55 protein-coding genes, 1 pseudogene and 1 riboswitch (2 of these 57 running past the window's edge) are annotated in these 55,311 nt (G+C 72.6%); of the genes and pseudogenes, 25 read left to right on the plus strand and 31 right to left on the minus strand.

Translation table 11 applies throughout. The features are described from left to right. Both ABD999_RS16680 and pyrR read right to left on the minus strand, forming a co-directional pair. A protein-coding gene (locus tag ABD999_RS16680; protein WP_148032728.1) for an aspartate carbamoyltransferase catalytic subunit crosses the window boundary here: on the minus strand, positions 1–904 show its 5' portion. It extends 14 nt beyond the left edge of the window; only the first 904 of its 918 coding nucleotides appear in the window; it begins with the start codon at positions 902–904; the stop codon falls past the left edge of the window. Beyond that, positions 901–1,446 carry a bifunctional pyr operon transcriptional regulator/uracil phosphoribosyltransferase PyrR gene (pyrR, locus tag ABD999_RS16685; RefSeq protein ID WP_148032729.1) on the minus strand — a complete coding sequence of 182 codons (546 nt, stop codon included), beginning with the start codon at positions 1,444–1,446 and terminating at the stop codon, positions 901–903. The genes ABD999_RS16680 and pyrR overlap by 4 nt, the downstream gene beginning before the upstream one ends. Before the next feature lie 149 nt (positions 1,447–1,595). On the opposite strand from pyrR, the gene ABD999_RS16690 reads away from it, so the two are divergent. The 5 genes from ABD999_RS16690 (at position 1,596) to bldD (ending at position 6,891) form a co-directional block, all read left to right on the plus strand. Next, entirely contained in the window at positions 1,596–2,834 is a 1,239-nt protein-coding gene (locus ABD999_RS16690) for an arginine deiminase (RefSeq protein ID WP_271275331.1), read from the plus strand. A gap of 3 nt (positions 2,835–2,837) precedes the next feature. Beyond that, positions 2,838–3,773 (plus strand): carbamate kinase, encoded by a 936-nt coding sequence (gene arcC / locus ABD999_RS16695; protein WP_271275332.1) that lies wholly within the window; start codon positions 2,838–2,840, stop codon positions 3,771–3,773. A 9-nt stretch (positions 3,774–3,782) separates the two neighbouring features. Continuing rightward, entirely contained in the window at positions 3,783–5,204 is a 1,422-nt protein-coding gene (locus ABD999_RS16700) for an amino acid permease (RefSeq protein WP_219543383.1), read from the plus strand. Continuing rightward, complete coding sequence (locus ABD999_RS16705) at positions 5,205–6,071, plus strand: universal stress protein (RefSeq protein ID WP_271275333.1); 867 nt, start codon at positions 5,205–5,207, stop codon at positions 6,069–6,071. A 325-nt stretch (positions 6,072–6,396) separates the two neighbouring features. Beyond that, on the plus strand, positions 6,397–6,891 hold the full coding sequence (gene bldD / locus ABD999_RS16710) for a transcriptional regulator BldD (RefSeq protein WP_148032734.1): 495 nt from the start codon (positions 6,397–6,399) through the stop codon (positions 6,889–6,891). Between the two features lie 283 nt (positions 6,892–7,174). Here the strand turns inward: bldD and ABD999_RS16715 are convergent, their stop codons facing one another. Then, positions 7,175–7,480 carry a hypothetical protein gene (locus tag ABD999_RS16715; protein ID WP_271275334.1) on the minus strand — a complete coding sequence of 102 codons (306 nt, stop codon included), beginning with the start codon at positions 7,478–7,480 and terminating at the stop codon, positions 7,175–7,177. 754 nt (positions 7,481–8,234) lie between these two features. Beyond that, positions 8,235–8,681, minus strand: coding sequence for an SAV_6107 family HEPN domain-containing protein (locus ABD999_RS16720; protein ID WP_271275335.1), 447 nt, complete (start codon positions 8,679–8,681; stop codon positions 8,235–8,237). Positions 8,682–9,555: 874 nt separating this feature from the next. Here ABD999_RS16720 and ABD999_RS16725 point away from each other — a divergent pair. Beyond that, entirely contained in the window at positions 9,556–9,939 is a 384-nt protein-coding gene (locus ABD999_RS16725; protein ID WP_271275336.1) for an SdpI family protein, read from the plus strand. A 158-nt stretch (positions 9,940–10,097) separates the two neighbouring features. Beyond that, positions 10,098–10,823, plus strand: a complete 726-nt coding sequence (locus ABD999_RS16730) for a class I SAM-dependent methyltransferase (protein WP_271275337.1) — start codon at positions 10,098–10,100, stop codon at positions 10,821–10,823. On the opposite strand, the gene ABD999_RS16735 is transcribed toward ABD999_RS16730, so the two are convergent. Both ABD999_RS16735 and ABD999_RS16740 read right to left on the minus strand, forming a co-directional pair. Then, entirely contained in the window at positions 10,810–11,001 is a 192-nt protein-coding gene (locus ABD999_RS16735) for a ferredoxin (RefSeq protein ID WP_148032739.1), read from the minus strand. The two genes, ABD999_RS16730 and ABD999_RS16735, sit on opposite strands and share 14 nt — an antisense overlap. Before the next feature lie 10 nt (positions 11,002–11,011). Further along, positions 11,012–12,211 carry a cytochrome P450 gene (locus ABD999_RS16740; protein WP_271275338.1) on the minus strand — a complete coding sequence of 400 codons (1,200 nt, stop codon included), beginning with the start codon at positions 12,209–12,211 and terminating at the stop codon, positions 11,012–11,014. An 85-nt stretch (positions 12,212–12,296) separates the two neighbouring features. Between ABD999_RS16740 and ABD999_RS16745 the strand changes: the two genes are divergently transcribed. Further along, positions 12,297–12,899, plus strand: a complete 603-nt coding sequence (locus ABD999_RS16745) for a TetR/AcrR family transcriptional regulator (protein WP_271275339.1) — start codon at positions 12,297–12,299, stop codon at positions 12,897–12,899. Positions 12,900–12,917: 18 nt separating this feature from the next. Here the strand turns inward: ABD999_RS16745 and ABD999_RS16750 are convergent, their stop codons facing one another. Continuing rightward, positions 12,918–13,709: a L,D-transpeptidase family protein gene (locus ABD999_RS16750; protein WP_271275340.1), complete on the minus strand. Its 792-nt coding sequence runs from the start codon at positions 13,707–13,709 to the stop codon at positions 12,918–12,920. Between the two features lie 96 nt (positions 13,710–13,805). On the opposite strand from ABD999_RS16750, the gene ABD999_RS16755 reads away from it, so the two are divergent. Further along, complete coding sequence (locus tag ABD999_RS16755) at positions 13,806–14,282, plus strand: YbaK/EbsC family protein (RefSeq protein WP_271275341.1); 477 nt, start codon at positions 13,806–13,808, stop codon at positions 14,280–14,282. Between the two features lie 29 nt (positions 14,283–14,311). After that, positions 14,312–14,875, plus strand: coding sequence for a GNAT family N-acetyltransferase (locus ABD999_RS16760; RefSeq protein WP_271275342.1), 564 nt, complete (start codon positions 14,312–14,314; stop codon positions 14,873–14,875). 51 nt (positions 14,876–14,926) lie between these two features. Here ABD999_RS16760 and ABD999_RS16765 read toward each other — a convergent pair whose 3' ends face one another. The 3 genes from ABD999_RS16765 to metF are packed head-to-tail and all read right to left on the minus strand — an operon-like array spanning position 14,927 to position 17,242. Continuing rightward, positions 14,927–15,688: a methyltransferase gene (locus ABD999_RS16765; RefSeq protein WP_271275343.1), complete on the minus strand. Its 762-nt coding sequence runs from the start codon at positions 15,686–15,688 to the stop codon at positions 14,927–14,929. Continuing rightward, positions 15,685–16,287 (minus strand): mycothiol-dependent nitroreductase Rv2466c family protein, encoded by a 603-nt coding sequence (locus ABD999_RS16770; RefSeq protein ID WP_271275344.1) that lies wholly within the window; start codon positions 16,285–16,287, stop codon positions 15,685–15,687. Before ABD999_RS16770 ends, ABD999_RS16765 begins: the two co-directional genes overlap by 4 nt. A 31-nt stretch (positions 16,288–16,318) precedes the next feature. Next, on the minus strand, positions 16,319–17,242 hold the full coding sequence (gene metF / locus ABD999_RS16775) for a methylenetetrahydrofolate reductase [NAD(P)H] (RefSeq protein ID WP_148032744.1): 924 nt from the start codon (positions 17,240–17,242) through the stop codon (positions 16,319–16,321). Positions 17,243–17,327: 85 nt separating this feature from the next. On the opposite strand from metF, the gene ABD999_RS16780 reads away from it, so the two are divergent. Next, positions 17,328–18,395, plus strand: coding sequence for a polyprenyl synthetase family protein (locus ABD999_RS16780; protein WP_271275345.1), 1,068 nt, complete (start codon positions 17,328–17,330; stop codon positions 18,393–18,395). 67 nt (positions 18,396–18,462) lie between these two features. On the opposite strand, the gene thiE is transcribed toward ABD999_RS16780, so the two are convergent. From thiE to ABD999_RS16795, 3 genes are read right to left on the minus strand one after another with little or no spacing between them, the layout of a single operon-like run. Continuing rightward, positions 18,463–19,107: a thiamine phosphate synthase gene (gene thiE, locus ABD999_RS16785; RefSeq protein WP_148032746.1), complete on the minus strand. Its 645-nt coding sequence runs from the start codon at positions 19,105–19,107 to the stop codon at positions 18,463–18,465. Then, complete coding sequence (locus tag ABD999_RS16790; RefSeq protein WP_148032747.1) at positions 19,085–19,459, minus strand: Rv2175c family DNA-binding protein; 375 nt, start codon at positions 19,457–19,459, stop codon at positions 19,085–19,087. The genes thiE and ABD999_RS16790 overlap by 23 nt, the downstream gene beginning before the upstream one ends. A gap of 30 nt (positions 19,460–19,489) precedes the next feature. Next, the gene (locus ABD999_RS16795; RefSeq protein ID WP_271275346.1) at positions 19,490–20,653 is read right to left on the minus strand and encodes an NAD(P)/FAD-dependent oxidoreductase; all 1,164 of its coding nucleotides are present in this window, start codon (positions 20,651–20,653) and stop codon (positions 19,490–19,492) included. Between the two features lie 1,120 nt (positions 20,654–21,773). Beyond that, positions 21,774–21,890, plus strand: a riboswitch (TPP riboswitch). Here ABD999_RS16795 and ABD999_RS16805 point away from each other — a divergent pair. The 4 genes from ABD999_RS16805 to pknB all read left to right on the plus strand — a co-directional run bounded on the left by ABD999_RS16805 (position 21,880) and on the right by pknB (position 26,495). Further along, on the plus strand, positions 21,880–23,463 hold the full coding sequence (locus tag ABD999_RS16805) for an FAD-dependent oxidoreductase (RefSeq protein WP_378525092.1): 1,584 nt from the start codon (positions 21,880–21,882) through the stop codon (positions 23,461–23,463). It overlaps the preceding riboswitch by 11 nt. Beyond that, the gene (gene thiS, locus ABD999_RS16810) at positions 23,460–23,660 is read left to right on the plus strand and encodes a sulfur carrier protein ThiS (protein WP_148032749.1); all 201 of its coding nucleotides are present in this window, start codon (positions 23,460–23,462) and stop codon (positions 23,658–23,660) included. Before ABD999_RS16805 ends, thiS begins: the two co-directional genes overlap by 4 nt. Next, the gene (locus ABD999_RS16815) at positions 23,653–24,408 is read left to right on the plus strand and encodes a thiazole synthase (RefSeq protein ID WP_148032750.1); all 756 of its coding nucleotides are present in this window, start codon (positions 23,653–23,655) and stop codon (positions 24,406–24,408) included. The genes thiS and ABD999_RS16815 overlap by 8 nt, the downstream gene beginning before the upstream one ends. Before the next feature lie 197 nt (positions 24,409–24,605). Next, positions 24,606–26,495, plus strand: a complete 1,890-nt coding sequence (pknB, locus tag ABD999_RS16820; protein ID WP_271275347.1) for a Stk1 family PASTA domain-containing Ser/Thr kinase — start codon at positions 24,606–24,608, stop codon at positions 26,493–26,495. Here the strand turns inward: pknB and alc are convergent. The 9 genes from alc to uraD all read right to left on the minus strand — a co-directional run bounded on the left by alc (position 26,492) and on the right by uraD (position 34,418). Then, entirely contained in the window at positions 26,492–27,436 is a 945-nt protein-coding gene (gene alc / locus ABD999_RS16825; RefSeq protein WP_271275348.1) for an allantoicase, read from the minus strand. The genes pknB and alc overlap by 4 nt on opposite strands. Next, complete coding sequence (gene allB, locus ABD999_RS16830) at positions 27,437–28,738, minus strand: allantoinase AllB (protein WP_271275349.1); 1,302 nt, start codon at positions 28,736–28,738, stop codon at positions 27,437–27,439. It lies immediately after the preceding gene. Positions 28,739–28,832: 94 nt separating this feature from the next. After that, positions 28,833–29,975 carry a glycerate kinase gene (locus ABD999_RS16835; protein WP_271275350.1) on the minus strand — a complete coding sequence of 381 codons (1,143 nt, stop codon included), beginning with the start codon at positions 29,973–29,975 and terminating at the stop codon, positions 28,833–28,835. 46 nt (positions 29,976–30,021) lie between these two features. Beyond that, on the minus strand, positions 30,022–31,416 hold the full coding sequence (locus tag ABD999_RS16840) for an 8-oxoguanine deaminase (protein ID WP_271275351.1): 1,395 nt from the start codon (positions 31,414–31,416) through the stop codon (positions 30,022–30,024). Next, complete coding sequence (locus tag ABD999_RS16845) at positions 31,413–31,883, minus strand: (2Fe-2S)-binding protein (RefSeq protein WP_148032756.1); 471 nt, start codon at positions 31,881–31,883, stop codon at positions 31,413–31,415. The genes ABD999_RS16840 and ABD999_RS16845 overlap by 4 nt, the downstream gene beginning before the upstream one ends. Continuing rightward, positions 31,883–32,743 (minus strand): FAD binding domain-containing protein, encoded by an 861-nt coding sequence (locus ABD999_RS16850; protein WP_271275352.1) that lies wholly within the window; start codon positions 32,741–32,743, stop codon positions 31,883–31,885. The genes ABD999_RS16845 and ABD999_RS16850 overlap by 1 nt, the downstream gene beginning before the upstream one ends. A gap of 5 nt (positions 32,744–32,748) precedes the next feature. After that, complete coding sequence (gene pucL, locus ABD999_RS16855) at positions 32,749–33,612, minus strand: factor-independent urate hydroxylase (protein ID WP_271275353.1); 864 nt, start codon at positions 33,610–33,612, stop codon at positions 32,749–32,751. Then, positions 33,613–33,912 carry a hydroxyisourate hydrolase gene (gene uraH, locus ABD999_RS16860; protein ID WP_271275354.1) on the minus strand — a complete coding sequence of 100 codons (300 nt, stop codon included), beginning with the start codon at positions 33,910–33,912 and terminating at the stop codon, positions 33,613–33,615. Continuing rightward, positions 33,909–34,418 (minus strand): 2-oxo-4-hydroxy-4-carboxy-5-ureidoimidazoline decarboxylase, encoded by a 510-nt coding sequence (gene uraD, locus ABD999_RS16865; protein ID WP_271275355.1) that lies wholly within the window; start codon positions 34,416–34,418, stop codon positions 33,909–33,911. The genes uraH and uraD overlap by 4 nt, the downstream gene beginning before the upstream one ends. Positions 34,419–34,576: 158 nt before the next feature. On the opposite strand from uraD, the gene ABD999_RS16870 reads away from it, so the two are divergent. Further along, a complete protein-coding gene (locus tag ABD999_RS16870; RefSeq protein WP_271275356.1) occupies positions 34,577–35,419 on the plus strand; it encodes a deoxyribonuclease IV in 843 nt (280 codons plus the stop codon). A gap of 524 nt (positions 35,420–35,943) precedes the next feature. On the opposite strand, the gene ABD999_RS16875 is transcribed toward ABD999_RS16870, so the two are convergent. The 3 genes from ABD999_RS16875 to ABD999_RS16885 all read right to left on the minus strand — a co-directional run bounded on the left by ABD999_RS16875 (position 35,944) and on the right by ABD999_RS16885 (position 38,529). Then, entirely contained in the window at positions 35,944–36,684 is a 741-nt protein-coding gene (locus ABD999_RS16875; RefSeq protein WP_148032762.1) for a LytR/AlgR family response regulator transcription factor, read from the minus strand. Positions 36,685–36,749: 65 nt separating this feature from the next. Further along, on the minus strand, positions 36,750–37,877 hold the full coding sequence (locus ABD999_RS16880) for a sensor histidine kinase (protein WP_148032763.1): 1,128 nt from the start codon (positions 37,875–37,877) through the stop codon (positions 36,750–36,752). A 55-nt stretch (positions 37,878–37,932) separates the two neighbouring features. After that, the gene (locus ABD999_RS16885; RefSeq protein ID WP_219543360.1) at positions 37,933–38,529 is read right to left on the minus strand and encodes a molybdopterin-dependent oxidoreductase; all 597 of its coding nucleotides are present in this window, start codon (positions 38,527–38,529) and stop codon (positions 37,933–37,935) included. A gap of 248 nt (positions 38,530–38,777) precedes the next feature. Between ABD999_RS16885 and aroF the strand changes: the two genes are divergently transcribed. After that, positions 38,778–39,809 (plus strand): 3-deoxy-7-phosphoheptulonate synthase, encoded by a 1,032-nt coding sequence (gene aroF / locus ABD999_RS16890; RefSeq protein WP_271275357.1) that lies wholly within the window; start codon positions 38,778–38,780, stop codon positions 39,807–39,809. 35 nt (positions 39,810–39,844) lie between these two features. On the opposite strand, the gene thiI is transcribed toward aroF, so the two are convergent. After that, positions 39,845–41,041 carry a tRNA uracil 4-sulfurtransferase ThiI gene (thiI, locus tag ABD999_RS16895; RefSeq protein WP_148032766.1) on the minus strand — a complete coding sequence of 399 codons (1,197 nt, stop codon included), beginning with the start codon at positions 41,039–41,041 and terminating at the stop codon, positions 39,845–39,847. Positions 41,042–41,257: 216 nt separating this feature from the next. Here thiI and ABD999_RS16900 point away from each other — a divergent pair, with 216 nt between their 5' ends. Beyond that, a complete protein-coding gene (locus ABD999_RS16900) occupies positions 41,258–42,085 on the plus strand; it encodes an MHYT domain-containing protein (protein WP_271275358.1) in 828 nt (275 codons plus the stop codon). A gap of 148 nt (positions 42,086–42,233) precedes the next feature. On the opposite strand, the gene ABD999_RS16905 is transcribed toward ABD999_RS16900, so the two are convergent. Further along, positions 42,234–43,259 carry a 6-phosphofructokinase gene (locus ABD999_RS16905; RefSeq protein ID WP_148032768.1) on the minus strand — a complete coding sequence of 342 codons (1,026 nt, stop codon included), beginning with the start codon at positions 43,257–43,259 and terminating at the stop codon, positions 42,234–42,236. A gap of 116 nt (positions 43,260–43,375) precedes the next feature. On the opposite strand from ABD999_RS16905, the gene glpK reads away from it, so the two are divergent. Both glpK and ABD999_RS16915 read left to right on the plus strand, forming a co-directional pair. Continuing rightward, positions 43,376–44,842 carry a glycerol kinase GlpK gene (gene glpK / locus ABD999_RS16910; RefSeq protein WP_271275359.1) on the plus strand — a complete coding sequence of 489 codons (1,467 nt, stop codon included), beginning with the start codon at positions 43,376–43,378 and terminating at the stop codon, positions 44,840–44,842. Between the two features lie 31 nt (positions 44,843–44,873). Beyond that, positions 44,874–45,599 (plus strand): Clp protease N-terminal domain-containing protein, encoded by a 726-nt coding sequence (locus ABD999_RS16915; protein ID WP_148032770.1) that lies wholly within the window; start codon positions 44,874–44,876, stop codon positions 45,597–45,599. Here the strand turns inward: ABD999_RS16915 and ABD999_RS16920 are convergent. Beyond that, entirely contained in the window at positions 45,596–46,507 is a 912-nt protein-coding gene (locus ABD999_RS16920) for a lactonase family protein (protein ID WP_271275360.1), read from the minus strand. The genes ABD999_RS16915 and ABD999_RS16920 overlap by 4 nt on opposite strands. A gap of 30 nt (positions 46,508–46,537) precedes the next feature. Here ABD999_RS16920 and ABD999_RS16925 point away from each other — a divergent pair, with 30 nt between their 5' ends. Then, the gene (locus ABD999_RS16925) at positions 46,538–47,461 is read left to right on the plus strand and encodes a bifunctional helix-turn-helix transcriptional regulator/GNAT family N-acetyltransferase (protein WP_219544647.1); all 924 of its coding nucleotides are present in this window, start codon (positions 46,538–46,540) and stop codon (positions 47,459–47,461) included. On the opposite strand, the gene ABD999_RS16930 is transcribed toward ABD999_RS16925, so the two are convergent. Then, complete coding sequence (locus tag ABD999_RS16930) at positions 47,418–49,586, minus strand: MMPL family transporter (protein ID WP_271275361.1); 2,169 nt, start codon at positions 49,584–49,586, stop codon at positions 47,418–47,420. The two genes, ABD999_RS16925 and ABD999_RS16930, sit on opposite strands and share 44 nt — an antisense overlap. A gap of 93 nt (positions 49,587–49,679) precedes the next feature. Between ABD999_RS16930 and ABD999_RS16935 the strand changes: the two genes are divergently transcribed. Beyond that, complete coding sequence (locus ABD999_RS16935) at positions 49,680–50,297, plus strand: TetR/AcrR family transcriptional regulator (RefSeq protein WP_271275362.1); 618 nt, start codon at positions 49,680–49,682, stop codon at positions 50,295–50,297. Here ABD999_RS16935 and ABD999_RS16940 read toward each other — a convergent pair. Together ABD999_RS16940 and ABD999_RS16945 are read right to left on the minus strand one after the other, a co-directional pair. Next, entirely contained in the window at positions 50,261–51,283 is a 1,023-nt protein-coding gene (locus ABD999_RS16940) for an alkaline phosphatase PhoX (RefSeq protein ID WP_271275363.1), read from the minus strand. The two genes, ABD999_RS16935 and ABD999_RS16940, sit on opposite strands and share 37 nt — an antisense overlap. Before the next feature lie 145 nt (positions 51,284–51,428). Continuing rightward, positions 51,429–51,896, minus strand: a complete 468-nt coding sequence (locus tag ABD999_RS16945; RefSeq protein WP_148032775.1) for a Dps family protein — start codon at positions 51,894–51,896, stop codon at positions 51,429–51,431. A gap of 89 nt (positions 51,897–51,985) precedes the next feature. Between ABD999_RS16945 and ABD999_RS16950 the strand changes: the two are divergent. The 3 genes and pseudogenes from ABD999_RS16950 to ABD999_RS16960 form a co-directional block, all read left to right on the plus strand. Next, positions 51,986–52,240: pseudogene (locus ABD999_RS16950) on the plus strand (MerR family transcriptional regulator); the annotation flags it as partial. A gap of 885 nt (positions 52,241–53,125) precedes the next feature. Next, the gene (locus tag ABD999_RS16955; RefSeq protein ID WP_271275371.1) at positions 53,126–53,266 is read left to right on the plus strand and encodes a hypothetical protein; all 141 of its coding nucleotides are present in this window, start codon (positions 53,126–53,128) and stop codon (positions 53,264–53,266) included. Next, positions 53,263–55,311: the 5' portion of a VIT domain-containing protein gene (locus ABD999_RS16960; protein ID WP_271275364.1), read on the plus strand. It continues 270 nt past the right edge of the window; 2,049 of the gene's 2,319 nt are visible here — the first part of the coding sequence; its start codon is at positions 53,263–53,265; its stop codon lies beyond the right edge, outside the window. The genes ABD999_RS16955 and ABD999_RS16960 overlap by 4 nt, the downstream gene beginning before the upstream one ends.

The following is a 55,311-nucleotide window of genomic DNA, read 5'->3' on the forward strand; positions in this document are numbered from 1 at the left end:
CCCCGAGTAGCAGATAGAGCACGGCCATGCGGATGGTCACCCCGTTGGCGACCTGCTCGACGATGGTCGAGCGCGGGGAGTCGGCCACCTCGGCGGCGATCTCCATGCCCCGGTTCATCGGGCCGGGGTGCATCACGATGGCGTCGTCGGGCATCTTGGCGAACCGGTCGCGGTCGAGGCCGTAGCGGCGGGAGTATTCGCGCTCGCTCGGGAAGTAGGAGGCGTTCATCCGCTCCTTCTGCACCCGCAGCATCATGACCGCGTCGGACTTGGGCAGCACGGCGTCGAGGTCGTACGAGACCGCGCACGGCCAGATGTCGACCGCGACGGGCAGCAGGGTGGGCGGCGCCACCAGCGTGACCTCGGCGCCGAGGGTGTGCAGCAGCAGCACGTTGGAGCGGGCGACCCGGCTGTGGAGCACGTCGCCCACGATGGCGATCTTGCGCCCGTCGAGGCCGCCCAGGCGGCGGCGCATCGAGAAGGCGTCGAGCAGCGCCTGGGTGGGGTGCTCGTGGGTGCCGTCGCCGGCGTTGACCACGCTGCCGTGGACCCAGGTGGCCAGCCGGTGCGGGGCTCCGGAGGCCGCGTGGCGGATCACGACGGCGTCGGCGCCCATCGCCTCCAGGGTGAGCGCGGTGTCCTTGAGCGACTCTCCTTTGGAGACGCTGGACCCTTTGGCGGAGAAGTTGATCACATCGGCGGACAGCCGCTTCGCCGCCGCCTCGAAGGAGATGCGGGTCCGGGTCGAGTCCTCGAAGAACAGGTTGACGACCGTGCGGCCGCGCAGCGTGGGCAGCTTCTTGATGGAACGTTCCGAGACCCTCGCCAGCTCCTCGGCGGTGTCGAGGATGAGCAGCGCGTCGTCACGGGTGAGGTCGCCGGCGGAGATGAGGTCGCGGTTCACCTGGCGTCCCCCTTCCTGAGGATCACGGCGTCGCGCCCGTCGGTCTCCCGCAGGGACACCTTCACCTTCTCGCTCTTGGCCGTGGGAAGGTTCTTGCCGACGTAGTCGGCGCGGATGGGCAGCTCGCGGTGGCCGCGGTCGACCAGGATGGCGAGCTGGACGGCGGCCGGGCGCCCGAACTCGCTGAGCGCGTCGAGCGCGGCGCGGACGGTGCGGCCGGAGTAGAGGACGTCGTCGACGAGCACCACGATCTTGCCGTCGACGCCGTCGGGCGGGAGATCGGTGCGGCCGAGCGGCCGGGCGGGGCCCTGGCGCAGGTCGTCACGGTGCATCGTGATGTCGATCGAGCCGACGGGGATCTTGACCCCTTCGAACTGCTCGATGCGCTCCCCGAGCCGGCGGGCGAGGGTCACGCCGCGGGTGGGGACGCCGATCAGGACGACTTCGTCGGCGCCTTTGGTGCGTTCGAGGATCTCATGGGCGATGCGGGTCAGCGCCCGATGGATGTCCGGGCCCTCGAGAACGGCCCTGGATTCGGACATGCCGGAATCTCACCACCTTTCCCGCCTCACTGGACGGGTCTTAAAGGGTGTTGGTCGCGACACACAGTACCAGGCGCCACCTGCCGGAACGGGACGCCCCACCCCGCCTATCGAGGTGATCCCGGGACGAGCCTGGGGATAGAGACACAATGACCTTCCATGTGGACTCCGAGGTGGGCGCCCTCCGGCAGGTGCTGCTGCACCGGCCCGACCTCGCGCTGAAGCGGCTCACGCCTTCCAACAAGGAAGCGTTCCTGTTCGACGAGGTGCTGTGGGTGCAGCGGGCGGTGGAGGAGCACGAGGAGTTCCAGCGGGTGCTGCGCGAGCGGGGCGTGGGGGTCCATCTGCTGGACGAGCTGATCAGGGAGACGGTCGAGATCCCCGAGGCGCGCCGCCACATCCTGGACAAGACCGTGGACGAGCGCTTCCTCGGCCCGCTGGCGGTCGACGACGTGCGCAACACGCTGGACGCGATGGACGCGGCCACCCTGCAGCTGTTCCTGACCGGCGGCATCACCAAGCGGGACCTGCTCGAACGCGACTGCGACCCCACGTCGGTGGCCTACCACTCGCTCGACGACGACGACTTCGTGCTGCCGCCGCTGCCCAACCACCTGTTCACCCGCGACCCGTCCTGCTGGGTGTACGACGGGGTGTCGGTCAACGCGATGCGCAAGAAGGCCCGGATGCGCGAGACCGTGCACATGGAGGCGGTCTACGCCTTCCACCCGATGTTCGCCTCCGGCTTCGACCGGCCGGGCGGCTTCCGGGTCTGGCTGCCGGGGCAGGCGATCGCGCCGGCCACGATCGAGGGCGGCGACGTGCTGGTGATCGGGCGCGGCGCGGTGCTGGTCGGGATGAGCGAGCGCACCCAGCCGCAGACGGTCGAGATGCTGGCCAGGCGGCTGTTCCGGACGGGCTCGGCGAGCCGGATCGTGGCGCTGCGTATGCCCCGCACCCGCGCGTTCATGCACCTGGACACGGTGATGACGATGGTGGACGTCGGCGTGTTCACCAAGTACGCGGGCCTCGGCATGCTGCCCTCCTACACGATCGAGCCCGGCGACACCGAGAAGGAGCTGAAGGTCACCGACCACCCGCCGCGCGACATGCACCGGGCCATCGCCCGCGCCCTGGACCTCGACGACATCAAGGTGCTCACCGCCACCCAGGACGTCTACGCCGCCGAGCGGGAGCAGTGGGACGACGGCTGCAACGTGCTGGCCGTCGAGCCCGGCGTGGTGATCGCGTACGAGCGCAACACCACCACGAACAACCACCTGCGCCAGAACGGCGTCGAGGTGATCACCATCCGCGGGAGCGAGCTGGGGCGTGGCCGAGGCGGCCCGCGCTGCATGAGCTGCCCCCTCGAACGGGACGGGATCTGAGCCGTGCGGGTCATCGTCGCGCTGGGAGGCAACGCGGTCCTGCGGCGGGGCCGGCGGCCCGACGCCGATACGCAGATCGCCGAGGTGAACTCCTCGATCAGGACGCTGGCCGGGCTCGCGGCCGGGCACGAGCTGATCATCACCCACGGCAACGGCCCCCAGGTCGGCATGCTGGCCCTGCAGAGCGCCGCCGACCCCGGCCTGAGCCGGCCCTACCCGTTCGACACGCTGGTCGCGCAGACCCAGGGCATGATCGGCTACTGGATCCTGCAGGCCCTGCAGAACGCGCTGCCCGGCCGGCAGGTCATCGCCATGGTCACGCAGACGCTCGTGTCGGCCGTCGACCCGGCCTTCCGCGACCCCGCCAAGTTCGTCGGGCAGGTGTACGAGCGGGACGAGGCCGAGAAGCTGGCCCGCGAGCACGGCTGGACGGTCAAGCCCGACGGGGAGCACTGGCGGCGGGTGGTCCCCTCCCCCACCCCGCGGCGGGTCGTGGAGACCCGGCTGATCCGCCGGATGGCGCGCGAGGGCGTGGTGGTGGTCTGCGCGGGCGGCGGCGGCGTCCCGGTGATCCGCGACGAGCGCGGCCGGCTCACCGGCGTCGAGGCGGTCGTCGACAAGGACCTGACCGCGTCGCTCCTGGCCGAGGCGCTGGAGTGCGACGCGTTCCTGAGCTTGACCGACGTGCCCCGCGTGATGCGCGACTTCGGCACCCCGCGCGAGTCCGGGATCGCGCACACCACCCCGCACGAGCTGCGCGCGCTGGACCTGCCGGCCGGGTCGATGGGCCCCAAGGTGGAGGCGGCCTGCCGGTTCGTGGAGCACACCGGCGACATGGCCGCCATCGGCCGGCTCGACCAGGCCGAGCGGATCCTGGCCGGCGACGCCGGCACGATCGTGACGCCCAACGCGCGCTGGCCGCGGACCGGCACGCTCTAGGAGGCAGTCATGGCGGTCGTGCGACGGCTCTTCAGGACCAAGCCCACCGAGCGGCTCGTCGCCGAGAGCGGCCGCGGCGAGGGCGGCGAGCTGCGCCGCACGATGGGGCTGTGGCAGCTGACGCTGTTCAGCGTCGGCGCCACCCTCGGCACCGGCATCTTCGTCATCCTGGGCGAGGCCGTGCCCAAGGCGGGCCCGTCGGTGGTCCTGGCGTTCGTGCTGGCCGCGATCACCGCGCTGTTCTCCGCGCTCTCGTACGCGGAGCTCGCCGGGACCATCCCGGTGTCCGGGTCGTCCTACTCCTACGCGTACGCGACGCTGGGCGAACTGGTCGCCTGGGTGTGCGGGTGGTGCCTGATGCTGGAGTACGCGGTCTCGGTGGCGGCCGTGGCGGTCGGCTGGGGCGAGTATCTCAACGCGTTCCTGCGGAGCCTGGCCGGCTGGACGCTGCCCGACGCGATCACCCGGTCACCCGGCCAGGACGGCGGCGTGGTCAACCTCACCGCCATCCTCATCGTGGTGCTGGCCACCTGGGTGCTGCTGCGCGGGGCCTCCGAGAGCGCGGCGGCGAACGTGGTGTTCGTGCTGATCAAGATAGCGGTGCTGCTGTTCTTCTGCCTGGTGGCGTTCACCGGCTTCAGCGCGGGGAACTTCGCGCCGTTCGCGCCGATGGGCGTGGCCGGCATCACGGCGGCGGCCTCGCAGGTGTTCTTCTCCTACATCGGCTTCGACGCCGCCTCGACGGCCGGCGAGGAGGCCAGGAACCCCAGGCGCGACCTGCCCCTGGCCATCGTGCTGTCGCTGGTCATCGTGACCGTCGTCTACGTGCTGGTGGCCGTGGCCGCGATCGGCGCGATGCCGTGGACCGACTTCAACCCCGAGGGCACCGAGGCCAGCCTGTCGCTCATCGCCGACCTGGCCACCGGCTCGACCTGGGCGGGCCTGATCATCTCCTTCGGCGCGGTCATCGCCATCGCCAGCGTGGTGCTCACGGTCATGTACGGGCAGACGCGCATCCTGTTCGCCATGTCACGCGACGGGCTCGTCCCGCGCGTGTTCCAGCGGGTGAGCCCCAGGCGGCAGGTGCCGGCGGCCAACACTCTCATCGTCACCGCCTTCGTCTGCGTGCTGGCCGGGCTTCTGCCGCTCGGCCATCTCGTGGAGGCGACCAGCATCGGCACGCTGTTCGCGTTCGCGATCGTGAACGCGGGCGTGCTGGTGCTCCGCTACCGCAGCCCCGGCCTGCCGCGCGGCTTCCGCACGCCGTTCTTCCCCGTCACCCCGGCGCTGGGGGTGGTGTTCTGCTTCCTGGTGATGGGCGGGCTGGCCGGCGTCACCTGGGTCGCGTTCGGGCTGTGGATGCTGGCCGGGCTGCTCTGCTATTTCCTGTACGGCTACCGCCACTCGCGGCTGAACGCCGAGGTGCCCTAGATGAAGATCGAGAATGTGCTGAGCGGGTTCGTCCCCGAGCCTCGTGGCCGCGACGGCCTGGCGGTGGCCGTACTGCTGGCCCGGCAGGCCGGCGCCCGCCTGGAGGTGGCGTTCGTGAAGCCGCCCGCGTGGAGCACGCCGGGGCCCGCCCGGGCGGAGGCGACCGCGTGGGCGGCGTTCCTCCAGGAGCAGGCCGAGGCCACGCTGGCGCAGGCGGCCGAGCTCGCCGGCGACGAAGCGGGCCTGGTCGCCTACACCCACCGGGGCAGCGGGCGCGGCCTGGTGGAGCTGGCCCGCAAGCGCGGCGCGGACGTGGTGGTGATCGGCTCGGCGCCGCGCGGCCCGCGGGGTCGCATCTCGCTGGGCAGCACCGCCGACCAGCTTCTGCACTCCTCTCCGGTGCCCGTGCTGCTGGCCCCGCGCGGGTACGCCGAGGACCCGCCCGCCGAGCTGACCCGGCTGACCCTCGCCTACCGGCGCGGCCGCTGCGCCGACGCGGCGGTCAAGGGGGCGGCCGGGATCGCGGCCGCGCTGGACCTGCCGCTGCGGCTGGTCACCCTGGTCGAGGCGGCTCACCGCCGGCACCCGCTGGGCGAGGAGATGCTGACGGGGATGCGCGACCAGGCCATGGCCGACCTGACCGCCGCCGCCCGCGGACAGAGGCTGCGCACCCGGGTTGACGTGGAGGTGTTCGAGGGCCGGAGCGTCGCCGCGGCCATGCGGGCGGGCACCTGGGAGCGGGGCGAGCTGATCATCTGCGCCTCCAGCGGCACCGGGCCGCTCAGGCGGGTGTTCCTGGGCGACACCAGCATCAAGATCGTACGGGCGGCGACCTGTCCCGTCCTGGTTCTGACACGCCAGGCCTGACTTCTTCGCCCCCGGTGCCGAAACCGCTGTGGTTACTCGGCAAACTATGACGAAGTACAGTTACTACGGGGACAGAAGGGGCTAATGAGGCGTTCCATGCTGGACCGGATTCGGCATCTTTTTTCCAATCAGCTTGACCTTAGGCGTCGACCCCTTTACCGTCACTGTGCGTAACCAGCACCTGCGCGGCGTCCTGGGGTGAACCCAGGGCCATCGCTACCGATTGGTGCCCGAGCGGCATCGGACCCCCGGTGGCAACGGCATTCGCCGCAAGGGAGCACAATCTACTGAGAGCTATAGATACGAGGAGCCGGGGGGCCACACGATGCCGTCTGAGTACGCAAAGTCGCTTGGTGCACGACTCCGCGCGATCCGCACCCAGCAGGGCCTGTCCCTGCATGGAGTCGAGGAGAAGTCGCGTGGCAGGTGGAAGGCCGTGGTCGTGGGCTCGTACGAGCGCGGCGACCGTGCGGTCACGGTGCAGAAGCTTGCCGAGCTTGCCGACTTCTACGGGGTGCCCGTCTCCGAGCTGCTGCCCGGCGGTGCCGCGCCGAGCCCGCTCGGGCCGACGCCCAAGCTTGTGATCGACCTGGAGAGGCTGGCCACGCTGCCCAAGGAGAAGGCGGGGGCGCTGGCCCGCTACGCCGCCACGATCCAGAGCCAGCGGGGCGACTACAACGGCAAGGTGCTGTCGATCCGCCAGGAGGATCTGCGCTCTCTGGCCGTGATCTATGACAAGTCGCCGAGTGAGCTCACCGAGGAGCTGATCAGCTGGGGCGTCCTCGACGCCGAGGCCCGCCGGGCGGTCGAGACGTTCTGACCCGGCTCCCACAGCCGCGGCAAGGGGCGCGCCCATCCGGGCGTGCCCCTTGCTTGTTTTCTGACAAAGCCCCGCACAACAGACATTTCGCCGGGCCCAAAAAGCGGTCCGCCGCCATTCCCTCAGTGGGTTCTCGATAATCCAACAAACCTCGTGTTTAGTCCCCGGCGCCCTTCACTCGCCTGTCAACCTCGTGCTCCCGTGCGGGGCGCGGGAAACGCGACCCTCCGGCGGTCACGGCGCCGGGCCATCGCCACCGGGGCGCGAGACGGGAGAAGTGCCGCTACTCACGGCAGGAGCCCGCCTGCAGCGACATCTTGGCCGCCTCTCCCCACACCGGGCTCATCCTCATGGCGCGGTACAGCACCGACCCGAAGTAGCGGGTGTTGTACCGATAGCCGGACTCCAACTGGCCCTTCACGGCCCAGCGGACCTTGTTCCTGCCCAGGTCCACGAACCAGTGACCAGCAGTGATCTTGTACGTGCACACGACGGGCTCCGCCGCCGGCGCGGCGCCCGGGAACACCGCTCGGGCCACCAGGACGGTGGCCGCCGCAGCGGTGGCGAACCCGGCTCTGCGCTTTCCCATACTGTCTCCCTGCTCATGACCGCCGACGCTTCCGGCGGCGCGGCTCCCCTTTCGAAGCCGACACGGCAACCAGGGCCGCCCTCGTCACAGCTTCGCCGCGACATCGGCTCGGCGCCGGCGCAGAGCAGAATGAGGCACCACATGCCTATGACCTCGGCGAGCGCCTGGCAGGAGCCGCCCATCTGGGGTGTCTTCATCGGGCTTGCCCGTCCCGGGCTCAAGCGTCGACCCACGAGCGTCGCGACGCGGGGACGCCTCACGGGCGTCGGCTCACGGGCGTCGGCAGGCGTCAGCTCGCGTGCGCGGATCGCGGGCAGACGGCAGGCGTCAGCTCACGTGCGCAGTTCGCGGGCAGCCTGACAGGCGCTACCTCCTCAACCCGCGCGCTACGACCGCCCTCGTCCGCCCTTACGGGATGCGCCGGGTCGTCCGGACGGCGGAGGAGGCGGGTTTCGCCGCCATCGGGTGTATCGAGCAGCTCGCGTGCGCAGCGCAGGGCCCCGGGGCGTTCCAGCTCAACGGGCGTCTGCGGGACGCAGGACTGCGGGCGTCTGCGGGACGCAGGACTGCGGGCTCGGGACCCACAGCAGGCCGGCTGCTGCTCGGCAAGGCGAGCAACGTGCCGGAAAGAGCGGCGGACATCCCACCGGCGCGGTGACCGCCGGAACGGCCGGCGCCTGGCCCCGTTACGTCTCCTCATGCGAGGGCGTGGACGGCAGGGAGACCGGGGCGCTCGTAGGGGGTGGGTGGGATGTCAACCCGCCAGGGGCACGTCCACGGGGAGCTGGGGCTGGGCAGGGACGCCCAGGATGTCCTCGACCGTGCAGACGAAGGTCTCGGCCTCCGCCAGGAGCTCGTCGGCGTCCGTGGCGCTGACGCCGCGCACCAGGCCGGCCTCGGCGGCGGCCCGCTTGGCCGCGCTGGCCGCGAAGTAGGCCGCCCAGTCGGCGAGCGACGGCTCGGTCTCGGGCAGCAGCTCCCATGCGCTGCGCAGGCGGCGTCTGCGACCCTGGGTGGGCTGCGGGCGGGCGGCCAGGATCGCCGCGGCGGCGCGCAGGGCGGCCAGGTGGGCCGACACGTAGCGCGATGCCGGGGAGCGAGCCGTCGCCGCCTCCGCCAGGCAGGAACGTGAATCCGTCAGGTGAGCCCGAACCGCAGGCGATAGCCGGGGCCCGGGCGTTTCTCTGGGCCGTGGTGCCATGTCGTTCGCCTCCTAGAGTCGTGGCGACTCCCGGCGTGTCCGCCGTTGAGGTCAACGATCGCAGACCCCACCGACATTTCCGCCGGGCCGGCCGGACGAGGAGCTTCCCCTCTCCCCGTCCGGCCAGGACGCGCCCACTCGTCTCCGCCGACGACGAGGACGCGCCCTTCGCCCTCGGAGCCTGACCGCGGGTCCGCGCTGGGGGAGCGCATGGCCCGCGACCAGGTCCTTCCGACGTGAGCCGCGAGCCTCACGTCACATGGTCGAACATAATTTCGATCACGCGCGGTGTCAACTGCTTCCACGAACACAGGTTCGATGACCATGACGGTGTCACCGGCGGGCTGCAACGCCGCTCACCTCACTCGCGAACGCCCCTGAACCCCCGCACCTCCGGCGAATCCGGGGTTTCCGACCCGCCGCCGTCCCCAAGAGCAGCCCCCGGACGCGGACGGCATACCACGGGCACTCTCAGGAGAGCCCAGGCCGTCATGAGCGCTCTGAGGAGATGGTGCACCACAGGACACCCCTCTCAGGGAGCTGACGCTCTTATGAGCGTCCCCGGGGAGACGACGTGCTCCAGGGAGTGCCGACGCTGTCACGAGCGCCTCTGGGGAGACGACATGCCACAGGGCGTTCTCAAGGGAAACTTCGAGACCTGCACTACGGAGATGGCGGGGCCTTGCGCACTACGGAGACGGCGGGATGTTCAGGCAGGTGTGCGGGGGTGGATGGGGTGGTGCTTCCGAGCGGGAGGAGCTGGCTCAGCGCCGTTTCGCGAGCAGAGAGAGCCCAGTCCGGCAGCGTTCCGCGAGTGGAGAGAGCCCGCTCCGGCGGCGTTCCCGAGATCGCGGGTCATGGTTACGATGGCGGGATGGGGCCCATCCTGATCAACGCCATCCTCACCGCTCCCGCCCTGGCGCTCCTCCTCATCCCGTTCCATGACGAATCCGGTGCCGTCGACAGCCGCAACGGCCTGGCCGGGTTGCGCACTCGGGAGACGCTCGCCTCACGCGAGGCATGGGACGCGGCGCACACCTGGGCCAAGGTCCCGATGCGCATGCTGGCCGCGGCCATGGCGGGGGTGCTGGTGGTGTCAGCCGCCGCCGAGCTGGCGGTCGGGCTGCCGGAGGGTGTCCAGGTGGCCACGATCCTGGCGCAGGCCGGGTTGCTCATAGGCGGGCTGGGCCTGATCGGCTGGCGCGCTCACCGCGTGGCCGCACGCGTGAACCGCGAACTCGCAGGCCGGCCCGCATGAGCGGCCGAGCCGGCACAGCCCCGGCGCTCCTCCCACAACGATTCCCCGGCCCCTCAGAACACCGCCTCGGCCAGGCGCAAGGCGGTCGCGGACGACGGAAGACCGTCGAGGCCGGAACGCGGGAGGGTGGTAGGTCGTTCGGGTGGGTGGCGCGGCCCGTGGCGTTGGTCGCCGGGGCGGCCGCCGCCGTCGGGTTCGCGTGGGAGGCGCAACTGCCGCTGGGCGAAGACGTCCTGCACGTGGGCGGCCCGGTCGTCCTGCGGGGCCTGCGGCAGAAGCTGGCGCGGCTGGTGTACGACGGCCGGTACGGGGTGAACACGGCGGATTTCGCCGACCTGAGCGAGTTCGGCCTCGATCACCCGGAACGGGTCTACTACTCCCCCGCCCACTGGGGCACGCTGCGCCGGGCGCTGCCCGTGAGCGACGTGAGCGAGCACGACGTGTTCCTCGATCTCGGCGCGGGCAAGGGCCGGATGGCGCTGGAGGCCGCCAGCCGCTACCCGTTCGGACGGGTGATCGGGGTGGAGCTGTCGCCCGAGCTGACGGAGATCGCCCGGTCCAACCTGGCCGGCACGCGGCTGCGGCTGCGTGCCGGCGGCGTCGAGTTCGTGCACTCGGACGTGCTGGAGTACGACATCCCGGACGACGTCAGCGTGGTGTTCCTGAACAACCCGTTCCGCGGGCGGATCTTCGCCACCGCCGTGGACCGGCTGATCGCCTCCGCCGACCGCAGCCCGCGCCCCGTCACCGTCGTCTACTTCAACCCCGTCGAGGAGGACTGCCTGCTCGGCACGGGCCGTTTCCGCCACGTGCGGACGGTGCGGCGCGGGACGGGCGACGGCGTGTTCGGCACGACCCGCGTCTACGCTCTCAGACAGCCTTGAGCGCGCCCGAAGGACACAGCGTCACGGCTCTCCGAGCCCCCTCCTCCAGCTCGGCGGGCGGCACGGGCTGCAGGAGCACGACCGTCCCGTCCTCCTCGCTCTGATCGAAAACCTCTGGCACGGTGAGCGCGCACATGCCCGCACCGATGCACACGTTCGTGTCGGCTTCTATCTTCATGAATCCCTGCTTACCAGGTGACGGGCAGCCGGTGCACGCCGTAGATGGCCATGTCCGCCCTGAGCGGCACCTCGTCGGCCGGCACCGCGAGCCGCAGGCCGGGGAAGCGGCGCAGCAGGGCCGCGAACCCGATCCGCATCTCCGCGCGGGCGAGCTGCTGGCCGAGGCACTGGTGGATGCCGTGGCCGAAGCCGAGGTGGCCGGTCGCGGGCCGGGTGACGTCGAGCCGGTCGCCGCCGGGGAACCGGGACGGGTCGCGGTTGATCACCGGCAGGTGCAGGGTGACCGACTCGCCCTTCCTGATGAGGTGGCCGTCGATCTCGACGTCTTCCAGGGCGGTCCTGACCGGGCCGACGTGGATGATCGTGAGGTGGCGCATCAGCTCCTCGACGGCGTTGCCGATCAGCGACGGGTCGTCGCGCAGCGCGGCGAGCTGGGCGGAGTCGGCGAGCAGCGCGTACGTGCCGAGACCGAGCATGTTGGCGGTGGTCTCGTGCCCGGCGACCAGGAGCAGGAACGCGACGCCGGTGAGCTCGTCGTCGCTCAGCTCGCCGCCTTCGATGAGGCCGCTGAGCAGGTCCTCCCCCGGGTGCTCGCGTTTGCGTGAGACGAGCCCGTACAGGTAGGTGAAGACGCGGCCGATGGCCGCGAGGGCGTCGGAGGCCCGCGCGTCCAGGCTCACCAGGATCTTGGTGTCCTCCTGGAAGGCCGCCCGCTCCTCGTACGGGACGCCGAGCAGTTCGCAGATGACCAGTGAGGGGATGGGCAGCGCGAAGGCGTCGACGAGGTCGACCGGCCCGCCCGAGGCTTCCATCTCGTCAAGCCGGGCCTCGGTGATCTCCTCGATCCTGGCTTCGAGCTGCTTCATCCTGCGTACGGTGAACTGCCCGGTGAGCAGTTTGCGGTAGCGGGTGTGCTCGGGCGCGTCGGTGCGCAGGAAGAACCCGGGCGGGACCTCGAACTCCTGCGAGCGGATCTCCTCGGCGAGGTCGGCACGCGACGCGAGGGGCGGGTGCGCCAGCTCGGGCCGGTTGCTGAAGCGCTGGTCGGCCAGCACCGCGCGGGCGGCCGCGTAGCCGGTCACGAGCCAGCCCTCGTGGCCGTCGGCGTACCTCATCCGGTGCACGTCGCCGCGCTCACGCAGCCTCGCGTACGTCTCGGGCGGGTCGAACGGGCGTTCCCGCCGCGTGGTCAGGGTCAGGTCGGTCATGGCTGCCTCCTTCTCCAGGACGCCACCAAGAAAACCTCATTGAATGCAATTTTGCAATGTGTGCAGCAGAGGTATCCTTTCGCGCATGACCGGGCTACGGGAGCGCAAGAAGCAGCGCACGCGCCGGGCGCTGGTGACCGCCGCGCTCCGGTCGTTCCAGGAGAAGGGGTTCGAGGAGACGACGATCGCCGAGATCGCCGCCGGGGCCGAGGTGTCGGCGCGCACCTTCTTCAGCTACTTCGCCAGCAAGGAAGACGTGATCTTCTATGACGGCCCGGAGCGGATGCGCTACGTCCTCGACCTGGTGGCCGGGCGCCGGCCCGGCGAGCCGGTGGCCGAGCTGCTGGTGCGGGTGATCCGGGCGAGCCTGAAATGGGCCGTCGACCCCGGCAACTTCGACCTGGCGGAGGCCGCGGCCCGCATGGAGCTCATGCTGACCGTGCCCTCGCTGCAGGCACGCGCCCTGCATGTGCTGTTCGAGCAGCAGCTCCAGCTCGCCGAGGCGGTGGAGCGGGCCTACGAGGGCGAGCTCGGCGCGCTGGAGGCGGCCGCGATGGTGGGTTCGCTGGTCGGCGCGGTCAAGCTGACCGCCGTGATGAGCCTGACCAGAGGCGACTCGCAGGAACGGGTGTGGGAGGCCATCACGGCCGCTGCGGAGATCTCGATGCGCGGGCTGTCGAACGTGTGAGCCGGCGGCCCGGCGCGGTCACCGCCTGAACTTCCCCCGCACGTGGACCGGGACCCCGGTGCCCAGCAGGCCGGGCAGCTCCTCCGCCACGTTCATCGGCAGCCGCACGCAGCCGTGGGAGGCGGGATACAACGGCACCGAGAGCGCGCCGTGGAAGGCGATGCCGCCGTTGAAGAAGATCGGGTTGTAGAGCTCGCCGAGGTAGGACTTGTGCCAGCCGTCGCGCCGCCAGGTGGTCTTGTACGTGCCCGTGGGCGTCGTGGCCGAGCCGCAGAAGCGCTGCTCCTTGCCCTGCCACACGGTGGTCTCGCAGTAGGGCACGCCGCTGCCGGACGACATGTGGCTGATCAGCTTCAGCTCGCCGCCGACGTACAGGGTCATGATCTGCGTGCTCAGGTTGACCTCGGCGCGGGTCCGCTTGCCGTTCCGGGCCAGGACCTTGGGGGTCCTGGGCTGCTCCAGCGCCCGCCAGGTGGCCTTGCCGATGGTGCTGGTCGGCTTGATGCCGTTGACCTTCTGGAACGCCCACACGGCGCCGAGCGTGGTGCCGCCGTAGCGCCCGTCGGCCTTGCCCGGCCGGTAGCCGAGCTCGCGCAGCCGCTTCTGCAGCCAGACGACCGCCTTGCCCTTGGCGCCCAGCTTCAGCTTCTTGTCCGGCGCGGTCACGGCCGGGGGAGGCTCGGCGAGCCGGCCCGCGGCGGCGGTGATCGTGTGGGACGCCGTCTCGGCGGGTGCCACTCCGCAACCGGCGAGCGCGACCGCCCCGGCGGTGAGGAGGGCGAGCACTCCCGGAAGCCGTCGAGCCCTCACCGGTATCACCTCTCAAGCAGGTAACAAGCGAATCAAAGGACCCTACACCACCGCTCAACGGGGTAATGCGGGAGTCAATCTGTTTAGAGTGTCCGCATGCCCGAGAAGTTGCCCGCCAACGCGGTAAGAGTGGAAAACGCCCTCCGGAGCCTGGGCGCGTCCGGTGAGATCGTGGTGCTGCCGGAGAAGGCGCCCACCGCGGCCACGGCCGCCGCGCAGCTCGGTTGCGAGGTCGGCGCCATCGCCAACAGCCTGATCTTCGACGCGGACGGGGCGCCGCTGCTGGTGCTGACCAGCGGCGCGCACCGGGTCGACGTGGAACTCGTCGCCCGCACGGCGGGAGTCTCGAAGGTACGGCGGGCGACGCCGGAGTTCGTCAGAGAGGCGACCGGGCAGCCGATCGGCGGAGTCGCCCCGGTGGGCCATCCGGCGCCGGTGCGCACGCTGGTCGACACCTGGCTGCAGAAGCACGAGGTGGTGTGGGCCGCCGGCGGCCATCCGCATACCGTCTTCCCGACCACGTTCGACGAGCTCCTGCGAATCACCGGCGGCACGCCCGTGGATGTGGAATGACCGTGGGCGGCAGGGAATAGGGTGCGACGGTGATCGAGTTTCGCGGCGCGGGACCCGCCGAGTTCACCGAACGGCTGGACACGGTGATCGACATCTACACCGCCGCCATGCGCACGCCGGAGGAACAGATCGCCGGTCGTACCGCCATCATGCGCAATCACGGGACATATCCATTTTTCCAGTGCTATTTCGCCGAATGGCGTGATGCTCCGGAGGGGCCGAAGATCGTCGGCTTCGCGTACGGCTTCCGCGGCGCGCCCGGCCAGTGGTGGCACGACGTCGTCCACCGCGCGCTGGCCGACCAGGCCGGCGTCGACGCGGCCGACGCGTGGCTGGGCCACGCGTTCGAGCTGGCCGAGATCCACGTGCATCCCGACTTCCAGCGCAAGGGCATCGGCCGCGCCATGATCACCACCCTGTGCGCGGGCCGGGCGGAACGCACGGCTGTGCTCTCCACCCACGACCGGCCGACGATCGCCCGCCACCTCTACGCGTCCATGGGGTTCATGGACCTGCTGTCCCGGTTCGTCTTCCCCGGAGGGTTCGAGGAGTACGCCATCGTCGGCAGGCGACTCCCTCTGACCGGGTCATGACCTGAGGTTTTGCGGGTCATTACGGAGGGCATCACCTTTACGGAAAGTTACTCACCCGCTACCTTCCGCACACCCATCCCCGGCGCCACCCGCTCGGTCCCCCTGCGGGCGGGTGGCGTCCCGAGTCAGCCGGAAGGTCACGTACTCCACCCGCCAGCCGTCCCTGACGAACTCCTTCCGGCTCACCTCCGCGGCGGCGAACCCCGCCTCGCCGACCAGCCGCCGCACGTACGGCAGGTCTCCGGTGGTGCCGAAGAACAGCAGCACCCGCCCGCCCGGCCGCAGATATCCCCGCACGTCACGGAAGAACCTCGTCAGCGCGGCGTAGCCCGCGTCGGTCGTGGCCCTCTCCAGCAGGTCGCGGGGCGCGAACCAGCGGAACGGCGGGTCGAAGACGATCAGGTCGAAGTCGCCCTCGACGGCGGCGAACACGTCGCTCTCCAGCACCGTGACCCGGTCCGCCACGCCGTTGCGCGCGGCGTTTCCCCGGGCCGCCTCGACGGCGTGCGGGTTGACGTCCACCGCGACCACGTCGCGAGACCGTGAGGCGGCCAGGATGGCGTTGACCCCGCAGCCGGTGCCCATGTCGAGCACCCGGTCGCCGTCGCGCACCTCGGCGAGGACCGCCTCGCCGAGCGGGTGCGACATGCCGGCGATCGGCTGGACGTCCGGGGGCACGTGCAGGGTCAGGCCGAGATGGTGGAAGGTCCGCCCGTCGTCGCCGGCCTCGGCCCTGGCGGCCGCGTACGCCCGCTCGTGCCAGCGGCGGATGCGCTCGACGTGCTCCGGCGGGAGCGTCGGCTCGTAGTTCACGGGGTGGCGGGCTCCTCGTGGGGCAGGCCCTTCAGCTCGTGGAAGTGCGGGGTGCCGGCGACCAGGAGCGTGCCGTCCCACAGCCGCCCCGCCTGCTCGCCCTCCGGCACCCGCGAGATGACCGGGCCGAAGAACACCACCCGGTCCTGGCCGGCCCCGCTGACCGCGACCACGGGGGTGCCGGCCTCGCCGCCGATGAGCGCCATGCCCTCGGCGTGGGAGGCCCGTACCAGATGGTCGTGCTCGTCGGTGAGACCGGCCTCGGCCAGGTCGGCGGGCAGGCCCGCGGAGGTGAGCGCCGTGCGCAGGTCCCCGATCCAGTCCTGGTCGGCGCCGCCGGTGGTCCACAGCGCGGTGTAGAAGCGGCCGAGCGCCTCCTGGCCGTAGCGGTCGGCCACCACGGCCGCGATCCGCGCCGGCACCCACAGGTAGCCCTCGGGGTCACCTTCGGGATCGTCGTCGCGGCCCTCGTTGAGCACGGCGAGGCTGAGCACGTGCCAGCGCACCTCGACCGGGCGGACCCCGGTCACCTCCAGGAGCCACCGCGAGGTCAGCCAGGTGTACGGGCAGGACGGGTCGAACCAGAAGTCGGCGATCACGCTCCCAGTCAACACCCGTCGCGCCCGCGCGTCAGACGGTCAGGGCCGGTGCGTGCCGCAGCCGCTGGAACACCTCCCGCGAGGCGCTCGACCGGTTGAAGGTGATGAAGTGGATGCCGGGCGCGCCCTCGTCGAGCAGCCGCTGGCACAGCTCGGCGCCGTGCTCGATGCCGAGCGCGCGCACCGCCGCCGGGTCGTCGGCGACCTTCTCGAACCGGGCGGCCACCTCCGGCGGGAACGGCGCGCCCGACAACTGCTCGGACCGGGCGATCGTGCTCATCTGCGTGACGGGCATGACGCACGGGATGATCGGGGTGTCGCAGCCGCGGGCCGCGACCCGGTCGCGCAGCCGCAGGTAGTCGTCGGCGCGGAAGAACATCTGCGTGATCGCGTAGTCGGCGCCGGCCTGGCACTTGCGCACGAAGTACTCGGTGTCGGACTCGATCGACGGAGAACGGGGGTGCTTGTAGGGGAACGCGGCCACGCCCACGCAGAAGTCGCCCGACTGGCGGATCAGCCTGACCAGGTCTTCCGCGTACAGGACGCCCTCGGGGTGGGGGATCCACTCGCCGGTGGGGTCGCCGGGCGGGTCGCCGCGCACGGCGAGGATGTTGCGCACGCCCGCGTCGGCGAAGCGGCCGATCAGGTGGCGCAGCTCGCGCGTCGAGTGGTTGACCGCGGTGAAGTGGGCGACCGGGGTCAGCGTCGTGCCGTGCGCCAGCCGCTCGACGATGTCGACCGTGCGGTCGCGGCTGGAGCCGCCGGCGCCGTAGGTCACCGAGACGAACGTCGGCCGCAGCGACTCCAGCTCCCTGATCGCCTTCCACAGCTGCCGCTGGCCCTCGTCGGTCTTCGGCGGCATGAACTCGAAGGAGAACGACCGGCCACCGGAGGCGAGCAACTCGCGGACGGTGGGGACACGGCCGGGCAGGATGGAGGGTTGACCAAGCGCCATGGCCCAAGCGTACCCGCAGGCCCACTCGTGACCCGCCCCAACCTGGTCGCTGGCCTTTCCCTGCTGGGCCACTAGTCTTCAGAGCATGACCATTGACGCCGCGAGCATGGACGACCTGCGATCCCAGGTGGACCTCCGCCTCAGGGAGTTCGTCGAACGGCGCCTCCCTTCCGACGGCGAGCCCGACTTCCGGCCGCTCCGCGACGCGGCGGAGGACCTGCTGGCCGGGGGCAAGCGCCTGCGCCCCGCCTTCTGCTACTGGGGCTGGCGGGCCACGGGCGGCGGCGACGAGCCCGGCGTCTTCTCCGCCGCCGCCTCGCTGGAGCTGCTGCAGGCGAGCGCGCTGGTGCACGACGACGTGATGGACAAGAGCGACCTGCGCCGCGGGATGCCGGCCGCGCACCGCCGCTTCCAGGCGCTGCACGAGAAGTCGGCCTGGCACGGGTCGGCCGAGCAGTTCGGCGAGGGCGCGGCGATCCTGCTGGGCAACCTGCTGCTGATCTGGTCGGGCGAGATGTGGCGCACCAGCGGGCTCCCCGCGCGGGCGCTGGCGGCGGCCCAGCCGGTGCACGACCACATGCGCACCGAGCTGATGTGCGGCCAGTATCTCGACCTGCTGGAGCAGGCGAACGGCGAGAACACCTTCGACTCGGCCCTGCGGGTCGCCCTCTACAAGAGCGGCAAGTACTCCGTCGAGCAGCCGCTCAGGCTCGGCCTGGTGCTGGCGGCCGGTGGGCGGGTGCCGTGGGTGGACGAGCTGTGCACCACGTACGGCACCCGCGTGGGCATCGCCTTCCAGCTGCGTGACGACATCCTCGGCGTGTTCGGCGACCCGGCGACGACCGGCAAGCCCGCCGGCGACGACCTGCGCGAGGGCAAGCGGACGATGCTCGTGGCGCGTACGCTCGCGGCCGCCTCCCCGGCCGGCGCGGCGACCGTGCGGCGCCTGCTCGGCGACCCCGGGCTCGACGGCGACGGCGTCGCTGCCCTCCGCGACATCATCGAGGGTACGGGCGCGCTGCGTGAGTGCGAAGACATGATCGCCGACTACCTCGGTGAGGCCCTGGCCTCGCTGGAGCAGGCGCCGATCACCGCCGAGGCCCGCACAGCCCTGTCCGAATTGGCCGTGGCCGCCACCGCGCGCAAGACCTGAGCCACCTCGGCCCAGGCCGAACCACCGGCCATGACCCGGCGAGCGCCCGGCGGGACGCCGGCCGGGGTCAGCCGGGGCCGTCGGTCAGGCGCTTGGCGAACTCGGCCGCTGCCGCGCCCGGGTCCTCGGCGTCGGTGATGGCGCGCACCACGACGACCCGCCTGACCCCGTACGACATGACCTCGTCCAGGTTGGCCAGGTCGATGCCGCCGATGCCGAACCACGGCCGATCCGCGCCGAGCGACGCCGCGTGCCGGAGCAGCGGCGGGCCGGGCGCGTGACGGCCGGGTTTGGTCGGCGTGGGCCAGATCGGGCCGCAGCAGTAGTAGTCGACGCCCTCCTCCACCGCCGCGGCGGAAGCCTCGGCGACGGAGTGGGTGGACCTGCCGATGACGATGTCGTCGCCGAGCATCTCTCGCGCGACCGTCACCGGAAGGTCGTCCTGCCCCAGGTGGAGCACGTCGGGCCGGGCGGCGTAGGCGATGTCGGCCCGGTCGTTGACCGCCAGCAGCTTGCCGTGGCGGTCGCAGGCGTCGCGGAACACCTCGAGGAGCTCCAGCTCCTCGCGGGCCTCCAGCCCTTTCTCTCGGAGCTGGACGATGTCCACGCCGCCGGCGAGCACCACGTCGAGGAACTCGGCGAGGTCGCCGCGCTCGCGCCGTCCGTCGGTGCAGAGGTAGAGGCGGGCGTCAGAAAGCGAGGGCCTGGGCACGTCGCTTGACCTCGGTGTGGCGGCCCGCCCTGATCGCCTCGACGGGCGAGCCTGGCAGTGAGTCGTCGGGGGTGAAGAGCCAGCGCAGCGACTCGACGTCGTCGTAGCCCGCGTCTTGCAGGACGGTGAGTGTGCCAGGCAAACCCTTCATGACATCTCGGCCGTCGAGGAACACCGCGGGCACCTGTGGCCCGCCGCTGCCCCGGCGCACGCCGAGGAGCTTGTGGTCCTTGAGGAGCTGCTTGGCGCGACCCATGGTGAGACCCATGCGGTCGGCCACTTCGGGGAGAGTGAGCCACTCGTCGACGAGGGCATCGGTCTCCCGGTCGATCTGTGCAACAGAAAGCGTCACGAAACCACAACTACCACATGCCGCGCTTGCTCAAACAACACAATCCCGTAGGGGCACGTCCGGATCTACCAGGCGTTCCGTGTCGAGCCGGTGGCCCGCCTCGATGATCCGGCGCCCCTGCACGAGATCGCGCGGCCGGTCGACGGCCAGCACCGCGGCGAGAGTGTCGTCGCCGGCGAGCCAGCAGGCCGACCACTTGCCCGTCGCCTCGCCCCGGTAGACCAGCCGCTCGCCGGCCGGGTGGTGGCCGGCGTACTGGACCATGTGCCCGAACTGCTCCGACCAGAAGTACGGGACCGGGTCGTACACCGCCTCCTCGCCCAGCAGCGTCGCGGCGGCCACCTCGGGCGCGCCCAGCGCGGTGTCCCAGTGCTCGACCCGCAGCCGCGTGCCGAAGCGGCGCGACCACCAGGCGGCGCAGTCGCCGACGGCGACCACGTTCGGCAGCGACGTGCGCAGGTGCTCGTCGGTGACGACGCCGTTGTGCAGGTCGAGGTCGGCGTCGGCGAGCCACTCGACGGCCGGGCGGACGCCGATGCCCGTCACCACCACGTGGGCGTCCACGAACCCGCCGCCGACCAGCGCCACGCCGCCTTCCTCGACGGAGGCGACCATGGTGTCCAGGCGCAGGTCGATGCCCTCGTACCAGTGCTGGGTGCGGGCGCCGAGCTCGGCCCCGACGGCGTGCGTGAGCGGGGCGGGGCCGGCCTCGACCACCGTCACCGCGCAGCCTGCCCGGCGTGCGGCGGTGGCCACCTCGGCGCCGATCCAGCCCGCGCCGATGACCGCCACCCGCGCGCCCGGAACCAGCCGGGCGCGCAGCTCTAGCGAGTCGTCGAGGGTACGCAGGACGTGCTGCGGGCCGTCACCGGGGAGCAGGATCGGCTCGGCCCCGGTGGCGATGACCAGCCCGTCGTAGCCCAGCTCGCCCTCGGTCGTCTCCACGGCGCCCTCGCGCAGCGCCTTGGCGGCGACGCCCGGCCAGAAGTCCACTTCGAGCGCCGCCAGGTCGGAGTCGACGAAGCTGGAGTCGGCGTCGCCGAGCAGCACGGACTTCGACAGGGGCGGCCGGTCGTAGGGCCGGTGGCGCTCCTGCCCGATCAGCGTGATCCTGCCGCCGAACCCGCGTGCGCGCAGCGCCTCGACGCTCCTGACGCCTGACAGTCCGGCTCCCACCACCACGACATGATTCACGTAAGCGACCATAACGGGGGCCGCCCCACAGCGTCGCCCCGAGCCCCGATTCCTCCCCCACCTGGCACTCCACCTCCTCGCCACCGGAGATCATCCGTGGAGGTTGACCGACGACATACGCACCCACGGAACTCTCGGGGGTGAGGGCGATTCGGGACAGCTACCCGCTCTGCTACGTCCACGAGCATGATCGCGCCCTGCCGGAGTAGCCCAGCCGAGGGTTGCCGCAGGACCCACCCGAAGAACGCCGGTGCCGCCCGAGAAGCTCCGAACCCCACGGAAGCCCGAGACCACCCGAAGAGCCCAGGACAGCCCGGAGAACCCAGAAGCGCCCGAAAGGGCCAGAACCTCCCGAAGGCCGAGACCACCCGGAGGGCCCGGTACCTCCCGGAGGGCCCGGTACCTCCCGGAGGGCCCGGTACCTCCCGGAGGGCCCGGGACGGCCCGGAGGGCCCGGAGAAACCCAGGACCGCCCGGAAACCGTGGGCTGCCCGCCCGGTGGATCCGCCGAGAAGACGTCGGGCTCGTCACCGCCGCCCGCGGCCCGCCAGCCCCAGTAGCAGAAGGCGGGGCGCAGGCGCTTGCCCCCGGCCAGCAGGTCCTCCGCCGCGTCGCGGAGCGGCCGGAAGTCGGGCTCGCCGTCGGAAGGGAGGCGCCGTTCGACGAACTCCCTGAGGCGGAGGTCCACCTGGGATCGCAGGTCGTCCACGCCCGCGGCTCCCGGAAGGGCCAGACCGCCCGAGGAGCCCGGGACCGCCCGGAAAGCGTGGGCACCCGCCCGGTGGAACCGCGCCCAGTGGATCCGCACCCAGTGGATCCGCGCCCGGTAGATCCATGACCGGTAGATCCATGACCGGTAGATCCATGACCGGTAGATCCATGACCGGTAGATCCATGACCGGTGGATCCATGGCCGGTAGATCCATGACCGGTGGATCCGCGGCCGGTGGATTCATGGCCGGTCGGCCGGTCGTCGGTGAGGGCCGGACCTCGGCATCCGGCGCCTCTCTGAGGATGCCCGCTTGCGATCTTCGCGGTCTCGGCGGTGGCGGCGCGCGGGTGGGATGACCTCCCCCGGCACCGGCGTACCGGTCTGTCGTGGGAGGTCGTAAGGTGGGGGTGCACGACGCGCGGGAGTCCGGCCGTCACCGGGCTGAGAGGAAGGCTTCACCGGGCCTTCGACCGCAAGACACCTGATCCGGATCATGCCGGCGAAGGGAGCGGACATGGATGTGATCGTCGGAGGCGGCGTCGTCGGCCTGTCGATCGCCTGGCGGCTTGCCAGGCAGGGCCGCGAGGTCGTGGTGGTCGACCCGTCTCCCGCCCGTGGCGCCTCCTACGCGGCGGCGGGCATGCTGGCCCCGATCAGCGAGGTCGCCTACACCGAAGAGCCCCTTCTCCGTCTCGGCGTCGCTTCCCTGCGCCGCTGGCCCGCCTTCGCCGCCGCCCTCGCCGCCGACGCCGGACTCACCACTCCCGGATCCGACGGACCGGCCACCACCCTCACCGCTCAGTCCGACAGGAGCGTCTCCGCCCCTCGGACGACCACCACCCCGAACACTCACGCCGGGCAGTCCGGCTCGGCCGTCCCCGCCGAGGGCACGCTTCCCACGAGCACCCACGTGGTCACCCCTCACGGCGGGACCGGGCGCACGAGCTCCGCCGCTCCTCCCGCGAGCACCCACGTGGTCACCCCTCACGGCGAGACGGGGCACGCCGGTTCCGCGCCCACGGGCGCCGGCCCGGCGGCTGCGTCCGCCGTCCCCGGCGACGGGCGCTTCCCGGCCTTCGACCCCTCGTCCGCCGGCGGGAGGCGTCCGTCGGCCGGCGGCGAGGACGGGCGGGCCGCCGCGTCACCCTGGGGGTTCGGGGAATCCGGTGAGGGGAGCGAACGGCTGGCGGCCGCGCGCGCCGGGCTGGATCTGCGGGACGACGGGACGCTCGACGTCGCGTTCGGGCCCGACGACCTGGCGATGCTCGACGAGCAGGCCGGGTTCATGGAGAAGCTGGGGCTGCCGGTCGAGCGCCTGACCGGGCGCGAGTGCCGGCGGCTGGAGCCGATGCTGGCGCCCTCCGTCCGGGGCGGGCTGCTGGCCCGTACGGACGCGTGGGTGGATCCTCGCCGCGTCACCGCGGCGCTGCTCGCCGCGCTGGAGCGGCTCGGCGTCCCGGTGGTGCGCGCCCGGGTGACCGAGCTGCTGCGTGACGGCGACCGGGTGTCCGGCGTACGGCTGGCCCCTCCGGAGTCGGGCGCAGTCCCCGGGATCTCGCCGGGTGTGCCGCGGGGACGGGAGCCCGAGACGCTGGTCGCGGAGCGGGTGGTGCTGGCGGCGGGGGCGTGGAGCGGGGAGCTGGCGGATGTGCCGGTACGGCCCGTCAAGGGGCAGATCATGCGCCTGAGGTCGCCCCAGCCGCTGATCGGGCGGTGCGTGCGCGGGACCGTGCACGGCAACCCGGTCTACCTGGTGCCGCGGGGCGACGGGGAACTGGTGGTCGGAGCCACCCAGGAGGAGCTGGGCTTCGACACCAGGGTGACCGCGGGCGGGGTCTACGAGCTGCTGCGGGACGCCAGGGAGCTGGTGCCGGGCGTCACGGAGCTGGAGGTGGCCGACGTGGTGGCGGGGCTGCGGCCCGGCACGCCGGACAACCTGCCGGTCGTCGGGCCGAGCGGGATCCCGGGGCTGGTGCTGGCGACCGGTCACCATCGTGGCGGGGTGCTGCTGACGCCGCTCACCGCCGCGATCCTCGAAGGCGAGGAGGCCGACCTCGCGACATTGTGCTCACCGGCGAGATTCAAGGATGTTTCATGAATGTGATGATCAATGGGGCCGCCCGCGAGGTGGCCGAGGGCATGACCGTCGCGCAGGCCGTACGGTCCCTGACCGAGTCCGCCACCGGCGTGGCGGTGGCCGTGAACGACGAGGTGGTCACCCGCAGCGCGTGGGAGACGACGGCGCTGCGCGACAGCGACCGCGTGGAGGTGCTGACGGCGGTGCAAGGTGGATGATCTGGTCATCGCCGGGGAGAAGTTCGGCTCCCGGCTCATCATGGGCACCGGCGGCGCCCCCTCGCTGGAGGTGCTGGACCAGGCGCTGGAGGCGTCGGGCACCGAGCTGACCACGGTGGCGATGCGGCGGCTCGACCCGCACGCCCGCGGGTCGGTGCTCGACGTGCTGCGCCGGCGCGGCATCAAGGTGCTGCCCAACACGGCCGGCTGCTTCACCGCCGGCGACGCCGTCCTGACGGCGCGGCTGGCGCGCGAGGCGCTGGGCACGAACTGGGTCAAGCTGGAGGTCATCGCCGACGAGCGGACCCTGCTGCCGGACCCGATCGAGACGTTCGACGCGGCGGAGCGGCTGGTGGCCGACGGGTTCGTGGTGCTGCCGTACATCGGCGACGACCCGGCGCTGGCCAGGCGGCTGGAGCAGGCGGGGTGCGCGGCGGTGATGCCGCTGGGCTCGCCGATCGGCTCCGGGCTGGGGATCAGGAACCCGCACAGCATCGAGCTGATCGTGGAGGCGGCCGGGGTGCCGGTGGTCCTGGACGCGGGCATCGGCACGGCCAGCGACGCGGCGCTGGCGATGGAGCTGGGGTGCGACGCGGTGCTGCTGGCGACGGCGGTCACCCGGGCGCAGCGGCCCGAGCTGATGGCCTCGGCGATGCGGTCGGCCGTCCAGGCCGGGCGGGCCGCACGGCTGGCCGGCCGGATCCCCCGCCGCCGGTACGCGGAGGCCTCGTCCCCGATGTCTCCCTGACGGTGCCGGTTCTCCTGGAAAGCCCACGGGCCTTCCAGGAGAACTTCTTCTCAGGGACTTCCGGGAGCGGTACGAGCCCCGGAAATGCGGTTCTCCGCCGGCCCAGGAGTACGCTTGCGTCACGGAACGGCACGGGTCGGCATCACTTTCGGATGGTCAGGCCCTCCCGGGGGCGAAACGCCCGTAAACTCAGCCGGGTGGACACGACGACTGCGGACCCTCTGGTAGGTCGGCTGCTCGACGGGCGCTACCGCGTCGAGTCCCGGATCGCCCGGGGTGGCATGGCGACTGTCTACCTGGCGCTCGACATCCGGCTGGACCGGACCGTCGCGCTCAAGGTGATGCACCGCTCGCTGGCCGACGACCCGGCGTTCGTGCGCAGGTTCATCGGCGAGGCGAAGTCGGTGGCCAGCCTCTCGCACCCGAACGTGGTGCACGTCTTCGATCAGGGCACCGACGGCGACGTCGTCTACCTGTCGATGGAGTACGTGCCCGGCAAGACGCTCCGTGACGTGCTGCGCGACCGTGGCAGGCTGCCCGCCCGAGAGGCCCTGGAGATCATGATCCCGGTGCTGGCGGCGCTCGGCGCCGCCCACCAGGCGGGCATGGTCCACCGCGACGTGAAGCCCGAGAACGTGCTGCTGGCCGACGACGGCCGCATCAAGGTGGTCGACTTCGGCCTGGCCCGCGCGATCGAGGCGACCAACCAGACGCGCACCGGCGTGATGATCGGCACGATCGGCTACATGTCGCCCGAGCAGGTGACGACCGGCGGCGCCGACGTGCGCAGTGACGTCTACGCGGCCGGCATCATGCTGTTCGAGCTGGTGACGGGCCGGCAGCCGTACGACGGCGAGACGCCGATGTCGGTGGCCTACCGCCACGTGCACGACACGGTGCCCGCGCCGTCGTCGCTGGCGTCGGACGTGCCGGCGTTGATCGACACGCTGGTGGCGCAGGCGACGGCGCGCGAGCCGCACGACCGCCCCGCGGACGCGACGGCGATGCTGGTGCAGGCGGTCGAGGCGCACCGGACGCTGCCGAGGCTGTCGGGCGCGCAGCAGGCGCGTCCGACCGGCGCGTTCACCAGCCCGCCGGCGGCTCCGGCCCACACCCTGATCCAGCCGCGCGCGGAGGTCCCCACGCCTCCGCCGGCGCGCTCGCGGGGCGGCCGGGTCAAGCCGGTCTGGTTCCTGGCGGCGCTGGCCGTGATCATGGTGGGTGCGGTGGCGGCGACCGGGCTCTACTTCGCGCAGAAGAGCTACAAGATCGTGCCCGATCTGGTGGGCAAGAACCTCGCGGTGGCCGAGCGCAGCGCGCGGGCGCAGGGCTTCCAGGTGGCCAGGGTCGAGGGCCGCCATGACGAGAAGGTCGCCGAGGGGTCGGTGCTGGCCATGGAGCCGGTCCACGGCACCGAGGTGGAGGCCGGCACCACGATCACGCTGGTGCCCTCGCTGGGCCCGAAGCGGGTGCTGGTGCCGAAGACCGCCGGTTTGACGCAGGACGACGCCAGGGCGGCGATCGGCGAGGCCGGGCTGACGGTCGGCAAGATGCGCCGCGTCAAGAACCTCGAGGTGCAGCGCAACCACGTGATCCGCACCTCGCCGCAGGTGGGCGAGAAGGTCAAGGAAGGCGCCAAGGTCGACATCTACGTGAGCGCCGGCCTGGTCATGCCCGACGTGTCCGGCATGCCGAAGGACGAGGCGGCCGCGTTCCTGACGCAGCAGGGCTTCCAGGTGCAGGTCAACGAGGTCGACGACGACGCCGAGCCATGCACCGTGATCGCGCAGTCGCCGAAGCCCAAGTCCGAGGTCGACCAGGGCATCCCGGCGATGGTCACGGTCGCGCGCTGCGAGACGGACTTCTGGCACTGGTTCCGGGGCGACAACGAGGCCCGCGACGACCAGGAGTTCCGGATCATGCCGGGCGTGATGGGCAAGGGCATCAACGACGCCAAGAACGAGCTGCAGGCGCAGGGCTTCCGGGTGCGGGTGCACAACCTGTCCAACAGCGGCGTGGTGCGGTTCCAGCGCCCGGGGCCCAACTCCGAGCGGCCGCCGGGCTCGGAGGTCCACCTCTGGCACTAGGCCAGGTGGCCCCAGAGCCGCACGCGCGCCAGGCCGCCGTCGGGGTGGATGTCGACGCGTACGTGGTCGACGGGGTCGTGCGGGCCGAGCCGGAAGCGGTGCGGCGCGTCGGGTCGCAGCGGCGTCCCGGGCAGCAGCGGGACCTCGCGGTCGCCGTCGAGGCCGGTGAGCGTCACGGCGGCGGGCGCGTTGAAGACCAGGTTCGTGGTGTCGATCTCGGCGAGGCTGACGCGGCCGCGTCCGGCCAGGCGGATGACGAGCCAGTCGTTGCCGCCGTCGCGGCGGCGCGCGGTCTCCCAGCCCTCGGCCTGGTTGCGGGCCGTGCCCGGGGCGATCACGTTGCCGGGCGAGGAGTAGAACTCGTCGGAGCAGGCGGTGACCAGCCCGCCGTTCTCCAGCGCGGCGAGGTCGAGGCCGAGCCCGTCCCACACGGACAGGTCGGGGCGGGCCTCGCCGTGCACGCGCAGCCGGGCGATGCCGCCGTCGGGATACATGTTCAGCCGTACGTGGGTGTAGCGGCTCTCGTCGGCCACCTCGAAGGGGTGCTCCCTGTCGCCCTTGAGCGGGCTCATGGGCACGATCGTGACCCAGCCGGCCCGTTCCACCTCGGCCGCGGACGGGTGGCCGGGCACGTGGGCGGCCTCGACGGCGGCGTGCGCCGGGTGGTTGCCGGTGAACCAGGCGGTGTCGACGACCACGCCGCGGATCACGCCGGGCAGGCCGAGGCGGACGATCGCCCAGTCGTGGCCGGGGCCGCGGCGGCGGCGGGTCTCCCAGCCGTCGTAGACCTGGCCCGTGCCGGCGAACGTCGCGGGCTGGAAGGCGGGCCTGCCGGGCCGGATGAGGTTCTCCTTCCCGGCGAACGACTCGTCACTGGCGGCGATCACGGACCCGCCGTGGCGGCGCAGCGCGAGGTCGGGCAGGCGGGTGAAGTCGCGCATCTACGCTCCCAGCAGGAAGGTCCCGTGCGGGACGTCGTCGGCGGGCCTGCCCCGCAGCCAGGTGGTGAGCACGGCGCCCCTGAGGCGGCGTCCCTGGTACGGGGTGACGGGGTTCTTGTGGTGCAGCCGCCGGGCGTCGACGGGTTCGGCGGAGTCGGGGTCGAAGGCCACCAGGTCGGCGTCGTTGCCGGGCTCGATGCCGCCCTTGCCGCGCAGCCCGGCCAGCCGGGCGGGGGCGGCCGACATCCAGCGCACGACGTCGCCGAGGCCGTGCCCGCGCCGGGACGCCTCGGTCCAGACGGCGCGCAGCCCGAGCTGGAGTGAGGAGACGCCGCCCCAGGCGGCGGCGAAGTCGGGCACCTTGAGGTCGGCGGTGGACGGCGAGTGGTCGGTGACGACGCAGTCGAGCACGCCCCGGGCGAGGCCGTCCCAGAGCCGGTCGCGGTTGGCGGCGGAGCGGATGGGCGGGCAGCACTTGTAGGCCGTGTCGCCGTCGGGCACGTCCTCGGCGGTGAGGGTCAGGTAGTGGGGGCAGGTCTCGGCGGTGACCGGGAGGCCCTCGGCCCGCGCGGCCTCCAGCACGTCGAGGCAGCCGGCGCCGGAGACGTGCAGGATGTGCGCGCGGGCGCCGGTCTCGCGGGCGAGCCGGACGACCTGTTCGACGGCGCCGCGCTCGGCCGCTTCCGGCCGGGAGTCCAGGAACGCGGCGTAGCCGGGCCCGGCGCAGCCGGTCAGCAGGGCGGGGTCCTCCGCGTGCACGACCAGCAGCCCGCCGAACCCGGCCAGCTCGGTCATGACCCGCCGGATCTCCCCGAGGCCGAGCTCGGGGAACTCGTCCACGCCGGACGGCGACATGAAGCACTTGAACCCGCGCACGCCCCGGTCGTGCAGCGGCCGGAGCTCCTTGAGGTTGCCGGGCACGGCGCCGCCCCAGAAGCCGACGTCGACGTGACACCGCCCGCCGGCGGCGGCCAGCTTGGCCTCCAGCGCGGCGACGCTGACGGTGGGCGGGAGCGCGTTGAGCGGCATGTCGACGATCGTGGTGACGCCGCCGGCCGCCGCGGCCCTGGTGGCGGTGGCGAACCCCTCCCAGTGGGTGCGGCCGGGCTCGTTGACGTGCACGTGGGTGTCGACGAGGCCGGGCAGCAGGGCGAGGTCGCGCAGGTCGACGTCCTCGGCGGCGTCCAGCGGGGCAGCGTGGTCGTGCAGGGACGCGATCCGGCCGTCGCGGACGGCGACGGCGAGGGGCCGTTCGCCGTCCGGGGTGACGGTCCTGCGTGATCGGACCACGAGGTCGTACACGGGCGTGCTCCTTCAGCGCTAGTTCGCTGCTCGTTCTGGGCTCGTTCTCTGCTCGTTCTGCGCTCCCTGGACGCGGGCTCCTGCCGGGCCCGCCTCAGGAGAGCCGGTCGGCGGCCAGCCGGGCCGCGAGGCGTCCGAGGAGCGGGCGGGCCTCGGCCATGGAGCGGCCGAGGTCGGGCTCCAGGTCGGCGAGCGCGTACGCGGCCTCGATGCCGGCCTCGCGCAGCTGCTCGTCGGTGAGGGTGCGGCGGCCGCAGACGGCCACGACGGGGACGCCCGCCGCGGCGGCGGCGCGGGCGACGCCGGCGGGGGCCTTGCCGCGCAGGGTCTGCTCGTCGAGCGACCCCTCGCCGGTGATCACCAGCCGGGCGCCCTTGACGTGCTCGTGGAAGCCGAGCAGGTCGAGCAGGTAGTCGATGCCGGGCCGGATGTCGGCGTGCAGGAAGGCGAGCGCGGCGAAGCCGACGCCGCCGGCCGCGCCCGCGCCGGGCGCTCCCGCGACGCCCATGGCGCGCGGCGTGTCGTCGTGCTCGACGGCCCCCGCCAGGCCGTGGGTGCGGGTGGCGACGGCGGCGAGCCGGCCGAGCGCGGCGTCGAGCAGCTTGACCTGCTCGGGGGTGGCGCCCTTCTGCGGCCCGTAGACGGCGGCGGCGCCGTGCGGGCCGAGCAGCGGGTTGTCGACGTCGCTCGCCACCACGAAGGCGACGCCGGAGACGTCGAGGAAGCCGGAGACGTCGACGCGGTCGAGGTCGCGCAGGGCGGCGCCGCCGCGCGGCAGCTCGCGGCCACCGGCGTCGAGGAGGCGCGCGCCGAGCGCCTGGACCATGCCCGCGCCCCCGTCGGTGCAGGCGCTGCCGCCGAGGCCGAGCACGACCCGGGTGGCGCCCTGCTTGACGGCGTCGGCGATCAGCTCGCCGGTGCCGTGGCTGGTGGCGGTGAGCGGCTCGGGCCCCGCGGGGAGGCGGCGCAGGCCGGACGCCTCGGCGAGCTCGACGACGGCGGTCTCGCCGCGCCTGGCGTACGAGGCGTCGACGGGCTCACCGGTGGGCCCGGTCACCCGTACGGTCACGCGGTCGAACCCGGCGGCCACGGCGGCGTCGACGGTGCCGTCACCGCCGTCGGCGACGGGCAGCTCGACGGCGGGGACGCCGAGAGCGGCGGCGACGGTCGCGGCCACCTCGGCCGCGGTCAGCGATCCCTTGAACTTGTCCGGGGCGACGAGGACGTGCTGGACCACTGGGGAACTCCTGTCTTGGGCGACATGGCGGCGAGATCCACCATCATCACATCCGCGCGTCCGGGAGCTCACGCGAGGCGGCGAAGCCCTGCTCGCGCGCCATCCGCAGCAGCCGGCGGTGGGCGTCGGCGCCGGCCCGGCCGGTGGCGTCGTGCGGGACGGTGCGCAGCTCGCCGTCCTCGACCACGGTCCGCCCGCCGACCAGCAGCCGGGCCAGCGGCAGCTGCGGGCCGAAGACGAGCGCGCAGACCGGGTCGGTCACGGCGGCGGTGAACGGCCCGTCCACCCGCCACAGCGCCAGGTCGGCGAGCTTGCCGGGCTCCAGCGTGCCGAGCTCGTCCTGGCGGCCGAGGTTGCGGGCGCCGCCGAGGGTGGCGATCTCCAGCGCCTGCCGGGCGGTGAGCGCCGCGGGGCCGTAGCGGGCCCGCTGGAAGAGCAGCGCCTGGCGCATCTCCCCGGCCAGGCCGGTCAGCTCCGACGAGGCGCTGCCGTCGACGCCGAGCCCGACGTTGGCGCCGCGCCGCAGCATCTCCGACACGCGGGCGATGCCGGCGCCGAGCCGGCCGTTGGACGACGGGCAGTGGGCGGAGCCGGTGCCGGTGGCGGCGAGCTTGGCGATGTCGGCGTCGCTGAGGTGCACGGCGTGCGCCACCCACACGTCGGAGCCGAGCCAGCCGAGCTTGTCCATGTAATCGACCGGGCGCATGCCGAGCTGGGCCAGGCAGTGCTCCTCCTCGTCGAGCGTCTCGGCCAGGTGGGTGTGCAGCCGCACGCCCTTGTCGCGGGCGAGCCTGGCGGCCTCGGTCATCAGCTCGCCGCTGACGGAGAACGGCGAGCAGGGCGCGACCGCGATCCGCAGCATCGAGGACGGGGACGGGTCGTGGTAGGCGTCCACGGCGTCGGCGGTGGCGGCGAGGATCTCGTCCAGCTCCTCCACGACCACGTCCGGCGGCAGCCCGCCCCTCGACTGGCCGCGGTCCATGGAGCCGCGGGCCGGGTGGAAGCGGATGCCCAGCTCGCGGGCGGCCTCGATCTCGGCGGCGAGCAGGTCGCCGCGGCCCTTGGGGAAGACGTAGTGGTGGTCGCTGGAAGTGGTGCAGCCGGACAGCGCGAGATAGCCGAGCCCGGCCCCGGCGGCGCCCCTGACGACCTCGGCGTCCATCGCGGCCCACACCTGGTAGAGCGCCACCAGCCACTCGAACAGAGTGGCGTCCTGGGCCAGCCCCTGTGAGGCCCACTGGTAGAGGTGGTGGTGGGTGTTGACCAGGCCGGGGGTGGCCAGGCAGCCGGTGGCGTCGATCCTGGTCGCGCCGTCGGCGGCGGGCGGCCGGTCCATGGGGCCGAGCGCGGTGATCCGGTCGCCGTCGACGAGGATCCAGCCGCGCTCGATCTCCTGGCCGGCGACGGGGGCGACATACGCGTTCTCGATGAGGATGCTCACCGGGCCGCCGCCTTGCGCTCGGCCGCCAGCCGGACGGCGTCGAGGATCTTCTCGTAGCCGGTGCACCGGCACAGGTTGCCGGCCAGCGCCTCGCGGATCTCCGCGTCGGACGGCCGCTCGACGCGTTCGAGCAGGTCGTGGGCCTGCACGACGAGGCCGGGCGTGCAGAAGCCGCACTGCACCGCGCCGGTCTCCACGAACGCCTCCTGCACCGGGTCGAGCCCCCGCTCGGCCAGGCCCTCGACGGTACGGACCCGGCGGCCCTGGGCCTGACCTGCGGCGACCAGGCAGGCGCACACCGGCGCGTCGTCGAGGTAGACCGTGCAGGAGCCGCACTCGCCCTGCTCGCAGGCGTTCTTGGAGCCGGGCAGGCCGAGCCGCTCGCGCAGCACGTACAGCAGGCTCTCGCCCTCCCACACGTCCTCGGCCGTCTCCTCGCGGCCGTTGACCGTGAACGTCACCCTCATCAGGCCGCCCTCCTCTCCAGATGGTCGTGCCACGCCCAGGTGAGCGTGCGGCGGGCCAGCACCGCGATGGCGTGCCGGCGGTAGCCGGCGGTGCCGCGCACGTCGTCGATCGGCGCGGCGGCGCCCGCGCACAGCTCGCCGAACCGCGCCAGCAGCGCCGGCTGGAGCGGCGCCGACCAGTCGAGCTCGGCGGCCAGGAACTCCTCCGCCTCCCGCGCCCGGCGCGGGGTGGGCGCGGCCGAGCCGAGCCCGGTGCCGACGCGCCGCTCGTCCGGGTGCAGCGCGACGGCGAACGAGCAGACGGCGATCACCATGGCGTTGCGGGTGCCGACCTTGGAGAAGTACTGCGGCCCGGCCGCGGGCTCGACGTGCACGGCCCTGATCAGCTCGTCCGGGAGCAGCGCGGAGCGCTTGACGCCCAGGTAGAACGCGTCGGCGGGGATCATCCTGACGCCGCGCTCGCGCGACTCCACCTCGACGGCGGCGCCCGCGGCGAGCAGCGGCGGGTGGCTGTCGCCCGCCGGCGAGGCCGCGCCGAGGTTCCCGCCGACCGACCCGCGGTTGCGGATCTGCGGCGAGCCGACCGTCCGCGCCGCCTGCGCGAGCCCCGGCAGCGCGCCGCCGAGTTCGCCGATGATCACGCTGTACGGGACAGCGGCGCCGATCCGGTACCGGCCGCCGTCCAGGGACCAGGTGGCCAGCTCGGGCACGGCGGTGAGGTCGAGCAGGGCCGGCGGGCGGCGCACGGAGAAGTTGATCTCCACCATGACGTCGGTGCCGCCCTGGATGGGCACCGCGTCCGGCTGGTCCACCTTGGCGGCCAGCGCCTCGGCCCACGTGGTGGGGCGCAGGAATTCCATCGCTCTCACTCCCAGGCGAATCCGGCGCCGGGCGCGTCGTCGCGCAGCACCGTGCCTTCGATCAGGCCGTAGGGCCGGTCTGCCGCGTAGAAGATCTCGTTCTCGTTGTCCAGCCCGAACGGGGCCAGGTCGACGGGGAAGTGGTGCCTGTTCGGCAGGGTGAGCCTGATCTCGCAGATGTCCGGGCAGGCGGCCAGCACCCGCTCCCCCATCGCGTACAGGGTCTGCTGCAACGACAGGCTGTGCGTGCCGGCGAACGCCTCCAGCAGGCAGCCGCGCACCAGCGCGAAGGACGCGGCGAAGTCGGCGCTCGTGCCCGCGTGCCGCCAGCGGGCGTCCACGGCGGTGGCGAGGATGCGGTCGGTGGCCGGCTCCAGCGTGGTGTAGGGGTCGGTGAGGAAGCCGTGGAACTCCGAGCCGGTCGTGTTCATCACCACCAGCCCGGTCAGCCCGGACACCACGCTGGCGCGGCCGTCGCGGTCGTGGTGCGCCACGCAGGTGCGCACCTCGCCGCCGTCGCGGGCGAAGGAGTGGCCGGTGTCGCCGATCCGGTTCCACCCGTACTCCTCGACCGCGACCCTGGCGTGGTGGATCGTGTCGTGCCCGGTGAAGTGGCGGGCGAGCAGCAGGGCGAAGTCCTCGATCTGGCCGACGCCGTGCTCGCGGGCCAGGGCGTACGCGGTGTTCTTCTGCGTGTCGGTCGGCAGCACGGCGGCGTTGTCGCCGGTGAGGTGCGCCTCGCTCATGGCGCCGGACAGCGAGGTGCTGACGTTGACATCCTTGACGTGGTGGACGCCGCCGTCCCTGACGACCCGTACCAGCCTGGTCTCCGCCTTGCCGTAGCGGTTGGGTCCGAGAACGATCGCCATCTAGCTCCCTCGGTAGGTCGAGTACGCGTACGGGCTGAGCAGGAGCGGCACGTGGTAGTGGTCACCGGGGTCGGCCACGGTGAAGGTGATGACGACCTCCGGGTAGAAGGTGTCGGCCAGGTGCGCGCCGGTGTCGAACACCACCCGGTGCACCCCGGCCCCCGGCCGCCAGCCCTTGATCCGGCCGTCGGCGTCGGTGACGCCCTCGGCCACGACCGCGCCCTCGTGCTCCAGCCGCACGCGCATCCCGGCCGCCGGCCGGCCGGTCGTCGCGTCGAGCACGTGCGTCGAGAAGCTCATCGGACGCCCTCCGCCAGCTTGCCGGCCCGCAGCCGGGTGATCTTCGCGAGTTCCTCCCGTACGGTGCGGCGCTCGGTCTCCTCGTCGTGGCCGAGGCGCTCGCGCAGCAGCCGGAGCATCTCGGCGCCGGTCAGGCCGGTGGCGCAGACGAGGTAGACGTGCCCGAAGCGGTCCTCGTAGGCGCGGTTGCCCTCGGCGAGCGCGGCGCGCAGCCCGTCCTCGACCCCGGCCTGCTCGCGGCGGGACCAGGCGGACTCGCGCGAGTCGCCGGCCGGCCGCTCGCCGATGCGCGGGTGCGCGCCCAGCGCCTCCAGCACGTCGGGCCAGCCGAGCGCCAGCACGGCCCGCCCGGCGGCGTCGGCCAGCCTGTCCTGGTCCGGGTACGGGCGGCCCGCGGCGACCTCCCGGGCGAAGGCGCGGGAGGCGCAGCAGGCGAGCAGCTCCTTCTCCGCGCCCTCCCGGTCCAGGGCGTTGAAGGCGGCCAGACCCGCGGGCGTGTGCGGCATGAGACGAGTACACACACGCCGGTCGTGCCCGGTCCATCCGCGAGAACTCCGAACCGGCGCCCGGGTTGGCCAAGACTTTTCGTGTCATGCTCCAACCCCGGCGGGCTCCTGGCCGCTGACCAGCGCGGACTCTCCCCGCCCGTAGACTGGGGGTCATCATGACCTCACGCTCTCTCATCGGCGGCCACGTGCTCGTCACCGGCGGCCTGGCCAAGGGCGGCCTCGCCTACATGGCCGACATCGGCGCCGAGATGATCCAGGTTTTCGTCACCAACCCGCGCGGCTGGGCGCTCAATCCCGGCAAGCCCGACCAGGACGCGGCGCTCGCCGAGTCCGGTGTCGAGACCTTCGTCCACGTCCCGTATCTGGCCAACTTCGGCTCGCCCAGCGCCGAGACGCTGGCCAACTCGGTGGCGGTGGTCCGCCACACGCTGCGGCGCGGCGCCGACATCGGGGCCAAGGGCGTCGTGGTGCACACCGGGTCGGCGGTGTCGCAGCCGCGCGACGACGCGATGCGTCAGCTCCGCGAGCACCTGCTGCCGCTGCTCGACGAGATCCCCGACGGCGGGCCCGACCTGCTGCTGGAGCCGATGGCGGGGCAGGGTGCGATGCTCTGCGCCACGGTCGACGACCTGGAGCCCTACCTGGCGGCGCTCGACTGGCATCCGCGGGCCGGCGTCTGCCTCGACACCTGCCACGCCTTCGCCGCCGGCCACGACCTGGCCGCGGAGGGCGGCGTCGGCGCCACGCTCGACCTGCTCTACAAGATCGCGCCCGGCCGCCTGAAGCTCGTCCACGCCAACGACTCCAAGGACGTGTGCGGCGCCAAGAAGGACCGTCATGAGAACATCGGCGCGGGCCACATCGGCACCCGCCCCTTCGCCGAGCTGATGCGTCATCCGGCGGCCGCGGGCGTGCCCCTGTGCATCGAGACCCCCGGCAAGGCCGACAAGCACCGCGAGGACATCGCCACTCTGAAGCGCCTGCGCGACGAGGGCTGACGAGGCGTCTTACGTGCAAGGGGCGCCCGCCGGTGGGATCCGGCCGCCCCCGTGTGGCCGGATCGCGGTCTTGCCGCGGCCCCGGCGGGCGCCCCTGCACGTGTCCGGCCGGCGGGCCCAACCCCCCGGTTGAGGGCCCGACAGCCGAGGTGACCTGGTGGTCACCATGGATCCGGCACATGCGGTGAGCCTTCCGGCTCGTCCCCCCAGATGCGCCGGGTGGCTCCGATGCCGAAACACTACGGTCGTGATCTACCTGGGGAAACCCCCTTGGCTGACAGCTCGCTGAACGGCGTGTAGCCATCGATGTGCGGAGAGTGCGCGCACGACGAGCGGTCACCGGGGCGCGTCGAGCGGTCGCTCCGTGCCCGCCCCGGGTCTCCCCTGGGGTTCCCGGTGGGTCCGCGATGAGGCCGCGCGAGGCCGTGTGACCTGGGAAATCACGATCGTCAACGGACCCGGGCAGCCCGGCGGACGGGTGTGCGGCGGCTTCTCGTTCACGCCCGCCCGGGGACGAGCGGGGGTCAGGACATGACGCCGCGGTGCTGGCGGACCAGCTGCTCGCGGACCTGCCTGCTGTGCCTGCGGCTGACCTGGAGGGTCTCGGTGCCGACGGTCAGGGTGACGCGGCCGCCCTCGAACCGGAGCTCGCTCACGTGGCGGCTGGAGACCAGTGTGCTGCGGTGGACCCGGATGAACCCGGCGTCCGCCCAGCGGCGCTCCAGCGCCGCCAGGGACATGCGGACGAGGTAGCTGCCGTCCACGGTGTGCAGGCGCACGTAGTCGCCCTGCGCCTCGGCGAAGCGCACGGCCTGCTGCGGCACGAACCGGGTGCGGCCGCCCAGCTCGACCGGGATCACGTCGTCGTGGCAGGGGTCGGCGGGCGGCGAGGAGGAGACCTCCAGCCTGCGCACCGCCTCCGACAGCCGCTCCGCCCTGACGGGCTTGAGGAGGTAGTCGACGGCCTCCAGCTCGAAGGCCTGCACCGCGCACTCGTCGTGGGCGGTGACGAACACCAGCTTCGGCGGGCTGGGGAAGCCGCCGACCAGCCGGGCCAGGTCGAGGCCGTCGAGGCCGGGCATGCGGATGTCGAGGAACACGGCGTCGAGCCGCTCGCCCGAGGCCACCATCTGGACCATGTCCTGCAGCGCCGCGACCCCGTCGGAGGCGGTCAGCACCTGCTCGACGCGGCTGTCCTGGCGCAGCAGGTAGGCGAGCTCCTCCAGCGCGGGCACCTCGTCGTCGACGGCCAGAACACGAAGCATGTCACTACGCTGCACCAGAAACGCCTGCCCCACAAGGCCCAAGAACACGCTGCGTCACAATCGCGTCACAGAGAGGTCAACTGTGCCTTGGGCACCCGCAGCCGCACTTTCGTGCCCGCGCCCAGCGCCGTCTCGACCACCAGCCCGTAGCCGTCGCCGTAGATCTGGCGCAGGCGCAGGTCCACGTTGGCCAGGCCGATGCCGGTGCCCTCGCGGCCGGGGTCGTCGTCCAGGACGCGCCTGGCGCATTCGGGGTCCATCCCGGCGCCGTCGTCCTCGACCGTGATGTGCGCCTCCGGCCCGGCGTCGCGGGCGACGATCCGCACCTCACCGGCGCGGCCCCGCATGCCGTGCTTGATGGCGTTCTCGACCAGCGGCTGCAGGCACAGGAACGGGACGGGCACGGGCAGCACCTCGGGCGCCACCTGGAGGCTGAAGCGCAGCTTGTCGCCGAACCTGGCACGTTCCAGGAGCAGGTAGCGGTCGACGCAGGTGAGCTCGTCGGCGAGGGTGGTGAAGTCGTGCGCCCGGCGCAGCGCGTACCGGGCGAAGTCCGCGAAGTCGAGCAGCAGCTCCCGGGCGCGCTTGGGGTCGGTGCGGACGAACGAGGCGATGGTGGTGAGCGCGTTGTAGACGAAGTGCGGCGAGATCTGCGCGCGCAGCGCCCGCCTGTCGGCCTCCAGCGCGCGCCGCCGCGAGGAGTCCAGCTCGGCCAGCTCCAGCTGGCCCGACATCCATCGGCCGACCTCGCCGACGGTGCGCACCAGGCCGGCGCTGAGCTCGTCGTCGAAGGCCGCCAGCGTCCCGACGATCCTGCCGTCGACGGTCAGCGGCACCACGACCGCGCCGTACGGCTCGCCGGCGAACACCTGCGCCCGCCCCGAGGCGAGCGCCGACCTGGCGTAGGTGAGGACCTCGTCGGTGCAGGGGCCGTCCCACGCCAGCGCGGCCTCGGTGGAGGTGATCGCGACCGCGTACGTGCCGAGCAGGGCGTGCAGATGGCGTACGGCCCTGCGCGCGGAGTCGCGGTTGAGCCCGGCCCGCAGGGCGGGGGCCGCCAGGGCGGCGAGGTGCAGGGTCGTGAAGGTCGCCTCCCGGTCCGGGCGGCGTTCGGGCACGGCGCGGCGCCGGGCAAGGGTGTGGCCGAGGATGAAGGCGAGACAGGGGAGCACCACGCAGGCGGTGGTCAGCATGCGGGCAACCGTAGCCAACAACCACCCAGGCGTGGGCGGAAACCCGCAGGTCACCTCATGGGGGGCCGTCGCCCGGATCCTCCTGGTAGGAGTAGCGCTGTTCGCGCCAGGGGTCGGCGACGTTGTGGTAGCCGCGTTCCTCCCAGAAGCCCCGGCGGTCCTCCAGGAGATACTCGATCGCGCGCACCCACTTGACGCTCTTCCACCCGTAGAGATGGGGCACCACGAGGCGGACGGGCGCGCCGTGCTCGGCGGAGAGCGGCTTCTCGGCCAGCTCGGTGGCGAAGAGCGTGGCGGGCGCGGTGAAGTCGGACCACCGGAGGTTGGCGCTGTAGCCGTACTCGGCCCAGATCATCACGTGGCGCACGCCCGGGTCGGGCGGCACGGCCGCGGCGAGGGCGGCCGGCGGCACGCCGCTCCACTCCAGGCCCGGCACGGAGAACTTGGTCACACAGTGGAAGTCGGCGACCCGGGTCACGCGGGGCAGGCCGGCGAACTCCTCCCAGCCGAAGCGGCGCTCCTCGCCCGAGGCGGTGGCGCCGAACACCTGGAAGTCCCACGACTCCGGCTTGAACGGGGGCACCCGGCCGTAGTGGATCACAGGTAGGCCGCGGGGGACGTACTGGCCTGGCGGCAGGCGCGTCTCCTCCACGATTACTGCTCCCCTCACCGGTATCGCGGTCGGGTGCCATCCTCCCACCGGTCGGTGTGCGGCTCGGCAGCGGGTCGAGGTGGGGTACTATTGCGGCACTATGCGCACCGCGTTCCTGTTTTGGTATGGCGACGGACCCATCGGTCGGACCGTTCGCCACCTAGCGCTGCGCTAGCAGACATAGGCGAGCACGAAGGCCCCGGGTCCGACAGGACCCGGGGCCTTCTGCGTTTCCCGAAGGAGTACACATGGTCATCGTGATGGGCCCGGAGGCCACCTCCGCGCACGTGGCGACCGTCGTCGGCGTCGTGCAGTCGGCCGGTGTGGAGGCGTTCGTGAGCAAGGGGGTGCAGCGCACGATCGTCGGCCTGGTAGGCGACGTGACCCAGCTCGACGCCGCCAGCCTGCGCGGCATGGCGGGGGTGCGCGACGTGATGCGCGTCTCGACCCCGTACAAGCTGGTCAGCAGGGAGAACCATCCCGAACGCTCGACGGTCCACGTGAGCGGGGTGCCGATCGGGCCGGGCACGGTGACACTGATCGCCGGGCCGTGCGCGGTGGAGACGCCGGAGCAGACGCTGGACGCGGCCAGGATGGCCCAGGCCGCCGGGGCGACGCTGCTGCGCGGCGGCGCCTACAAGCCGCGCACCTCGCCCTACGCGTTCCAGGGGCTGGGTGAGGCGGGGCTGCGCATTCTGGCCGACGTGCGCGAGCGGACCGGGCTGCCGATCGTGACCGAGGTGGTGGAGGCCCAGGACGTGCCGCTGGTGGCCTCGTACGTGGACATGCTGCAGGTCGGCACCCGCAACGCGCAGAACTTCGGGCTGCTGCAGGCGGTCGGCGCGGCCGGGAAGCCGGTGCTGCTCAAGCGCGGCATGAGCAGCACCATGGAGGAGTGGCTGATGGCGGCCGAGTACATCGCGCAGCGCGGCAACCTGGACGTGGTGCTGTGCGAGCGGGGCATCAGGACCTTCGAGACCGCCACCCGCAACACGCTGGACGTGTCGGCGGTGCCGGTGGCGCAGCGCCTGTCGCACCTGCCGGTGATCGTGGACCCGTCCCACTCGGGCGGCCGGCGCGACCTGGTGCTGCCGCTGAGCAGGGCGGCCATCGCGGCCGGCGCCGACGGGGTGATCATCGACGTGCACCCGCGGCCGGAGCAGGCGCTGTGTGACGGGCCGCAGGCGCTGGTCGACACCGACCTGGGCGAGCTGGCCCAGGTGATGCGCGACTTCCCGCCGCTGCTGGGCAAGACGGCCGCCGCCGCGCTGACGGTCTGAGACCCCGGCGGGGCCCGCCACGGGCCCCGCCGATGTCAGAGCTTGTATTCCTGGATGGAGTCGGCGAGCTGGACGGCCAGCTCCTCGGCGTCGAGGCGCTTCTCGATCTGCTTGAGATCCTCGATCTTGGCGCGGGTCTCGGCGCGGCGCGGGGCGAGGAGCGAGCAGCAGTCCTCGTCGGGCAGCTCGGAGATCTCCAGCGTGCCGATGCGCCGGGCCTCGGCCATGATCTCGGTCTTGTCCCAGCCCACCAGGGGACGCAGGATCGGCAGGTCGACGGCGTGGTCCTGGGCGGTGATGTTGGCCAGCGTCTGGGAGGACACCTGGCCGAGCGCGTCGCCGGTGATCAGGGCCCCGGCGCGGATGCGGTGGGCGACCTCCTCGGCCGTCTTGAGCATCAGCCGCCGCTGGGCGATCACGGCGAGCCGGTCCTGGCCGGAGTTGCGGATCGACTGCTGGGCCTTGCCGAACGGCACCACCCAGAGCCGCGCCCCGCCCTGGAACCGGTCGAGCTTCCTGACCAGCGCGTAGGCCTTGTAGATGGACTCGGACGTGGTGAACGGGATGCCGGAGAAGTGGAGGAAGTCGACGTGCAGCCCGCGCCGCATCATGCGGTAGGCGGCCACCGGCGAGTCGATGCCTCCGGACATGAGCACCAGCGCCCGGCCGCTGCTGCCGACCGGGAGCCCGCCCTGGCCGGGCAGGCCGCCGGTGAAGACGAACACCTCGTCCCTGTCGACCTCGACGAAGAGGGTCAGCTCGGGGTTCTTCAGGTCGACCGGCAGGCCGTACTCGTCGTTGATGGCGCCGCCGACGAGCCGGTCGAGCTCGTTGGAGCGCAGCGGGAAGCGCTTGTCGCGGCGGCGGGAGCGGACCGCGAAGCTGGCCTTGCGCTTGACCTCCTCGCGCTCGGCGAACAGCGCGAGCCCGGCCTTGAGCACGGTCTCGGGGTCCTTGGCGACCCGCCAGGCGGGGTGGATCCACACCAGGCCGGGCACGTCGGCGACCCGCTCGGCCACGGCATGCGCCTGCTCGGCGGTGGTGCCTTCGGGCAGGAAGATCGCGATGACGCCGTGGCGCCTGCGCACGTCGACCTTGAGGTCGAACTCCTTGAGCGCCTGGCGGATGTTGCCGATGAGTCGGCGTTCGAACAGCTCGCGGTTCTTGCCCTTGAGGACGATCTCGCCCAGTTTGAGCAGAACGCACGGCTCGCCCAGGGCTGGCATCGTCATGGTGGAACCTCCGGGGGAGACAGGGGATGCGCGGTAGAAACAACGCCTCGCGGCATCGAGTTTAGTCCGCGCGGGACGCTCGCGAACGTCGTGAGCTTGCCTCGCCTTTGCCGGCCCTCTCCCAGGTGGGAACCCTTTCGGCCGACACGAAATCGTTAGTTGCGCTTTCATCTACCCCGCCCGCATACTCCTGCCAACCGAACCAAGGGGCGGGATATGTCGCCGATCGACCACTTCGCGCACGGCGGGCTCACGCCCGTCCTCGCCTACGCCATGTCCAGCCTGGGCTGCATGCTCGGCCTGCTGCTCAGCTCCCGCGCGCGGCTCGCGGAAGGACGCGAGAGCGCCTACTGGCTGATCGGCGCGGCCGTCGCCATCGGCGGCACCGGCATCTGGACCATGCACTTCATCGCCATGATGGGCTTCTCGGTCGCCGGCACCGTGATCCAGTACGACGTGCCGCTCACCGCCGCGTCCGCCCTGCTGGCCATCGTGGTCGTCGGCGCCGGCCTGTTCCTGGCCCACCACGGCAGGCAGCGGCCGGCGTTCCTGCTGAGCGGCGGCGTGCTGGCCGGCGTCGGCGTGGCCGGCATGCACTACCTGGGCATGGCCGCGATGCGGATGTCCGCGCACGTGTCCTACGACCCGGTCACGGTCGCCCTGTCCGTGCTCATCGCCATCGCCGCCGCCACCGCGGCGCTCTGGTTCGCCGGTCGGGTCACCGGGGCGCTGAAGATCGGCGCCGCCGCCCTGCTCATGGGCGTGGCGGTGTCGGGCATGCACTACACCGGCATGCTGGGGATGTCCGTGGAGCCGCACCACACCCCCGGGCCGGTGGGGGGCACGCCGGGCATCGACTTCCTGCTGCCGCTGCTCGTCGGCATCACCGTCGTCACGGTGGGCCTGCTGCTGGCCGTCATGCTCTCCCCCAGCGAGCGGGAGCTCCGCCACGAGCAGGAGTACCTCACCCGCGCGGCCGGCCCCCACCCGCGCGACGGCGAGGGCGCGCCGGATGTGGACTACTTCGGCACGCCCCGCGGTTGAGCTATCTCCTAGGTACGGCTTGCGACGCGTGGTGGGCCGCCGACTCGCCGCGGCGCAAGCCGTACCCTGAAGGGGGGTTGTAGCGGTAACCCCGCTGCTCCAGAAGGTACGGCCGGCCGCTTGCAAGTCACTTACAGCCCGGCGACACTCAGCCGAAGAAGACCTCGGCCTCGGCGTAACGCTCGACCGGGACCGTCTTGAGCTCGGCGGTGGCCTCGTCGAGCCCGATGCGGACGATGTCCGTGCCGCGCAGCGCCACCATCTTGCCGAAGTCGCCGTCGTGCACCGCGTCGATCGCCTGCAGGCCGAACCTGGTGGCCAGCACCCGGTCGAACGCGGTGGGCGTGCCGCCGCGCTGGATGTGGCCGAGCACGGTCGTGCGGGCCTCCTTGCCGGTGCGCTTCTCGATCTCCTTGGCCAGCGTCTCCCCGATGCCGCCCAGGCGGACGTGGCCGAACGCGTCCAGCTCGCCGGCCTGCAGCTGCATCTGCCCCTCGATCGGGTGGGCGCCCTCGGCGACCACGATTATCGGCGAGTAGCGGGTGCGGAAGCGGGACTCGACGTACTCGCAGACGCGGTCGATGTCGAACGGCTTCTCCGGGATGAGGATGACGTTGGCGCCGCCGGCCATGCCGGCGTGCAGCGCTATCCACCCGGCGTGGCGGCCCATGACCTCGCAGATGAGCGCCCGGTGGTGGGACTCGGCGGTGGTGTGGAGCCGGTCGATCGCCTCGGTGGCGATGTTGACGGCGGTGTCGAAGCCGAAGGTGTAGTCGGTGCCCGACAGGTCGTTGTCGATCGTCTTGGGCACGCCGACGACCCTGACGTCGCGGTCGAAGAGCTGCTTGGCGACGCCGAGGGTGTCCTCGCCGCCGATGGCGATCAGCGCGTCGACCCCGGTGGCCGCCAGGTTCTCCTTGATCCGGTCGACGCCGCCCTCGATCTTGAGCGGGTTGGTCCTGGAGGAGCCGAGTATCGTGCCGCCGCGCGGCAGGATGCCCCGGACGGCCTGGATGTCGAGCGGCATGGTCTCGCCCTCCAGGGGGCCGCGCCAGCCGTCGCGGAAGCCGACGAACTCATGCCCGTAGACGCTCACCCCCTTGCGGACTACGCCCCTGATCACGGCGTTCAGCCCGGGGCAGTCTCCGCCCCCGGTGAGCACTCCTATACGCATGGCGGGTTCCTCCCGATGTGGTTCACGACCAGAATCGCATTGTGCCCGTCATAGCGGGCATTGGTCTAGACCAAACGCGAGCGTAGCGGCCCAAACCCGGTTCAGGAGGCGATTTCGTGAGTGTGTTGGCCATCGACGCGGGAACGACGGGTGTTACGGCACTCGTCGTGACCGAGGACGGCCGGATCGAGTCGAGGGGGTACGAGGAGTTCGCCCAGCACTTCCCGCGGCCGGGCTGGGTGGAGCACAACCCCGAGGACATCTGGCAGGCCACGCTGAGCGCCTGCGCCGCCGCCCTGGCCGGGGCGTCGACGACGCCGGCCTGCGTCGGCATCACCAACCAGCGTGAGACGGCCGTGCTGTGGGACCGCCGGTCGCTGGCCGCGCCGCGCCGCGCCGTCGTGTGGCAGGACCGGCGCACGGCCGGCATCTGCGAGCGACTGCGCTCGGCCGGGCACGAGCCGAGGGTGGCCGAGCTGACCGGGCTGCGCCTCGACCCGTACTTCACCGGTTCCAAGCTCACCTGGCTGGCCGAGAACGACCCGGCCGTGTGGGAGGGCGTCACCTCGGGCCGGGTGGTCGTGGGCACCGTCGACGCCTACCTGATCGCCCGGCTCACTGCGGGCGCGCGCCACGTGACCGACCCGTCCAACGCCTCGCGCACGCTGCTGTACGGGCTGGAGTCCGGCGCGTGGGAGCCGGAGCTGTGCGAGCTGTTCGGGGTGCCCGAGTCGGCGCTGCCCGAGGTGGTGCCCAACTTCGGGGAGCTCGGGCGTACGGACCCGGGCGCGTTCCTCGGGCTGGAGCTGCCAATCAGCGGGGTGGCGGGCGACCAGCAGGCGGCGCTGTTCGGGCAGACCTGTTACGCGGCGGGCGAGGTCAAGTGCACCTACGGGACGGGCTCGTTCATCCTGACCAACACCGGCGGGGAGATCGTCCGCTCGGAGTCGGGGCTGCTGACCACCGTGGCCTGGCAGGCGCCCTCGGGAGAGCGGACCTACGCGCTGGAGGGGTCGGTGTTCGTGACCGGGGCGGCCATCCAGTGGCTCCGCGACGGGCTCGGGCTGATCGGCACCGCCCCGGAGTCCGAGGCGATCGCGCGCACGGTGCCCGACAGCGGCGGCGTGGTGTTCGTGCCCGCGCTGACCGGGCTGGGCGCGCCGCACTGGGATCCGGAGGCGCGCGGGCTCATCACCGGCATCACCCGCGGCACCACCCGGGCGCACCTGGTGCGGGCCACGCTGGAGGCGATCGCGTTCGAGGTGCGTGACGTGGTGGAGGCGTCGGCCGAGGGCCGGCCGCCGGTGCTCAAGGCCGACGGCGGGGCCAGCGGCAACGACCTGCTCATGCAGTTCCAGGCCGACCAGCTCGGCACGCCGGTGGAGCGGCCGGTGATCCAGGAGACGACGGCGCTGGGCGCGGCGTTCCTGGCCGGGCTGGGCGCCGGGGTGTGGGGCTCGCGGGAAGAGCTGCGCAAGACCTGGCAGCTCGACCGCCGTTTCGAGCCGGGCGGGCGGGACGACGCCCTGTACGACCGCTGGCGGAAGGCGGTGGAGCTGGCCATGGCGTCAACCGAGGGTTGACGGTCACTTGCCGTCAACCTATGGTTGACGCATGGAACACACCGTTCGTCTCGACGACCTCATCGAGGTCATCAAGAGCCGCTACCCCGATGGCGACCCGCTCGGCGAGCTGTCCGACGCGGTCACCCTGGGCGAGCACCTGGGCGAAGTGGCCGACCATCTGATCGGCCACTTCGTCGACAGGGCCCGCCACTCCGGCGCGTCCTGGACCGACATCGGCCGCAGCATGGGGGTGTCCAAGCAGGCGGCGCAGAAGCGGTTCGTGCCCAAGGAGGGCTCGCTCGCCGAGGACCTGAGCAGCTACGCGCGCTACACCGCCCGCGCCCGCGTGGTGATCGTCAAGTCACAGGAGGAGGCGCGCCGCCTCGGGCACGACCACATCGGCCCCGGTCACCTCGTGCTCGGCCTGCTGCACGAGCCCGAAGGGCTGGCGGCCAAGGCCATGGTGACGCTCGGCGCGCCGCTCGCCGAGGTCAGGCAGGCGGTGGAGAGCGCGCTCGGCCCGGGCGGCGACGCCCCGCCGGCCACGCCGCCGTTCTCCGCGCAGGGCAGGAAGGCGCTGGAGCTGACGCTGCGCGAGGCGCTGCGGCTCGGCCACAACTACGTCGGCACAGAGCACCTGCTGCTCGCCCTGCTCACGCTGGACGAGGACCCGGCCGCGCAGGCGCTGGCCGGGCTCGGGCTGACCAAGGAGGCCGCCGAGGAGCAGCTCAAGCGGATGCTGACGGAGCTCGTGATCAGAGGCGGGACCGGCTAGGCGGGCAGCACGCAGGACGCGCCCTCGGCCTCGATCACCTCACCCGTCGGCTCGGGGACGCCGCCGGCGAGCGCGAACTCCGCCACGCTCCCCGAATGCTGGTTGGCCACGTACATGCGGTCGCCGTCGATCGCGAAGTGGCGCGGCCACGCGCCGCCCGACGGCACCTCCGCCACCTGCGACAGGTCGTCGGCCCGCAGGACGGAGATCGTGTCGGGGCCGCGGTTGGCCACGTAGACCAGGTCTCCGGCGAGCTCCAGGTGGGACGGGGCGTTGTCCGTCACGGTGGTGGAGGCGCGCACCCGGATGCCGTCCTCGCCGGCGGCCAGGCGGGTGACGGTGCCGTCGAGCTCGCCCGCGACGTAGAGGGTCGAGCCGGCGAAGGCGAAGTGGCGCGGGCCGGTGCCCGGCGGCAGCCTGATCGGCTCCAGCGCCTCCCCCTCCAGGGTGTAGCGGCGGATCTCGTCGGTGCCGAGGTCGGAGACGTACAGCAGGTCCTCGTGGAAGACGGCCTGGTGGGCGTGCGGCCCCCGCTGGCGCTCGGGGTGGGGCCCGGAGCCGTGGTGGCGGAGCACGATCGGGTCGCCGTCGAACACGCCGCGCGAGTCGAGCCGGTGGAGGGCGGCGGCGCCGTCGCCGTAGTTGGCCACCGCGAGGAGCGACCCGGACGGGTGGACGGCCAGGTGGCACGGGCTGTCTCCCCCGCTGGAACGCTCGTCCCACGGCGACAGCCTGCGCCCTCCGGCGCCGAAGGCGGTGATCCAGCCCTGGGCCAGCTCGCCCACCGCGTAGATCACGGGAAGCGAGGGATGGCGCGCCAGGAAGGAGGGGGCGGCGAGGCGGGTCAGCTCGCCTCCGGGCTCGATGATGCCGGGGCCGTAGCCGCCTATGTAAAGGTGCCTCTTCACACGGCCATCCTCTCATGGTTGACTGAGGCAATGAATTCGTTGACAGAGGCAAGAGTTTCTGAGGTCCGGGCCTTCAACCGCTTCTACACCAAGGTCATCGGAGTGCTGCAGGCCGGCATGCACCACCTGCCGTACTCGCTCACCGAGGGCAGAGTGCTGTTCGAGGTCGCGCACGCGGACTCGATCGGGACCGGCGAGCTGCGGGCGCTGCTCGACCTGGACGCGGGCTACCTGAGCCGGATCCTGGCCAGGTTCGACGGCGACGGGCTGATCGTCAGGGAGCGCTCGGCCGCCGACGCGCGCAAACACGTGGTACGGCTCAGCCCGGCGGGGCGGAAGGCGTTCGAGACGCTCGACCAGGCCTCGAACGAGGACATCGAGCGCCTGCTCGCCGGATTGCCGGAGGACGCCAGGGAGCGCCTGGTCACCGGCATGCGCGCGATCAGGGACGTGCTCGACCCGCCCGCCGGGCCGGAGTCCTGCCTGATCAGGCCGCTCAGGGACGGCGACCTGAGCTGGGTGGTCCACCGGCACGGCGTGCTCTACGCCAGGGAGTACGGCTGGGGCAGGGATTTCGAGCTGTTGGTGGCGCGGATCGTCGCCGCCTTCGACCCGTCGCGCGACACGGCCTGGATCGCCGAGGTCGGCGGCCGGCCCGCCGGCTCCGTCTTCTACATGCGCAAGGACGACACCACGGGGCAGCTCAGGCTGCTGCTGGTGGAGCCGTCCGCGCGCGGCCTGGGCCTGGGCCGGCGGCTGGTGGACGAGTGCGTGCGGCACGCCAGGGCCGACGGGTGCGAGCGGCTGGTGCTGTGGACCCGCGACTGCCTGACCAGCGCGCGGCGCGTCTACGAGGCCGCCGGGTTCCGGCTCGACTCCCAGGAGAAGGGGATGGAGAACGGGATCGAGCTCAACGAGGAGATGTGGTCGCTCGACCTCGCGGCCACCAGTTGAGCGGGCCCGCCAGCCGCATCAGGCTCGGCACCAGCACCGCCCTGATCAAGGTCGCGTCCACCAGCACCACGACCGCCATGCCGACGCCCAGCATCTGCACGAACGAGACCGAGGCCGTGGCGTAGGCGGCGAACGTGAGCGCCAGGATGCCGCCGGCGGCGGTGATCAGAGGGGCGCCGCCCTGCAGCCCGGACGCCACCGCCCGCTCGGTGTCGCCGGTCCTGTCGTACTCCTCCTTGATCCGCGACAGGAGGAACACCTCGTAGTCCATCGACAGCCCGTACGCCACGCAGAGCATGAGGATGGGGATGCTCGGGTCGAGCGAGCCGGTCGGCGTGAACCCGAGCACCCCCGACAGGTTGCCCTCCTGGAAGACCCAGACCAGGGCGCCGAGCATGACACCCAGGCTCAGCACGTTGAGCAGCGTCGCCTTGACGGGCAGCAGGACGCTGCGGGTCATGGCGAGCAGCACGGCGAACGTCACGCCGAGCATGAGCGCGAGCAGCAGCGGCAGCCGGTCGACCACGGAGGCGCGGTAGTCGGCCAGCTCGGCCGGATAGCCGCCGACCAGCACCTCGAACGGCGGCGGCACCGCGCGCACCGCCTCGACCAGCCGGACGGGGTCGTCGGCCAGCGCCTCGGCGGAGGGCACCACGGACAGCCAGGTCCCTTCCCCGGCGAACCGGGACACGTCGCCGTCCCCCGCCCGCTGACCGCCCGCGAAGATCCCGGCGGCGGAGTCGACCTGGGCGACGCCCGGCACCTGGGACAGCGCGGCGGCGTACCGGGTCACGTCCCCGCCCGCCGCGCCGGCGGAGACGATCTGGACGGCGTCCGTCTCCTCGGCGGGGAAGCCCTGGCGGATGATGTCCTGGGTCTGCCGGGGCGCGGCGTCGGGCGGCAGGACGCGGTCGTCGGCGACGCCGAAGCGCAGGCTCAGGAACGGCGAGGCCAGCAGGAGCAGCAGCGCCGCCGCCGCGCCGCCGTACGCCAGGGGCCGCCGCATCACCCGCACCGCCAGCGCCGCCCAGAACCCGCCGGGCCGGGCCGGCCGCTCCCGCCGCGGCAGCATCCGGCCGCCGATCGCGGCGAGCACGGCGGGCAGCACGACCACCGCCGCCACGACACCGCCGGCGACCACGGCGATGCCCGCGTACGCGAACGAGCGCAGGAAGTCGAAGGGCAGCGCGAACAGGACCGCGAGGGAGGCCGCGACGGTCAGCCCGCTGAACAGCACGGTGCGCCCGGCGTGCTCGACCGCCCCGGCCACGGCGGCGGCGCGGTCGCGCCCGGCGCGCACCTCCTCGCGGAAGCGGGCGATCACGAACAGGCTGTAGTCGATGCCCAGCCCGAGCCCCATGGCCAAGGTCAGGTTGAGCGCGAAAGTGGAGACATCGGTGTACGTGAGCGGGACCCGAAGCAGCGCCAGCCCGGCCACCATGGCGAACACCCCGGCCAGGATCGGCACCAGCGCGGCCGCCGCCCGGCGCAGGTACAGCCAGAGCAGCGCGAACGCCAGCGGGAAGATCACCAGCTCGGCCCGGACGAAGTCCTGCCTGGCCAGCGGGACGGTCGCCCGGAACACCTCCTCGCCGCCGCCGGAGCGGACCTCCAGGAGTTCCGTCCCCTCGGTGATCTCGGGGACCAGCGCGGGCAGCACGGTGGCCCGGACGTGCCCGGCGTCGCCGGGGACGCGCACCAGGATCAGCGCGTGCCGGCCGTCCTCGCTGCGCAGCGTGGGCGGCCGGCCCCGGCTCCAGTAGGACTCCACCCCGGCCACGCCCTCGTGCCCGGCCACCCGCGCCGCCAGTTCCCGGCCCTGGGCGGCGACGGCCTCGTCGTCCACGGTGCCCCGCCGGGCCGTGACCAGGAAGATCATGTCCGGGCTGCCGGTGCCGAACCGCTCGGCCAGCTCGGCCTGCGCCCGGTCGGACTCCGAACCCGGCGCCTCGAACCTGGCCAGCGACAGCCGCGGCACCGCCCCCGCCGCCAGCGCCCCCGCCAGCACGAACAGCGCCAGGGCCAGCCCCAGGACCGCCCGCCGCCTGCGTACCAGGAAGAACCCCAGCCTGCGCAGCGGCGGCCCGGCATCGCGCCGCACCGGCGCGCGCTCCGTGATCAGCACTCCATCCACCCCTGAAACTCGGTAAACTACTCGTGTTTTGTTCGCCGACCCAGAAATACAAGTGAATGCTCGTATTTGTCAATGTGGGGTGCCATGGCTGAGCGCACGGTGCGCCGTCAGGCGCGAGGCCTGAAACGGATGGCGGAGATCCTCGACGCGGCCGAACAGGTGATCGCCGAGATCGGCTACCCGGACATGACCACGAACCAGGTCGCGGCCCGCGCCGGGCTGTCACCGGGCTCGCTCTACCAGTTCTTCCGCAACAAGGAGGAGATCCTCGACGGCCTGGTGACCCGCTACACCGACGGCCGGCGGGACTTCTGGGAGTCGCGGCTGGCCGCCGTCACCCCGGAGGTGCCGCTGGAGGCCCTGGTCGACGGGGTGGTGGACGAGAGCGTGGCGTTCAAGGCGCGCTCGCCCGCGTACTGGTCGCTGCTGTACGGCTCCGCGACCGGCGACAAGCTGGCGGCGGCCTCACAACAGCTGCACCAGGCGATCGCCGGGCAGGTGGCGGCCATGCTGCGGCGCCGCTCCCCCGGTCTGGACGAGGCGCGCGCCCTGCTCATGGGCACGATGGCGGTGGCCATGGTCAAGGCCGTGATGCCGCTGGTCTCCGCCGCCGGACCGGCGCGGGCGGCCGAGCTCGTCGCCGAGCTCAAGAGGGCGCTGGTGGCCTATCTGCGGAACGGGCCGGTGACCTCGAACGTGTGACCCTCATCCGAGCCCCGCCTGGCGGAGAAGTAGAGCCGGTCACCGCCCGGCGCGAACGCCAGCCCGGTCAGCTCGGCGCCCGCGTGACCGGCGAGGGTGAGGAACGGGGCGATCTCGCGGTCGGGAGTGATCACGTCGATCCGCGTGGTCCGCCTGGTCACGTACAGGTCGCCGGACGGGGCCGCGGTGACGGCGCGCACGCCGTCGCACAGCCGCTCCACCGCCGAGGTCTGGGCGTCGTAGGCCCACAGCGCGCCGTCGCCCCTGGTGGTGAAGAAGCACACGCCGCCCGCGTAGTGGCAGGCGTCCGCGCGGTCGAACCGGCGCGCCCCGCGCACCTGGTGGCGGGTGCCCTTGAGCAGCGCGGCCGGCCACGGCACCGGCTCCCACCGGCCCGAGCCGCACAGCACCTCGAGCGCGCCCTCGGTCAGGTCGCCCCAGTCGTACGGACGGAACCGGTAGAAGCAGCCGTCGGGCTCGCCCTCGGTCAGGTAGACCACCCGACGGTCGGGGTCGCAGGCGGCCGCCTCGTGCTTGAACCGGCCCATGGCCAGCCGGGGCCGCGGCGCGCGGGCGCCGTACGGGTCGCACTCGAACACCCGGCCCCGGTGGCCGAGCTCGCACGACAGCCACGTGTTCCAGGGCGTGGCGCCGCCGGCGCGGTTGAGCTCGGTGCCGGACAGGATGCGGTAGGCGTCGCCGACGGAGCCGTCCGGCCGGAAGCGGATCGCCGCCGCGCCGCCGAGCAGCGACAGCTCGGAGTTGGACACGTAGATCCAGCCGTCGCCGTCGGGGAAGCAGGCACCCCCGTCGGGCGCGGCGTGCCACGTCAGCCCGGCCACCTTGCTCCCGGAACTGGCCACCACCCTGCCGCCGAACCCCGCGGGCAGGGTCAGCCCGCCGGCGACGGGCTCCTCGACAGGTCCGTAGGGGCCCGCGCCGCCCTGGGAGAGCGGGCCCGTGCGGAGGAGAGTCTTGCGGGACATCTTGAGGCCTCCCTCTGGGTGCCACGCTAGTGGACCGCACGGACATGAATGGCGAGGACTCCGGGATCGAACAGAATGCGAACTGCCCGCGCCGGACATGCGGAAGCCCGGGGCCGCTCGGCTCCCGGGCTGGTGACCGCACACATCAGCTCATGGCCTGGAACATCCAGCGCTGCTTCTCGATCTCCTGGGTGACCGCGATGATGATGTCCTGCGTCGCCTGGTCCGTCTCATCGGTCAGGTCGATGCGCTCGCGCATCCGCTTGCTGACGCCGTCGAGGATGTCGGTCATCGTCGCCGCCACCTTGCCCGACTCGATCCAGCCGGACTCCGGCTGCGTCAGCTTGGTGGACTTGGACACCGTGGCGGCCCTGCCGTCGGCGTTGGCGCCCAGCGCGACCAGGCGCTCGGCGACGATGTCGGTGTGCGCGCGGGCCAGCGAGACGACCTCGTCGAGCTGCAGGTGGACCGAACGGAAGTTCGGGCCGATGACGTTCCAGTGCAGCTGCTTGCCGACCAGGGACAGGTCGATCAGGTCCATCAGGGCGCCCTGCAGGCACTTCGCGGTGGTGGTCTTAGCTTCGCCCGAAAGCGGGCTGGTAATCGGAGCCATGGTGTACCTCCTCCCCGTAGATGTCCCTTTCATTCGTCTTATCCGAATTCCCCTTGACACTGTAATTGTGACAGTGTCACTGTGAGGACATGAGCGACACCTGGACCATCGGCGAGCTGGCGGAGCGCGCGGCCGACGCGCTGCGCGCGCACGCGCGGCCGCTCAACGGCCGGGTCCGCGAGGTGCCGGGCGAGCGGCTCATCAGGTGGTACACCACGATCGGGCTGGTCGACCCGCCCCTGACCCGGCGCGGCCGGATCGCCCGGTACGGGCGCCGTCACCTGCTGCAACTCGTGGCCGTCAAGCGGCTGCAGGCGGAGGGCATGTCGATCGCCGACATCCAGATCGCCCTCGCCGGCGCCGCGGACACCACCCTCGAAGCCACCGCCCGCCTCCCCACCGACCATTGGCCCGTCCCGGGTCCGGACCCCGGCCACCCCACCCCAGACCCCCACCAACCGGCCCGCACCACGCCCTTGCCCCCGGCCCCCGCCATAGCGGCTCCGCACACCCCCCGGCCTTCATCGGGCCCCGGCACGCCACAGGCCGCAAGGGCAGACCAGTCGCACGCCACGGAACCCACCCCACCGAGAGCTCAGCACCCCACGGGATCGGACACGGCGCAAACTTCTGGACCGGGCGCTCCGCACCTCGCGGGACGGGACCCGGCGCAGATCCCCGCACCGGCTCCCCCACACTCCGCAGGAGCGGATGCGTCACAAACCTCCCGGCCGCGCGCTCCACACCCCACCGGGACAGACCCGACGCAGATCCCCACGCCGGCTCTCCCGCACTCCACGGGAGCGGATGCGTCACAAACCTCCCGGCCGCGCGCTCCACACCCCACCGGGACAGACCCGACGCAGGCCCCCGCACCGGCTCTCCCGCACTCCACGGGAGCGGATGCGTCACAAACCTCCCGGCCGCGCCCTCCACACCCCACCGGGACAGACCCGACGCAGGCCCCCGCACCACCTCCCCCGCACTCCGCAGGAGCGGATGCGGCGCGGGTTCTTGGGCCGGGAACGGGTCGCCGGGGGAACTCGGTGGTTCCCTCTGGTGGGGTGACCCCGCCAGGGGGGCTTACCGAAGGCGGGGGTGAGGGTGCGTACCGAGGGGACGGGAATCCGGGGGTACGGGCCAGGTTCTGGACGGATCGGACGGCGCAGGAGGCGGATCGGGCTGCGGAAGGGGCGGACCGGCCCGTACAAGAGAAGGTGCCGGGTGCCGTGCACGGGGTGCGACTGGCGGCCGGGGTGGTGCTGGTGCTCGACGGGACGGGCCCGGCGCCGGGAGACGACGACGTGCGGGCACTACTCGCGGCCGCGGCGCCGCTGCTCGCGGTGCTCGAAGAGAGGGGACTCACATGAAGATCACATCGCTCGAGCCCGCCCGATGCGTGCCGGAGCCCGACGCGGGGATCGGCGCGCTGCGGACCGAGCGCGGCAACCTGCCGCTGGAGAGCGTCGACGTGCACGCGACGATCTCGGGCCTGGTCGCCGGCGTCGAGGTGGCCCAGGGCTTCCGCAACCCGTTCGACGTCACGCTGGAGGCCACGTACGTCTTCCCGCTGCCCGACAGGGCGGCCGTCACCGCGTTCCGGATGGAGGCGGACGACCGCGTCGTCGAGGGCGTGCTGAAGGAGCGCGGCCAGGCCCGCGCCGACTACGACCGGGCGCTGCGCGAGGGCAGGCGGGCGGCGATCGCCGAGGAGGACCGGCCGGACGTGTTCACCATCCGCGTGGGCAACATCCTGCCCGGCGAGCGGGTGACGGTCCGGCTGACGCTGAGCCAGCCGCTGCCGTACGAGGACGGCGCGGCGACGTTCCGCTTCCCGCTGGTGGTGGCGCCCCGCTACATCCCCGGCGAGCCGATCGACGGCGAGCCTGCGGGCTCGGGCGCCGCGCCGGACACCGACGCGGTCCCGGACGCCTCCCGCATCACTCCCCCGGTGCTGCTGCCCGGCTTCCCGAACCCCGTCCGCCTGTCCCTTTCGGCCAGGATCGACGCCGCCGGGCTGGAGCTGCGCGAGCTGGCCTCCAGCCTGCACGTGGTCGAGGAAGAAGGCGACATCGTACGACTGCGCGCCGGTGAACGGCTGGACCGGGACTTCATCCTGCGGATGTCGTTCGCCGCGTCCACGTCCCTGCAGTTCGACGGCGCGGGCACGTTCGCGCTGTTCGTGGTCCCGCCCGAGCTGGAGGCCGACAGGCAGCCGCGCGACCTCGTCCTGCTGCTGGACCGTTCGGGCAGCATGGCGGGCTGGAAGATGGTCGCGGCCCGCAGGGCGGCGGCCCGGATCGTGGACACGCTCACGCCGCGCGACCGGTTCGCTGTGCTGGCGTTCGACTCGGTGGTGGAGGAGGCGTTCGAGGGCCTGGCCGAGGGGTCCGACCGCAACCGCTACCGCGCGGTCGAGCACCTGGCCAGGGTGGACGCGCGCGGCGGCACCGAGCTGCTGGAGCCGCTGCGCCGGGCGATCGGCCTGCTGGACGGCGAGCAGGGCAGGGAACGCGTCCTGGTGCTGGTCACCGACGGCCAGGTGGGCAACGAGGACCACATCCTGGAGCTGACCGGCGGCGCGCTGTCGGCGATGCGGGTGCACACGGTCGGCATCGACCGGGCGGTGAACGCGGGTTTCCTGAGCAGGCTGGCCGGTCTCGGCGCGGGCCGCAGCGAGCTGGTCGAGTCGGAGGACCGGCTGGACGCGGCGATGGAGCAGATCCACCGCCGGATCGGCGCGCCGATGGTGACGGACCTGTCGCTGAAGGACCTGGACGTGGAGCCGGGCACGGTCACCCGGCTGGGGTCGATCTTCCCGGGGGTGCCGCTGCGGGTGTACGGGCGGTGCCGGGGCGGCTCGTCGGTGACCGTGCGCGGGCTGGCGTCCGGCGCGCCGTGGGAGGAGCGGGTGCCGGGCACCGTCGCCGACAGCCCCGCGCTGCGCGCCGTCTGGGCGCGGGCCCATCTGCGCGAGCTGGAGGACCGGTACGCGATGGGCGAGCGGGAGCTGGAGCGGGAGATCGTCCGGGTCTCGCTGGAGCACGGCGTGCTGTGCCGGTTCACCGCCTACGTCGCGGTCGACTCCCGGCCGGCGGCCGAGGGCGGCCCCGAGCACCGGGTGATCCAGCCGGTGGAGCTGCCGAGCGGGTGGGAGACGCCCGCCGCGCCGATGGCGTTCGGGCTCACCGCGATGGCGGGCCCGGCTCCCGGCGCGATCGCGCCGGCGGTGGCCCGGATGAGCTCGGCCGGTTTCGACGACCTGGACGTGCCCGACTTCCTGGCGGGCGGCGCGGCGGGACCGCGCGGCCCGGTGTCCGGCAGGCCCGCGGGGATGCCTCGCGGTCCCATGTCCGCCCGTCCCGCGCCCGCGCCCCGGGCGACGCGGGGCCTGGACACCGTCAGGGTCCAGCTC

This window comes from Nonomuraea ferruginea (genome assembly GCF_039540635.1).
Taxonomy (GTDB): Bacteria; Actinomycetota; Actinomycetes; order Streptosporangiales; family Streptosporangiaceae; genus Nonomuraea; species Nonomuraea ferruginea.

What these genes read in the sequence shown, in the direction of transcription:
- pyrR (WP_148032729.1), bottom strand. Translation starts at nt 1,446, where the DNA reads ATGTCCGAATCCAGGGCCGTTCTCGAGGGCCCGGACATCCATCGGGCG.
- ABD999_RS16690 (WP_271275331.1), top strand. Translation starts at nt 1,596, where the DNA reads ATGACCTTCCATGTGGACTCCGAGGTGGGCGCCCTCCGGCAGGTGCTG.
- ABD999_RS16700 (WP_219543383.1), top strand. Translation starts at nt 3,783, where the DNA reads ATGGCGGTCGTGCGACGGCTCTTCAGGACCAAGCCCACCGAGCGGCTC.
- ABD999_RS16705 (WP_271275333.1), top strand. Translation starts at nt 5,205, where the DNA reads ATGAAGATCGAGAATGTGCTGAGCGGGTTCGTCCCCGAGCCTCGTGGC.
- bldD (WP_148032734.1), top strand. Translation starts at nt 6,397, where the DNA reads ATGCCGTCTGAGTACGCAAAGTCGCTTGGTGCACGACTCCGCGCGATC.
- ABD999_RS16715 (WP_271275334.1), bottom strand. Translation starts at nt 7,480, where the DNA reads ATGGGAAAGCGCAGAGCCGGGTTCGCCACCGCTGCGGCGGCCACCGTC.
- ABD999_RS16720 (WP_271275335.1), bottom strand. Translation starts at nt 8,681, where the DNA reads ATGGCACCACGGCCCAGAGAAACGCCCGGGCCCCGGCTATCGCCTGCG.
- ABD999_RS16725 (WP_271275336.1), top strand. Translation starts at nt 9,556, where the DNA reads ATGGGGCCCATCCTGATCAACGCCATCCTCACCGCTCCCGCCCTGGCG.
- ABD999_RS16735 (WP_148032739.1), bottom strand. Translation starts at nt 11,001, where the DNA reads ATGAAGATAGAAGCCGACACGAACGTGTGCATCGGTGCGGGCATGTGC.
- ABD999_RS16740 (WP_271275338.1), bottom strand. Translation starts at nt 12,211, where the DNA reads ATGACCGACCTGACCCTGACCACGCGGCGGGAACGCCCGTTCGACCCG.
- ABD999_RS16745 (WP_271275339.1), top strand. Translation starts at nt 12,297, where the DNA reads ATGACCGGGCTACGGGAGCGCAAGAAGCAGCGCACGCGCCGGGCGCTG.
- ABD999_RS16755 (WP_271275341.1), top strand. Translation starts at nt 13,806, where the DNA reads ATGCCCGAGAAGTTGCCCGCCAACGCGGTAAGAGTGGAAAACGCCCTC.
- metF (WP_148032744.1), bottom strand. Translation starts at nt 17,242, where the DNA reads ATGGCGCTTGGTCAACCCTCCATCCTGCCCGGCCGTGTCCCCACCGTC.
- ABD999_RS16780 (WP_271275345.1), top strand. Translation starts at nt 17,328, where the DNA reads ATGACCATTGACGCCGCGAGCATGGACGACCTGCGATCCCAGGTGGAC.
- ABD999_RS16805 (WP_378525092.1), top strand. Translation starts at nt 21,880, where the DNA reads ATGGATGTGATCGTCGGAGGCGGCGTCGTCGGCCTGTCGATCGCCTGG.
- thiS (WP_148032749.1), top strand. Translation starts at nt 23,460, where the DNA reads ATGAATGTGATGATCAATGGGGCCGCCCGCGAGGTGGCCGAGGGCATG.
- alc (WP_271275348.1), bottom strand. Translation starts at nt 27,436, where the DNA reads ATGCGCGACTTCACCCGCCTGCCCGACCTCGCGCTGCGCCGCCACGGC.
- ABD999_RS16845 (WP_148032756.1), bottom strand. Translation starts at nt 31,883, where the DNA reads ATGAGGGTGACGTTCACGGTCAACGGCCGCGAGGAGACGGCCGAGGAC.
- ABD999_RS16850 (WP_271275352.1), bottom strand. Translation starts at nt 32,743, where the DNA reads ATGGAATTCCTGCGCCCCACCACGTGGGCCGAGGCGCTGGCCGCCAAG.
- pucL (WP_271275353.1), bottom strand. Translation starts at nt 33,612, where the DNA reads ATGGCGATCGTTCTCGGACCCAACCGCTACGGCAAGGCGGAGACCAGG.
- uraH (WP_271275354.1), bottom strand. Translation starts at nt 33,912, where the DNA reads ATGAGCTTCTCGACGCACGTGCTCGACGCGACGACCGGCCGGCCGGCG.
- uraD (WP_271275355.1), bottom strand. Translation starts at nt 34,418, where the DNA reads ATGCCGCACACGCCCGCGGGTCTGGCCGCCTTCAACGCCCTGGACCGG.
- ABD999_RS16870 (WP_271275356.1), top strand. Translation starts at nt 34,577, where the DNA reads ATGACCTCACGCTCTCTCATCGGCGGCCACGTGCTCGTCACCGGCGGC.
- ABD999_RS16875 (WP_148032762.1), bottom strand. Translation starts at nt 36,684, where the DNA reads ATGCTTCGTGTTCTGGCCGTCGACGACGAGGTGCCCGCGCTGGAGGAG.
- ABD999_RS16880 (WP_148032763.1), bottom strand. Translation starts at nt 37,877, where the DNA reads ATGCTGACCACCGCCTGCGTGGTGCTCCCCTGTCTCGCCTTCATCCTC.
- aroF (WP_271275357.1), top strand. Translation starts at nt 38,778, where the DNA reads ATGGTCATCGTGATGGGCCCGGAGGCCACCTCCGCGCACGTGGCGACC.
- thiI (WP_148032766.1), bottom strand. Translation starts at nt 41,041, where the DNA reads ATGACGATGCCAGCCCTGGGCGAGCCGTGCGTTCTGCTCAAACTGGGC.
- ABD999_RS16900 (WP_271275358.1), top strand. Translation starts at nt 41,258, where the DNA reads ATGTCGCCGATCGACCACTTCGCGCACGGCGGGCTCACGCCCGTCCTC.
- ABD999_RS16905 (WP_148032768.1), bottom strand. Translation starts at nt 43,259, where the DNA reads ATGCGTATAGGAGTGCTCACCGGGGGCGGAGACTGCCCCGGGCTGAAC.
- ABD999_RS16915 (WP_148032770.1), top strand. Translation starts at nt 44,874, where the DNA reads ATGGAACACACCGTTCGTCTCGACGACCTCATCGAGGTCATCAAGAGC.
- ABD999_RS16925 (WP_219544647.1), top strand. Translation starts at nt 46,538, where the DNA reads ATGAATTCGTTGACAGAGGCAAGAGTTTCTGAGGTCCGGGCCTTCAAC.
- ABD999_RS16935 (WP_271275362.1), top strand. Translation starts at nt 49,680, where the DNA reads ATGGCTGAGCGCACGGTGCGCCGTCAGGCGCGAGGCCTGAAACGGATG.
- ABD999_RS16940 (WP_271275363.1), bottom strand. Translation starts at nt 51,283, where the DNA reads ATGTCCCGCAAGACTCTCCTCCGCACGGGCCCGCTCTCCCAGGGCGGC.
- ABD999_RS16945 (WP_148032775.1), bottom strand. Translation starts at nt 51,896, where the DNA reads ATGGCTCCGATTACCAGCCCGCTTTCGGGCGAAGCTAAGACCACCACC.